The sequence below is a fragment of the Dechloromonas sp. CZR5 genome (genome assembly GCF_008711155.1).
Lineage (GTDB): Bacteria > Pseudomonadota > Gammaproteobacteria > Burkholderiales > Rhodocyclaceae > Azonexus.
Genome location: NZ_VUYQ01000013.1, coordinates 1 through 54,465 on the forward strand (window position 1 = coordinate 1; position 54,465 = coordinate 54,465).

A 54,465-nucleotide genomic window follows, 5' to 3' on the forward strand; every position below is an offset into this window, starting at 1 on the left:
TCGCGCCCAGCAAAAAGGTGTTAACCCCGCTCGCGCGTCTAATCGGTTCTGCGAACGAAAGATTCACAAACTCTGAGGCTGACGTTTGCTAACCGTGCGGTGGGGGAGGGTATGCTCAATTTCGTGCTCACGATTCGACTTGTCACAAATTCGAGTGGCGGTGGTGATGTAGTCGCTGCTCGCCATCCCGCGGTGATCATCAGATTGCGACACTTAAGTAAATTATTATCCATTTGTTAAGTTTTAATGTATTTACTAATTTTGTCGAGTAGATACAGTTAATGCAACTACTTCTCAATCTGCGATGAGGTATTCCATGAACAGGGCTTCCGCAACCAGCCGCTCGGCCACCAACCGGGTTGGCGACCCCAGTTGGCTGTTTCGCATCAGGCCGCGGGAGTGCCGTGGGGGGGCACGCCTGTTGTGCCACCAACAAGGCGAAAACCGGCTGCAGCGCGGGCTGGTTGTCCGCATGATGCAGGCAGATGACAAGAACCCGCTGCGAGGCTATCCATGTTTTTATCGCTCCGTCCATCCTCTTCGCTGACTTTGCCCGACTGGGCGAGGAGGTGCTCATGAGCGTCAATCCCTGCTTCGGCGGGCAAAGTTTCACCGACAGCACGCTGCGCAAGGTCGAGAAGGCCAGGAGGCATATCGACGCCAGCGGCCGCGACATACGGCTTGAGGTGGACGGCGGTATCAAGGTCGATAACATCCGCCGCGTGGCTAACCGGGTGCCGACACCTTCGTGGCCGGCAGCGCGATCTTCGGCTGGCCCGACTATAAGTCAATCATCGATGCATTGCGCGGCGAATTCGCCGCGGCCCGCGTCCAGGCCGCTTAAAGAGAAGGATGTGGCCGCTTTGCTGTACTTTACCCGCGCACGTTGGCCGTTTCTCGCTGACTCCGGACAGCAGGCCTCGATGGGCGCGCGGGCGTGACGGCCGAGGCGATCCTCGTGCTTGGTTTGCTTGCAGGCGCGCAGCACGCACTCGATGCTGATCATCTTGCAGCAGTGGCGGCGTTGGTGGCGCGCGAGTGCAATCTCGGCCGCGCACTTCGACATGGCGTCGCTTGGGGAATCGGTCATGCGGCTACCTTACTGGCTTTTGGCGGTGCGGTGCTGCTGCTCGGTGCCGCCATATCCGAGGCGACCGCACATAGCCTGGAAGCGCTGGTCGGCGTCATTCTGGTGGTACTCGGCGTCGATCTGCTGCGGCGCCTGGTGCGGGAGCGGGTGTATTCCCACGCGCACCTCCACGTTTGCGGCGCACGGCACCACCATGCCCATTCAGACGCAGGGGAAAGCGGTCCGCATGAGTCGGCGCGGCACGAGCATGCTGGCGGGCATTTCCCGCTGCGAGCCGTCGGGGTGGGGATGGTGCATGGCCTGGCCGGCTCTGCGGCGCTGGTAATGATTGCCCTCGAAGGAGTCGGCCCGCCCAAGTGGGGCTTCGCATACATACTCGTGTTTGGCGTGGGATCCATCCTGGGCATGGGATTGCTGTCGGTGGCCATCTCGCTGCCACTGCGGCTTTCCGCCGGAAGGCTCAGTCGCTTGCGCCGCTGCACGCAAGGAATCGTGGCGCTCGCCACCATCGGATATGGGGGGATTATTATAACCGAAAACATGGATCCAATGATAATAGGAACGTTTTTCAAGGAGATTGGAGTTTAGTATCCTTGGCTGGATGGCGATCGCGACTGACGGTTTGTGGTGGCCCGGTTGATCCCGCGGTAGTTGCGCAGGAATTTCAGAGACATATTCGCGGTCTAAGTTATCTGCAACGGCTCGCCAGGCGTTCCCCGTCCTGGTTAAAGGATAAGTGAAGCACCAAGGGGAGAAAATGACTAAGGAGGAGGCAACATGGATAGACGCATAACGACAATACTCGAGCGCTACCGCTCAGACAGAACCCGGCTGATCGACATGCTTTGGGATGTTCAGCATGAGTACGGGTACATTCCCGATGCGGTACTGCCGCAACTGGGGGCCGGGTTGAAGCTGTCCCCACTGGACATTCGCGAAACGGCGTCGTTCTACCACTTCTTCCCCGACAAGCCGTCGGGAAAGTATCGGATCTATTTGTGCAATTCCGTGATTGCCAAGATGAACGGCTATCAGGCGGTGCGTGAGGCGATCGAACACGAGACTGGGGTTCGCTTCGGCGAGACCGATCCGAACGGGATGTTTGGCCTGTTCGACACCCCCTGTATCGGACTCAGCGATCAGGAACCGGCGATGCTGATTGACCGGGTGGTATTCACCCGTCTGCGACCCGGAAAGATCACAGACATCATCGCGCAGTTGAAACAAGGGAGATCTCCGGCCGAGATCGCGAACCCGGCCGGTTTGCCCAGTCAGGACATCGCCTATGTCGATGCCATGGTCGAGTCCAACGTCCGCACCAAGGGGCCGGTATTCTTTCGCGGCAGGACGGACTTCAAGGCCGTGCTCGATCAATGCCTGCTGCTCAAGCCTGAACAGGTGATCGATACGATCGACGAATCCCGCCTGCGTGGACGCGGTGGCGCCGGATTTTCAACCGGGCTGAAGTGGCGGCTTTGCCGAGGTGTCGTGAGTGACACCAAGTATGTAATCTGCAACGCCGACGAAGGTGAGCCCGGCACGTTCAAGGATAGGGTCCTCCTGACACGCGCTCCCAAGAATGTTTTCGTCGGAATGGCTATCGCCGCGTACGCGATCGGCAGCCGGAAGGGTATCGTCTATCTGCGGGCGGAATACTTCTACCTCAAGGATTATCTGGAGCGACAGCTTCAGGAACTCCGGGAGGACGGGGTGCTGGGGCGTGCCATCGGTGGCCGGTCGGGCTTTGATTTCGATATCCGCATTCAAATGGGGGCCGGCGCTTATATCTGCGGCGACGAATCGGCGCTCATCGAGTCCTGCGAGGGGAAACGGGGTACGCCACGGCTGAAACCTCCCTTCCCGGTGCAGCAGGGGTATCTGGGCAAGCCCACCTGCGTCAACAACGTCGAGACCTTTGCCGCCGTGTCGCGGATCATGGAGGAAGGCGCCGATTGGTTCCGGGCGATGGGAACGCCGGACTCCGCCGGCACCCGGCTGCTGAGCGTGGCTGGCGATTGCAGCAAGCCTGGCATCTACGAGGTGGAATGGGGGGTCACCCTCAACGAAGTGCTGGCGATGGTCGGCGCGCAGCATGCGCGGGCCGTCCAGATCAGCGGTCCTTCCGGTGAATGTGTGTCAGTGGAAAAGGACGGCGAGCGCAAGCTCGCGTACGAAGATCTTTCCTGCAATGGCGCCTTCACCATTTTCAACGGCAAGCGCGACCTGCTGGAAATCGTGCGTGACCACATGCAGTTCTTCGTCGATGAGTCCTGCGGCATTTGTGTGCCATGTCGCGCCGGCAACGTTGATCTGCACCGGAAGGTCGAATGGGTTATCGCCGGCAAAGCCTGCCAGAAGGACCTGGACGATATGGTCCGTTGGGGAGCGCTGGTGCGGAGGACTAGTCGCTGTGGCCTTGGGGCCACCTCGCCCAAGCCCATCCTGACGACGCTGGAGAAGTTTCCCGAGATCTATCAGGACCAACTGGTGAAGCATGAAGGCCCGCTGCTACCGTCGTTCGACCTCGATGCCGCCTTGGGCGGGCATGAGAAGGCGCTGAAGGAACTGGAGGAGGTGAGAAGATGAGCATTCAAATCACGATCGACGGCAAGACGGTCACGACCGAGGAAGGACGATCGCTGGTGGACGTCGCCGCAGAGAACGGCGTTTACATCCCGACGCTGTGCTACCTGAAGGGCAAGCCCTGTCTCGGCACGTGCCGGGTGTGTTCGGTCAGGGTGAATGGCAATGTCGCTGCGGCATGTACGGTGCCGGTTTCGAAGGGTCTCAATGTCGAGGTCAATGACCCCGAATTGGTCGACATGCGCAAGGCGCTGGTCGAATTCCTGTTTGCGGAAGGCAACCACAACTGCCCGAGTTGCGAGAAAAGCGGCCGTTGCCAGTTGCAGGCGGTCGGCTACGAGGTGGACATGATGGTCTCGCGATTTCCGTACCGGTTCCCGGTCCGCGTGGTGGACCACGGATCCGAAAAGATCTGGCTCGAGCGCGATCGATGCATCTTCTGTCAGCGCTGTGTCGAGTTCATCCGCGACAAGGCCAGCGGCAGGAAGATCTTCAGCATCAGCCATCGCGGTCCCGAATCGCGCATCGAGATCGATGTCGAATTGGCGAACGCCATGCCGCCGGAGCAAGTCAAAGAGGCGGTTGCGATCTGCCCGGTGGGCACCATTCTCGAGAAACGGGTCGGTTATGACGATCCCATTGGACGACGCAAGTATGAAATCCAGTCGGTGCGCGCACGCGCGCTGGAAGGAGAAGACAAATGAGAGCACCCCACAAAGACGAGATTGCGTCGCACGAATTGCCTGCGACGCCGATGGATCCAGCGCTGGCCGCAAACCGTGAAGGCAAGATCAAGGTGGCCATGATCGGTCTGTGCGGCTGTTGGGGCTGTACCCTGTCCTTTCTCGACCTGGACGAGCGGCTCCTGCCGCTGCTGGAAAAGGTCACCATCCTGCGCTCGTCGCTGACCGATATCAAAAGAATCACCGAGCGCTGTGCGATCGGCTTCGTGGAAGGCGGCGTCGCGAACGAGGAGAACATCGAAACGCTGGAGCACTTCCGCGAAAACTGCGACATCCTGATTTCGGTCGGGGCGTGCGCGGTGTGGGGCGGTGTGCCGGCGATGCGCAACGTGGTCGAGCTGAAAGATTGTCTGGCAGAGGCTTATGTCAACTCGGCGACTGCCGTCCCGGGCGCCAAGGCCGTCGTTCCATTCCATCCCGATATCCCGAGGATCACCACCAAGGTCTACCCCTGTCATGAGGTGGTCAAGATGGATTATTTCATCCCGGGTTGTCCGCCGGATGGAGATGCCATCTTCAAGGTGCTGGACGATCTGGTGAATGGTCGGCCATTCGATTTACCGAGCTCGATCAATCGCTACGATTGATCAACGGAGGATTTGTTATGAGCAGAAAACTGGTTATTGACCCCGTGACCCGCATCGAGGGACACGGCAAGGTGACGGTGCTCCTGGATGACGACAACAAGGTCGTCGACGCCAAACTGCACGTCGTGGAGTTCCGGGGCTTCGAAAAGTTCGTTCAGGGCCATCCGTTTTGGGAGGCGCCGATGTTCCTGCAGCGCATCTGCGGCATCTGTTTCGTCAGTCATCACCTGTGCGGGGCCAAGGTGCTGGATGACATGGTCGGCGTCGGCTTGAAGTCGGGCATCAATGTCACCCCGACGGCGGAGAAAATGCGCCGGCTCGGCCACTTCGCGCAGATGCTCCAATCCCATACGACGGCCTACTTCTACCTGATCGTGCCGGAAATGCTGTTTGGCATGGACGCACCGCCCGAACAGCGCAACGTGCTCGGCCTGGTCGAGGCCAATCCCGAGTTGGTGAAGCGCGTCGTGATGCTGCGCAAGTGGGGACAGGAAGTCATCAAGGCGGTGTTCGGCAAGAAGATGCATGGCATCAATTCGGTACCGGGCGGCGTCAACAACAACTTGAGCATTGCCGAGCGCGACCGTTTCCTGAACGGGGAGGAAGGGCTTCCATCAATGGATCAGGTCATCGACTACGCTCAGGATGGCCTGCACCTGTTCTACGAATTCCATGAGAAACACCGGGCGCAGGTCGATCGTTTCGCGGACGTGCCCGCGCTCAGCATGTGCCTGGTCGGCGACGACGACAACGTGGACTACTACCACGGCAGGCTAAGGATTGTCGACGACAACAAGAACATCGTCCGCGAATTCGACTATCACGACTACCTGGATCATTTCTCCGAAGCGGTGGAGGAATGGAGCTACATGAAGTTCCCCTACCTCAAGGACCTGGGAAGGGAGGCGGGATCGGTGCGCGTCGGGCCGCTTGCCCGCCTGAACGTGACGAAATCGCTGCCGACGCCGCTCGCCCAGGAGGCGCTGGAACGCTTCCACGCCTACACCAAGAGGCGGGCGAACAACATGACGCTGCACACCAACTGGGCGCGGGCCATCGAGATCCTCCACGCCGCGGAGGTGATCAAGGAACTGCTGCATGACCCGGACCTGCAGAAGGATCAGCTGGTGTTGACACCGCCCCCCAACGCGTGGACAGGTGAGGGCATCGGCGTGGTCGAAGCGCCACGCGGCAGCTTGCTCCACCATTATCGTGCCGACGAGCAGGGAAACATCACCTTTGCCAACCTGGTCGTCTCCACCACCCAGAACAACCAGGTCATGAATCGCACGGTGCGCAGCGTCGCCGAGGACTACCTGGGCGGACAGGGCGAAATCACCGAGGGTATGATGAATGCCATTGAGGTGGGTATTCGCGCCTACGATCCATGCCTGAGTTGCGCGACACACGCACTGGGGCAGATGCCGCTGGTGGTCTCGGTCTTTGATGCGGCGGGGCACCTGATCGATGAACGCGCCCGCTGAGTTTCCCTACATGACCCTTGCCGATTTCGATGATCCGTCGACGCTGATCTACGGCATTGGCAACGTGGGCCGGCAGGACGACGGACTGGGCTGGGCTTTCATCGACCGGTTGGAAGCGGAGTCCCTCTGCTCGAAGGCGGAAACCCAGAGGCATTATCAGCTTCATCTCGAGGATGCCGACCTCATCAGCCGCAAGAGAAGGGTGTTGTTCATCGATGCCACGAAGGATGCGTCGGTGGCGTCATTCAGCCTGGAGCGCGCGGAACCGAGAATGGACTTTAGCTTTACGTCGCACGCGATCTCGATTCCGTCGATCATGGCGACCTGCCAGAGGTGCTTTGAGCACTTGCCGGAAGTCTATGTGCTGGCAATCCGGGGGTACGAGTGGGAACTCCGCATGGGGCTGACACCGCAGGCAGGGCATAACCTGGACGATGCGATCGCCCATCTATCGAAGCGGGCCGAGCGTCAATTTGTGTGAAATCAGTTAGAAGGAGAACGTGATGAAAGAGCAGGAAATCGACAGGATCGCCACGATGATTTATGAGGCCCCATTGGGCGAGTATATCGGGCGGGAGGGCGCTGGCATCCTAGCGGAGCATGTCGCTAGTGAACGCCGCCTCATGGGTGATGAGTTTCTCTACCGGAAAGGGGAGGAGGCACGCAGCTTCTATATCGTGACTGAGGGTCGTTTGGCCCTTGTCAGGGAGAGAAACAATGTGGGCAAGGAGATCATCGTGCACGTGCTTGAGAAAGGGGATCTGACCGGTGAGTTAAGTTTCATTGACCAGCTCCCGCATACGTTATCGGCTCGCGCGCTGGGCGAAGCAGCGGTTCTGTGCTTCGACGCGGACGACATCAAGCCGCTGATCACGGAGCATCCGACGCTCATCTTCAATTTCATGCGTGCCGTCATCAAGCGTGTCCACACCGTGGTTGCCACTGTGGGAGAACACGAGATGGAGTTGCGACAGTACATCGCGACGGGGGGGAGGGGACGGGGTTAGTCACTCTCCGGATCCAGCTGAAATGCAAGAAAGCATAGCCCTCAAGCGCCAGCGACGTGTGTCCCGTCGAGTGGGATCTCAGCGCGTGACCGACATGGCAGGAGCCGATCATGCATGAGATGTCGCTGGCCGAGGGTGTGCTGCAGATCGTCGAGGACGTGGCGCAGCGCGACGGTTTTTCCCGCGTAACGGCAGTACGGCTGGAGATCGGCCGGCTGTCCAGCATCGAGCCGGAAGCGCTGCGCTTCTGCTTCGAGGCGGTAGTGCGCGGTAGTGTGGCCGACGGCGCGCGGCTGGAGATCGTGGACACCCCGGGCGCCGGCTGGTGCCTGCACTGCAGCGAGACGGTGGCGATCGGAGCGCTGTACGATCCCTGCCCGCAGTGCGGCGGCTACCAGGTGCAGCCCACCGGCGGCACGGAAATGCGCGTCCTGGATCTGGAAGTGGCGTGACGGAACGCGGAAGTCACGCGGAATAGAATACGAGGAGATAGGATCATGTGCACCACCTGTGGCTGCGCCGCCGGCGAAACCCGCATCGAAGGCCAGGCGCTGGAGCATGCCGACGAGCATGTCCATGCCGACGGCACCGTCCATGCCCACGCCCATCATCATCACGGCGAGCACGATCACCATCACGACCACGGCCCTGCCTATCGCCCCGTGCGCGGCACCGACCACCTGCATTACGGTCACGGACCCGCCGGGGCCCATGTTCCCGGCATGAGCCAGGCGCGCATGGTGAAGATCGAGCAGGACATCCTGAGCAAGAACAATGCCTACGCGGCGCAGAACCGCCGCTGGTTCGACGAGCACGGCGTATTCGCGCTGAACTTCGTCTCCAGCCCCGGCTCCGGGAAGACCACTCTGCTGGTGCGCACCATCGAGGCGCTGAAGTCCACTTCCAGGCTGGCTGTCATCGAAGGCGACCAGCAGACTTCCTTCGATGCCGAGCGCATCCGCGCCACCGGCGTGCGGGCGCTGCAGATCAACACCGGCAAGGGCTGCCATCTGGATGCCCACATGGTGGGCCACGCGCTGGGGCAGTTGGGGCCGGAGGACGAGAGCGTGCTGCTGATCGAGAACGTGGGCAACCTGGTTTGCCCTTCGGCCTTCGACCTGGGCGAAGCCCACAAGGTGGTGATTCTTTCGGTCACCGAGGGGGAAGACAAGCCCCTCAAGTATCCGGACATGTTCCGCGCCGCCAGCCTGATGCTGCTCAACAAGTGCGACTTGCTGCCGCACCTGTCCTTCGACGTGGAGCGGGCCATCGAGTATGCGAAGCGGGTGAATCCGGGCCTGCTCGTGATCCGGACCTCGTCCGCCACCGGTGAAGGCTTCGACGCATGGCTGACGTGGATCGCCGATGGCCTGGCCGGCCAGTCCGCCAGGCGCAGCCAGAGCATGGAGCTGCTGCGTAGCCGCATCGCCGGGCTGGAAGCGCAACTGGCGGCGCTCAAGGCGTAGCGCCCATGCTGATGCCGCGCCGTCCTCTCAATTCGCGCATCGTCCCGCGCACCGTCCGCGTCCGCATCGGCGTGCGCGGCGTCGTGCAGGGCGTGGGCTTCCGGCCCTTCGTCTATCGCTTGGCGCGGGAGCTGGGCCTCGCCGGCTGGGTGCGCAACGACGGCGCTGGCGTGGACATCGAGGCCCAGGGTAGCGCCGCGGTTCTTGCCGAGCTGTGCGAGCGCCTGCGCCGGGACGCGCCGCCCTTGGCGCGGGTGGATGAGATCGGTGAGGAACGCTGCGCGGTGCAGGCCGACGCCGACGGCTTTGCCATCCTCGAGAGCAGCCGTTCCGATGCCGCCGTGCACACCGCCATCGGCCACGACACCGCCGTATGCCCCGACTGCCTGGCGGAGCTGTTCGACCCCGCGGACCGGCGCTACCGCTACGCCTTCATCAACTGCACCCAGTGCGGCCCGCGCTACACCCTGACGCGGGCGCTGCCCTACGATCGCGCCACCACCAGCATGGCGCTGTTCCCCCAGTGCCCGCCCTGTCTCGACGAGTACCGCGCACCCGAGCATCGCCGCTTCCACGCCGAGCCCAACGCCTGTCCGGACTGCGGCCCCAGCTTGGCGCTGCTCGATGCCAAGGGCATGCCGGTGGAGGACGTTGATCCGATCGCCGAGACGGTGGTGCGCCTGCGGCGCGGCGAGATCGTCGCTATCAAGGGCCTTGGGGGCTTCCATCTCGCCTGTGACGCGCGCAATGCCGACGCGGTGGCGCGGGTGCGCAGCCGCAAGCAGCGCGAGGAGAAGCCCTTTGCCGTCATGGTCGCCAATCTGGCGACGGCGGCGCAGTGGGGCGACATCGGCAGCGGCGAAGCGGCCCTGCTCACGGCGCCGGAGCGGCCCATCGTGCTGCTGCGCAAGGGCTGCGGCGTCGATGGGCGGTTCGCGGGCGTGGCGCCGGGACTGGCCTGGCTGGGCGTCATGCTGCCCTACACGCCGCTCCAGTATCTGCTGTTCCACGAGGCCGCCGGCCGCCCCGACGGGGTAGCCTGGCTGGCCCAGCAGCAGCCGCTGGTGCTGGTGATGACCAGCGCCAACCCCGGCGGCGAGCCCTTGGTTACCGGCAACGACAAGGCGCTGCAGCGCCTCGGCGGCATCGCCGACGCCTTCCTGCTCCACGATCGCGAGATCCTGGTGCGCTGTGATGATTCGGTGGTGAGGGGCGATAACGAATCCATTCCTCGCTATCAGTTCATTCGCCGCGCGCGGGGTTACACGCCGCGGGCCATCAAGCTGGCGCGCAGGGGCCCGTCGGTGCTGGCGCTGGGGGGCTACTTCAAGAACACGGTGTGCCTGACACGCGGCGACGAGGCCTTCGTCTCCCAGCATGTGGGCGATCTCGACAACGCCGCCACCTGTGAGGCCCTGATCGAGGCGGTGGCCCATCTGCAGCGGGTGCTGGAGATCCGGCCGCAGCTCGTCGCCCACGACCTGCATCCGGACTTCTTCAGCACGCGCCACGCAGCGGAGTTGGCGGCGCAATGGGGCGTGCCCGCCGTAGCCGTGCAGCACCATCATGCCCACATTGCGGCGGTACTGGCCGAGCACGGCGCGGACGAACCCGCCATCGGCCTGGCGCTGGACGGCGTCGGCCTGGGCGACGACGGGCAAGCGTGGGGCGGCGAACTGCTATACGTGGACGGCGCCCGCTGCCAACGCCTCGGTCATTTGCGCGAGCTGCCGCTGCCCGGCGGCGATCGCGCCGCGCGCGAGCCCTGGCGCATGGCCGCCGCCGCGCTGCATGCGATGGGCCGGGGCGAGGAGATCGAAGCGCGCTTCCCGCAGCAGCCGGGGGCACCGATGGTGAACCGCATGCTGGCCCAGCGGCTCAACGCGCCCCTCACCTCCAGCATGGGCCGCTGGTTCGACGCCGCCGCCGGCCTGCTGGGCGCGCGGGAAATCATGGCCTACGAGGGGCAGGCGGCGATGCTGCTGGAAGGGCTGGCCGAGGGCTTTGGCGACGCGCTGGCGCTGCACGATGCCTGGCGCATCGATGCGGGCAACACCCTGGACCTGCTGCCGCTGCTCGATGCGCTGTCCGCCAAAACGAATGCCGCGCGCGGCGCGGCACAGTTCCACGCCACCCTGGTGGCGGCGCTGGAGGCCTGGACCGTCACGGCCGTCCAGGACGCCGGCGTGCGTACGGTCGTATTCGGCGGCGGCTGTTTCCTTAACCACATCATCGCCCGCAACCTGCGCCGGCGCCTGGCTGCGCGGGGACTGACCGTGCTGACAGCGCGCCAGCTACCGCCCAATGACGGAGGCATTGCCCTCGGTCAGGTCTGGGTGGCGCTGCAGCGGGCGTCAAACTAACGAGAGGGTAGAACTATGTGCCTGGCCATACCTGCACGCATTGCGGAAAAACTCGACAACGACATGGCCCTCATCGACCTGGGCGGCGTGCGCAAGGATATCTCGCTGTCGCTGGTCGATGACGTGGCGGTGGGCGACTACGTCATCGTCCATGTCGGCTATGCGCTGACCAAGCTCGACCCAGATGAGGCGGAGCGCACCCTGAAGCTTTTCGCCGAGATGGGCGCCCTGCAGACGGAGGATCAGCCGTGAAATACGTAGACGAATTCCGCGATGGAGAGGTGGCCCGCACCTTGGCGGCGAAGATCGCCCGCGCAGCCGACACGGGGCGCAGCTACAGCTTCATGGAGTTCTGCGGCGGCCACACCCACGCCATCTCGCGCTATGGCGTCACCGATCTGCTGCCCGCCAACGTGCGCATGATCCACGGCCCCGGCTGTCCGGTGTGCGTGCTGCCCATCGGCCGCATCGACCTGGCCATCAAGCTGGCGCTAGAGCGCGGCGTGATCCTCTGCTCCTACGGCGACACGCTGCGCATCCCGGCATCGGAGGGCCTTTCGTTGCTCAAGGCCAAGGCGCGCGGGGCGGACATCCGCATGGTTTACTCCGCCGCCGATGCGCTGACCATCGCCCAGCAGAATCCGCAACGCGAAGTGGTGTTCTTCGCCATCGGCTTCGAGACCACCACGCCGCCCACGGCGCTGGTGATCAAGCAGGCGGAGGCGCTGCGCGTCACCAACTTCAGCGTGCTGTGCAACCACGTGCTGACACCCTCGGCCATCATCACCATCCTGGAATCGCCAGAGGTGCGCGCGCTGGGCACCGTGCCGCTGGACGGCTTCGTCGGCCCGGCCCATGTCAGCACCGTCATCGGCAGCCGGCCCTACGAATTCTTTGCCGAGGAATACCGCAAGCCGGTGGTGATCGCCGGCTTCGAGCCGCTCGACGTGATGCAGGCCATCCTCATGCTGGTGAACCAGGTCAACGAGGGCCGCACCGAGGTGGAGAACGAATTCACCCGCGCCGTGACCCGCGACGGCAACCAGAAGGCCCAGACGCTGGTGTCGGAAATGTTCGACCTGCGCAGCTCCTTCGAATGGCGCGGCCTGGGCGAGGTGCCCTACAGCGCCCTGCGCATCCGCGCCCGCTACCGCCTGTTCGATGCCGAGCATCGCTTCGAGCTGGCCTACCGCACGGTGCCGGACAACAAGGCCTGCGAATGCGGCGCCATCCTGCGCGGGGTAAAGAAGCCCACCGACTGCAAGCTCTTCGCCACGGTGTGCACGCCGGAGAATCCGATGGGCTCCTGCATGGTGTCGAGCGAAGGGGCGTGTGCCGCGCATTACAGCTACGGGCGGTTCAAGGATATCAAAGTGGTGGCGGCATGAGCGAAGTGAAGAAGGGCTACATCCGGCCGCTGGATTTCAAGCACGGCCGCATCGACATGAGCCACGGCAGCGGCGGACGGGCCATGGCGCAACTGATCGACGAACTGTTCCTGCGCGCCTTCGACAACGAGTGGCTGCGGCAGTTGAACGACCAGGCCTGCTTCGCCGTCACCACCGGGCGCATGGTGATGGCCACCGATGCCCATGTGGTGTCGCCGCTGTTCTTCCCCGGCGGCGACATCGGCTGCCTGTCGGTGCATGGCACGATCAATGATGTGGCGATGGCCGGCGCGCGGCCGCTCTACCTCTCCGCCAGCTTCGTCATCGAGGAGGGATTTCCCCTGGCGGACCTGCGGCGCATCGTGGACTCCATGGCATTGGCTTCGCAGGAGGCGCGGGTGCCCATCATCACCGGCGATACCAAGGTGGTGGAGCAGGGCAAGGGCGACGGTGTTTTCATCACCACCACCAGCGTCGGCGTGGTGCCCGAGGGCGTGAACATCAGCGGCGAGCGGGCGCGGCCGGGCGACCGCATCATCGTCTCCGGCACCATCGGCGACCACGGCATGGCCATCATGTCGCAGCGGGAGAACCTGCGCTTCGACACCGAGATCGTCTCCGACACGGCGGCCCTGCACGGGCTGGTGGCGGCGATGGTGATGGCGGTGCCGGACATCCACGTGCTGCGCGATCCCACCCGCGGCGGCGTCGCCACCACGCTGAACGAGATCGCCAGGCAGGCCGGCGTGGGCATGATGCTGGACGAGGCGGCGATTCCCGTGAATTCGCAGGTGGCGGCCGCCTGCGAATTCCTCGGCCTCGATCCGCTGTACGTGGCCAACGAAGGCAAGCTCATCGCCGTCTGCGCGCCGGGCGATGCGGAGCGGCTGCTGGAAGTGATGCGCGCTCATCCCCTGGGTATCCGCGCCGCCGTCATCGGCGAAGTCCATGAGGATCCCCATCATTTCGTGCAGATGAAGACCGGTTTCGGTGGGCGGCGCATCGTCGATTGGCTCTCGGGGGAACAACTGCCCAGGATTTGCTAGCTTCCTTGTGTACGACTTCCGGCGGGCAACGCGAGTTCGTTCCGGTGTTGGCGCGGGCCGCTGTGGCCGTCGGCATTTCCGGCCTGTTCATGGAAACCCACCCCTGCCCTGAAAAGGCCTGGTCGGATGGTCCGAACAGCTGGCCGCTGGACCGCATGGAAAACCTCCTGGCCAGCTTGGTGGCGCTCGACAAGGCGGTCAAGGCCAGCGGTTTCGAAGAGTTGAAGTAAATCGAAGCCCGATTTAAAAAGCCATAATTAACTTTAAGTTTTCTATTTAACATTCTGACAAGAAGGAATAATCATGAGTTCAATCGTTGATGTTGTAGCCCGTGAAATTCTTGATTCCCGGGGCAATCCCACGGTCGAAGCCGATGTCCTGCTGGAGTCCGGCGTCATGGGGCGGGCGGCTGTTCCTTCGGGCGCCTCCACTGGCTCCCGCGAGGCCATCGAGTTGCGTGATGGTGATGCCAGCCGTTACCTCGGCAAGGGCGTGCTGCAGGCTGTCGAGAACATCAATACCGAGATTTCCGAAGCCATCATCGGTCTCGATGCCCAAGAGCAGGCCTTCATCGACCAGACCATGATCGATCTCGACGGCACCGAGAACAAATCCCGCCTCGGCGCCAATGCCATCCTGGCTGTCTCCATGGCCGTCGCCAAGGCGGCTGCCGAAGAATCCGGCCTGCCGCTCTACCGCTACTTCGGCGGCATGGGCCCGATGCAGATGCCGGTGCCGATGATGAACATCATCAACGGCGGCGAGCACGCCAATAACAGCCTGGACATCCAGGAATTCATGGTGATGCCGGTCGGCGCTGCCAATTTCCGCGAAGCCCTGCGTTGCGGCGCTGAAATCTTCCATGCGCTGAAGAAGCTGCTCAACAAGAAGGGCCACTCGACCGCCGTCGGCGACGAAGGCGGCTTTGCCCCCAACCTCGGCAGCCACGCCGAAGCCCTCCGGGTCATCATGGAAGCCATTGAAATGGCCGGTTACGTGCCGGGTCAGGATGTGCTGCTGGCGCTCGACTGCGCCGCTTCCGAGTTCTACAAGGACGGCAAGTACCGCCTGGCTGGTGAAGGTCTGGAACTGACCTCGGCCCAGTTCGTCGATTACCTGGCCAACCTGGCCGACCAGTTCCCGATCGTCTCGATCGAGGACGGCATGTCCGAAGCCGACTGGGATGGCTGGAAGCTGCTCACCGACCGCCTCGGCGACAAGGTCCAGATCGTCGGCGACGACGTCTTCGTCACCAACACCAAGATCTTCAAGGATGGCATCAAGAAGGGCATAGCCAATTCGATCCTGATCAAGATCAACCAGATCGGTACCCTGTCCGAAACATTCGCCGCCGTCGAAATGGCCAAGCGCGCCGGCTACACCGCCGTGATCTCGCATCGTTCCGGCGAGACCGAAGACAGCACCATCGCCGACATCGCCGTCGGCCTCAATGCCGGCCAGATCAAGACCGGTTCGCTGTCGCGTTCCGACCGTATCGCCAAGTACAACCAGCTCATTCGCATCGAGCAATATCTGGGTGATACCGCGTCCTATCCGGGCCGCGAAACCTTCTACAACCTGCGCTAAGCACAGTCGATGCGCTGGTTGACGGTCGGCCTCATCGCCATCATCGCCCTGGTGCGATACCCGTTGTGGCTGGGTAAAGGCGACTGGCTGAAGTCCATGGCGCAGGCTTCGCAGGAGGCGCGGGTGCGCGATCCTACCCGCGGCAGCGTGGCCACCACGCTGAACGAGATCGCCAGGCAGGCCGGCGTGGGCATGCTGCTGGACGAGGCGGCGATTTCGGTGAATCCGCAGGTGGCGGCCGCCTGCGAGTTCCTCGGCCTGGATCCACTCTACGTCGCCAACGAAGGCAAACTCGTTGCTATCTGCGGGCCGGACGATGCAGATCGATTGCTGGAAGTGATGCGTGCCCATCCCCTGGGTACCCGCGCCGCCGTCATCGATGAAGTCCATGAGGATCCCCATCACTTCGTGCAAATGAAGACCGGCTTCGGCGGACGGCGCATCGTCGATTGGCTCTCCGGCGAGCAACTTCCCAGGATCTGCTAGATGCGAATACTTTTCCTCACCCACAGCTTCAACAGCCTCACCCAGCGCCTCTACGTGGAGCTCACAGGGCGCGGGCATGAGGTCTCCATCGAGTTCGACATCGCCGACAGCGTGGCGGAGGAGGCCGTGGCGCTGTTCCGGCCGGACCTCATCGTGGCCCCCTATCTGCGCCGGGCGATACCCGAATCCATCTGGCGCAAGCACGTCTGTCTGGTGGTGCATCCGGGCATTGTTGGCGATCGCGGGCCTTCGGCGCTGGACTGGGCGATCCAGGAAGGCGAAGGCGAGTGGGGTGTCACGGTGCTGCAGGCCAACGGCGAGATGGATGCCGGCGACATCTGGGCCGCTGAAACTTTTCCCATGCGCCTGGCGAAGAAGGGCAGCCTCTACCGCAACGAGGTGACGACGGCGGCGACCCGCGCCGTGCTGGCGGCGGTCGGGCGCTACGCCGACTACCGTTCCGGCACATTCCGCCCGCGCCCGCTGGACTGCGCGAATCCAGGCGCGCGCGGCCGGCTGCGCCCGCTCATGAGGCAGGAAGACCGCCGCATCGACTGGCAGTGCGACAGCACCGAGCAGGTGCTGCGCAAGCTCCACGCGGCGGACGGCTTTCCCGGCGTGTGCGACGAACTGTTCGGCGTGCCCTGCCATCTCTTCGACGCCCATGTGGAGCACCGCCTGCGCGGCGCGCCGGGTGCGCTGCTGGGGCGGCGTGACGGCGCCGTCCTGCGCGCCACGGTGGACGGCGCGGTGTGGCTCGGCCATGTGAAGCGCGCCGACCGTGACGATGCGCTGAAACTGCCCGCCGCCCTGGCCTTTGCTGACGAAACCAAGGATCTTCCAGAGTCTGCCGTACCCCTGTGGCGCGAGGACGAGGACGACTGGAGCCCGCTGCGCTACCACGAGGCCAACGGTGTCGGCTATCTGCACGTCGATTTCTACAACGGCGCCATGGGTACGGCGCAGTGCCAGCACCTGCTCGAAGCCTACGAATTCGCGCGCAGCCGGCCCACGAAGGTCATCGTGCTCCTGGGCGGCGCGGACTTCTGGTCCAACGGCATCCACCTCAATCTCATCGAGGCGGCGGACAGCGCCGCGGACGAGTCCTGGCGCAACATCAACGCCATCGACGATGTGGCCCGGGCGGTCATCGAGACCGGCAGCCAGCTCACCGTCGCCGCGCTGCGCGGCAATGCCGGCGCCGGCGGCGCCTTCCTGGCGCTGGCGGCAGACGAGGTGTGGGCGCGCGAGGCGGTGATCCTCAATCCGCACTACAAGAACATGGGCAACCTCTACGGTTCCGAGTACTGGACCTATCTGCTGCCCAAACGCGTGGGCATGGAGCGCGCCCGGGCCATCGTGCAGAATCGCCTGCCTTTGGGCGCCGCCGAGGCGGTCCGCGAGGGCGTGGTGGACGCCTGTCTGTCCGGCGACGTGTCAGCCTTCACGGCGCAGGTGGTGACCCGCGCCGAGGCGCTGGCCGCGGCGCCGGACCTGGCGCAGCGTCTTGAGGACAAGCGCGCCCGGCGCGAGCGCGACGAGGCTGCCAAGCCGCTGGCCGCCTACCGCGAGGAGGAGCTGGCCCACATGCGGCGCAACTTCTACGGCTTCGATCCCAGTTACCACGTCGCGCGCTGTCATTTCGTGCGGAGGACACCGCATTCGTGGACGCCTCGGCATCTGGCCGTGCACCGGGAGCTCGACTGGGGAGAGCAACCGCCGGGCCGCCCCAAGACCGTTACTCACCCCCTCGGGGGGTTGCCGCGCAGCGGCGGGGGCACATGCAAGGCTGCTGTGAAGGGCGTGACGCCATGAGGAAAAAAAACAGGTTGCCCACCGTGCTGGTGGTGGATGACGAGGTGCGATCCCAGGAGGCCCTGCGCCGCGCGCTAGAAGAGGAATTCGAGGTCCTCACCGCCTCCAGCGCCGAGGAGGCGCGGAGAATCATGGAGCGCGACTTCGTGCAGCTCCTGCTCTGCGACCAGCGCATGCCCGGCATGTCCGGCGTGGAGTTCCTCAAGCAGGTGCGCAGCCAGTGGCCGGACGTGGTACGGATGATCATCTCCGGCTACACGGATTCGGAAGATGTCATCGCCGGCTTCAATGAAGCCGGCATCTACCAGTACATCCTCAAGCCCTGGCAGCCGGAGCTGCTGCTGCTCACGCTGCGCAACGCCGCCGAGCTGTACCGCCTGCAGAGCGAGAACCAGCGCCTGGTGCTGGAGCTGCGCACCAGCGAGCCGGTGCTGAAGAAGCGCGTCGAGGCGAAGCGCGATACGGCCAGGAAGCGCTTCGCCATCGCCGAGCTGGTGCGGGCGCCGGACTCACCCATGAACAAGGTGTGCGAGCTCATCGCCCGCGTCGCACCCCACGGCATCTCGGTGCTGCTGATCGGCGAATCCGGCACCGGCAATGAACTCCTGGCCCGCGCCATCCATTACGCCAGCAGCCGCTCGGAGAGGCAGTTCGTGGTGGAAAACTGCGGCGCCGTGCCCGACCAGCTGCTGGAAAGCGAGCTGTTCGGCCACAAGCGCGGCTCCTTCACCGGCGCCTATGAGGACCGCATCGGCCTGTTCCAGCAGGCCGACGGCGGCACCATCTTCCTCGACGAGATCGGCGAGACCTCACCGGCGTTTCAGGTCAAGCTGCTGCGCGCCCTGCAGGAAGGCGAGATCCGTCCGGTGGGCAGTTCCAAGTCGCTGTCGGTGGATGTGCGCGTCATCGCCGCCACCAACCGCGACCTGGAGCAGGAGGTCCGCGAAGGCCGCTTCCGCGAGGATCTGTACTATCGCCTGGCCACCGTGACCCTGCAGGTGCCGGCGCTGCGCGAGCGGCCCATGGACATTCCGCGCATCGCCACCAAGTTTCTCCACGGCGCGAGCGGCGCATTCGGTTTCGAAGGTGCTTCGTTCAGCGCGGAAGTGATTGAATGCCTCAAAGCCTACCGCTGGCCCGGCAACGTGCGCGACCTGCAGAACGAGATCCTGCGCATGCTGGCCCTTTCCGACGGTCCGCGCCTTTCGGCGGAGCACCTCAACCCCCGCGTGCTGCGCGCTGCCGCCGAGGAAGAGGAGCAGGAGCTGCACCTGCTGGCGGGCCTCGACGGCAGCCTCAAGGACCGGCTCGAGGCGCTGGAGGCGCGGCTGGTGAAGGAGACCCTGATCCGTCACCGCTGGAACAAGACCCGCGCCGCCCAGGAGCTGGGCCTGTCGCGCGTCGGCCTGCGCTCCAAGCTGTCGCGCTACGGACTGGAGACGGCATGATGCAACTTTTTCACGCCTGCCGGGCGCATGCCGCGCAAGCCTTACTCGCCACGCCTGAGTTCGCCCACCATTGGGCCGATCCATGCGGCGTAGCGGAGCACAGTGTTGAATCAGAGCCCCCGACCGGAGGAGGAAAGTTATGACAATGAAGATTTCTATGCCCAAGGAGGTTCACGCGGGAGAAAAACGTGTGGCAGCCACTCCCGAGAACGTGCGCCAGCTTGCGAAGCTGGGCTTCGCCGTGGCGGTGGAGGCGGGCGCGGGGGCGGATGCCTCGTTTGCCGATGAGGCCTACCGCGAAGCGGGCGCGGAGATCGTCGCGGACAGCCGTGCCCTGTGGGCCGGGGCCGACATCGTGATCAAGGTGCGCGGCCCCGAACACCACCCGGCGCTGGGCGTGGAGGAAGCGGAACTGCTGCGCGAAGGGGCGACCCTCATCAGTTTTTTCTGGCCGGCGCAGAACAAGGCGCTGCTGGAGCGGCTGGCCGCGCGGCGTATCACGGTGCTCGCCATGGACTGCGTGCCGCGCATCTCCCGCGCGCAAAAGCTCGATGCGCTGAGCTCCATGGCCAACATCGCCGGCTACCGCGCGGTGGTGGAGGCGGCCCAGCATTTCGGCCGCTTTTTCAGCGGGCAGATCACCGCCGCGGGCAAGGTCCCGCCGGCGAAGGTTCTTGTGATCGGTGCGGGCGTGGCGGGCCTGGCCGCAATCGGGGCCGTCCGCGCCATGGGCGCCATCGTGCGCGCCTTCGACACCCGTCCCGAGGTGAAACAGCAGGTGGAGAGCATGGGGGCGGAATTCCTCGCGCTGGACTTCGACGAGGATGGAAGCGGCGCCGGCGGCTATGCCAAACAGATGAGCGCGGAATTCATCGCCGCCGAGATGGCCCTGTTTGCCGAGCAGGCGAAAGAGGTGGACATCATCATCACCACTGCGCTCATTCCGGGCAAGCCCGCCCCCAAGCTCATCACCGCGGAGATGGTCGCCTCCATGACGGAAGGGAGCGTGATCGTGGATCTCGCGGCCGAACAGGGCGGCAACTGTGAGCTCACGCAACCCGGGGAAGTGGTGGTGCGCCATGGAGTGACCCTCATCGGCTACACGGATCTGCCGAGCCGGCTCGCCGCCCAGTCGAGCCAGCTTTATGGCACCAACATCCGCCACCTCCTCGCTGATCTCGCACCGGCGAAGGACGGGAAGATCGTCATCAACATGGACGATGACGTGTTCCGCGGGGCGACCATCGCCCACGAAGGCGCCGTCACCTGGCCCCCGCCCCCGCCCAAGAAGCAGGCCATCGCACCGGCGAAGCCCGCCGCCGCGCCCATGGCCTCCGCGCCGGCCGAGGCCATGCCGCAGCGCCCGAGCGCACTCAAATCGCTCGTGATCGCGCTCACCGGGGCCGCGGCGCTGCTCGCCTTGGGGGCGGTGGCGCCCCCCGCCTTCATGGGACACTTCACCGTGTTCGTGCTTTCGATCTTCATCGGCTACCAGGTGGTGTGGAATGTCACCCCGGCGCTGCATACGCCCCTCATGAGCGTCACCAACGCGATCAGCGGCATCATCGTGATCGGTGCCCTCGTGCAGCTCGGCAGCCCCACCGTGTCGGTCGCGCTGCTTGCGGGGTTGGCCGTGCTGGTGGCCACCATCAACATCGTCGGGGGTTTTCTGGTGACCCGGCGCATGCTCAAAATGTTCCAGCGCACCTGAGGAGATCATCATGACATACGGAATGGGAGCGGTGGCCTATCTGGGCGCGAGCGTGCTGTTCATTCTGGGCTTGGGGGGGCTGAGCCATCCCGAGACCGCGCGCCGCGGTAACCTGTATGGCGCCATCGGCATGGCGATCGCCATCCTCGCCACGGTGCTCGCCATCGGCGGGGCGGGGCTGCCCGTCATCATCGGCGCCATGGTGGTGGGGGGCGCGGTCGGGTGGTTCCTTGCCAAGCGCGTGGAAATGACCCAGATGCCCCAGCTTGTGGCGGTGCTCCACAGCTTCGTGGGCCTCGCCGCGGTGCTGGTGGGGATCGGCGGCTATGTGTCGCCCCACACCGCGTTCGAAGGTGTGGAGAAGGTGATCCATGACGTGGAGGTCTATCTGGGCGTGTTCATCGGGGCCATTACCTTTACGGGCTCGCTGATCGCCTTCGGGAAACTGCAGGGCACGATCGGGGGCAAACCGCTGCTGCTGCCCGCGCGGCACTGGCTTAATCTTGCCGCCGTGCTGGTGTGCGTGGGGCTGGGTTACCTCGTCCTCACCGCCGATTCGATGCTGGCCGGGCTCATTCCGCTGCTTGCGATGACGGCGATCGCGCTCGCCATCGGCGTGCATCTGGTGATGGCGATCGGCGGCGCCGACATGCCGGTGGTGGTGTCCATGCTCAACAGCTATTCGGGCTGGGCGGCGGCCGCCACCGGCTTCATGCTGAGCAACGATCTGCTGATCGTCACGGGGGCGCTCGTCGGCTCCAGTGGTGCGATCCTTTCCTACATCATGTGCCGTGCGATGAACCGCAAGTTCCTCGCCGTGATCCTCGGGGGCTTTGGCAACAGCACGTCCACGGCTTCCGCGGACGCCGGGGGCGAGGTGGTCGCCACTTCCGTGGAGGATGTGGCGGGGATGCTGCGCGATGCCTCCGAGGTCATCATCGTGCCGGGCTATGGCATGGCGGTCGCCCAGGCGCAGGGCACCATCAGCGAGATCACGCGGAAGCTTCGCGCCAAGGGGGTCAATGTGCGCTTTGCGATCCACCCGGTCGCGGGGCGGCTTCCCGGGCACATGAACGTGCTCCTCGCGGAGGCGAAGGTGCACTACGACATCGTGCTGGAAATGGAGGAGATCAACCACGACTTTCCCAGCGCCGACGTGGTGCTGGTGATCGGCGCCAACGACATCGTCAATCCGGGGGCGCTTGAAGACCCCAACAGCCCCATCGCCGGCATGCCGGTGCTGGAGGTGTGGAAGGCGCGCACGGTGGTGGTCTCGAAGCGCAGCATGGCCACCGGCTACGCGGGCGTCGAGAATCCCCTGTTCTACAAGGACAACACGCACATGCTCTTCGGCGATGCCAAAAGCACGGTCGATGCGCTCTTGAAACAACTCGACGCGTAGTGGATCATCGGGCCTGCGTTAAAGGAGCGCTTTGCGCATATTTCGCGATGTGATGGACGGAACGAATCATTGCCCTGACGGCGGATCTGCATGGAATCCAGGCATCGGCACGGAAATCCCGGGCGAGTTTCGATCGCTGGAGACAATCTTCCGCCCGGAGTGCGTTTCCAGCAATCCCGATGAAGTCAAGGAACTCGCGGGCCTGACCGGTCTGCCGTACGAGGAACTGACGGTGTTTCGTCCGGCGCGGCTGGCGCTGCACGAAGTCATCATACGGGTTACGGCGGACATCGCCGTGAGCGAAGGCGCGACCGAGGAAGTATTCGGCCGCAACTTCCGCCGGATTGCCGGGCAGATCCGTGATCAGTACATCGCGGCCCACATGGAGGCAATCGAATGCTCCTACGCCGATCTGCGTTTGCGCGCCGATGCCTGTGTACGGCAAATACTCGAAGAAACCCTCTATCCGCCGCCCGTGCAGCCAGAATCGTGGCCATTCCCGTTCAATCTCTTGCGGCGGCCCAAAAGAAAGCCGCCGCGACCTCCCGAATCGCTTGCAGAGCACGAGCACCGGGTCATCCTGGGGTACAAGGCGGCGGGTTTTTCAACGGACGACCCTTTGCGACGGGCTGTATTCAAGAGCCTGTACCGCGTTCTTGGTGCGATCGCCGGTCGACACGGAAGCCTCGGCGCGAACCGGGATCTGCTGGCGATGCTGGTAAGCCGGCACGTCTGCAACAGCTATGGCAGCAAACTCATTGGTCAGGCGATCGGGCCGTTCATCGACGCGGCAATCGAGCGGGAGGCTTATACCCGCGTTCCCAATCGTGCGGCGCCCATCCTGATCAGCGTCAAAGGCGCATCGGCTGCTGGAAAGAGCTCGTTGCGGCCGATGCTCAAACAGATGATGCGCGAGCAAGGAATAGAACCGGACGGTTACGTTACCATCAGCCCCGATGTCTGGCGGCGCATGCTTCTCGACTACGGGTCCCTCGGCCCGGCTTACAAGTACGCGGGCCACCTGACCGGCCGCGAGTTGATGGTCATCGACGGTAAACTCGACCGCTACATCCGCGACAAGGCCAACCGGGCCCAGGCAATCCCGCACTTCTTTGTCGATCGGTTCCGCTTTGACAGCTTCTCCACCGAGTCGGTCGCCCGGGTGTTGCACGATACCTACGCCAAGTACGTGGACACCTTGTACATGTATTTTGTCGTCACGCCTCCCGAGGAAACGGTCGAGCGCGGCTGGCAGCGGGCGGTCGAGCGCGGACGCTACAAGGCGGTGGAGGACTTCCTCGGCCACAGCGTCGAGGCCTACACGGGCATGCCGAAGATCCTCTTCAAGTGGCTTGCCAGCCCACGCCCCGCGTACCGCTACTTCTTTCTGGACAACCGGGTGCCGAAGGGGACGTTTCCAAAGACCATCGCCTTCGGAAATCGGGCCGAGATCACGATTTATGATCCGGTGGCGTTCATCAACATCGAGCGTTACCAAAAAATCGATGTGAATGCGCGCACACGCGAGGAGGTCTACCCGGCGGCGCATATCATGGACGTCGTCTGGAACGCCGGCTTTCTGAAAGAATGCGTCAGGCGGATCGCGGTCGTAAATTTCGCGGACGCAGCGAGCGACACCGTCTACGCCCGAGCACGGAATGGAAGCTTCGAAGTGCTCGACAAGGCGACGCTCGCCCGGGCCCTGAATGACGAGGAAACGGCCGCCGTCATTTGCCAACTTGCGCCCGGCCTCCTCCTCGAATGCAGGCAAGCAACCCAGTGAGGGCGGTCTTGAAGTTACCCAACAAGGCGTCCCCTTGGTCTATGCATTGATCCAGCGATTCAAGCAGATGGCGCTACGCGGCTCTCACGCGAGTTTGGTCCGACTGCACAGACCCTCATTACAGTAACAGGCTCGCCCAGGTTGCCCGGGATGCGGGCAAACCCCTGCCCACCCATGTGCAAACGGATCTTGTACTTCCAGAGTGTCCTGGACTAGGCTAGCAAAGGGGCGTTGTCGGGGGATGATACTTACCCGCTGCAAAGCTCACGAGCGCAGTCGCTACTCTGGGGGAGTGACCCCCCATAGCCACACGATCGCAGAGAAGGGAGCACCATGGCACATGCATCATCTTCCATCCCCTATGGGCGCAAGACCCAGACCGCACCGGCCCTGGCAGAAGTCCACATCCTGTGGATCACGGCAGGGCTCGGCTGTGATGGCGATACCATCTCCATCACCGCCGCCACCCAGCCCAGCATCGAGGACATTGTCCTGGGGGCGATCCCCGGCCTCCCAAAGGTCCACTTGCACAACCCGGTCCTCGCCTATGAAAACGGCGACGAGTGGATGGCCTGGTGGCACAGGGCCGACCGGGGCGAGATCGAGAACTTCATCCTGGTGGTCGAAGGCTCCATCCCCAATGAGCGGATCAAGGCTGAGGGTTACTGGGCTGCCATGGGTGTGGATGAGAAGACCGGGCAGCCCATCACCACCGCGGAGTGGCTGGATCGTCTAGCCCCCAAGGCCTTGGCCGTAGTGGGCGCCGGCACCTGTGCCGCCTACGGCGGGATTCATGCCATGGCCGGCAATCCCACCGGCTGCATGGGTTTAGCCGATTACCTGGGGTGGGACTGGAAGTCGAAGATCGGTATCCCCATCGTCAATGTCCCCGGCTGCCCGGTCCAGCCGGACAATTTCATGGAAACGCTCCTGTATCTGCTCTATCAGCTCGCCGGACGCGCCCCCATGATCCCGCTGGACCAAGCCCTGAGGCCCAAGTGGTTATTCGACAGGAGCGTGCACGATAACTGTCCTCGAGCTGGCTACTACGAGCAGGCGAACTTCGCCAGGGAATACGGCTCGCCCAAGTGTCTCGTCAAGCTGGGGTGCTGGGGGCCTGTGGTGCAGTGCAACGTACCGAAGCGCGGCTGGATGGACGGCATCGGCGGCTGCCCCAACGTGGGCGGCATCTGCATTGGTTGCACCATGCCGGGGTTTCCGGACAAGTTCATGCCCTTCATGGACCCGCCCCCCGGGGCCGCCCTGTCCTCGAAGCTGATCCAACCGTACGGCCGGCTGATTCGGGCACTGCGCCGGCTCACCAACTCCACCCTCAACAAGGAACCCAAGTGGCGCCACAAGCGTGCGGAGCTTACCACTGGCTACAAGGCGAAATGATGTACAGCAGCAGCTTTGGCCAAGCCTGGGAGAGAGACCATGTCCACTGTGCCGGAAAGCGGACCGACCAAGACCATTACTTCGAACCAACTGGTGGAGATGAGCTGGGATCCGATCACACGGATCGTGGGGAGCCTGGGGATCTACACCAAGATCGACTTCGGGAATCGCCGCGTTGCCGAGTGCCACAGCACCTCATCCATCTTTCGCGGCTACAGCATCTTCATGCGGAACAAGGACCCCCGGGATGCCCACTTCATCACCAGCCGCATCTGCGGCATCTGCGGCGACAACCATGCCACCTGCGCCGTCTACACCCAGAACATGGCCTTCGGGGTGAAGCCGCCGCCCTTGGCCGAGTGGATCATCAACCTCGGTGAGGCTGCCGAGTACATGTTCGACCACTGCCTCTATCAGGACAACTTGGTGGGAGTCGACTTCTGCGAGCAGATGGTCAAGGAAACCAACCCAGGCCTGCTGGCCCGAGCCGAGCAGACCGAGTCACCCCATGCCCACCTGCACGGCTATCACACCATCGCCGAAATCATGCGGGCCCTCAATCCCTTCAGCGGCGATTTCTACCGCGAATCCCTGCAGATGAGCCGCCTGACCCGGGAGATGTTCTGCCTGATGGAAGGGCGCCATGTCCACCCCTCGACGCTCTATCCAGGCGGCGTGGGGACGATGGCCACGGTCCAAGTGTTCACCGATTATCTGACACGGCTGATGAGGTACGTCGAGTTCATGAAGAAGGTGGTGCCCCTGCACGATGACTTGTTCGACTTCTTCTACCAGGCCTTGCCGGGCTACGAGGAGGTGGGCAAGCGGCGGGTATTGCTTGGCTGCTGGGGGGCGTTCCAGGACCCTGCGGCCTGCGACTACGACTACAAGACCATGAGCCAATGGGGGCGCGCCATGTTCGTTACCCCGGGCGTGGTGATTGACAACGACCTGGTCACCACCGACCTGGTGGAGATCAACCTGCAGATGCGCATCCTGCTGGGCAGCTCCTTCTATGACGGCTGGGAGAGCAGGGAAGGATTCGTCAAGACCGACCCTCTGGGCAACCCGGTTGATCAACTCCATCCCTGGAACCAGACCACCATTCCACGGCCGCAGAAGCGCGACTTTGACGACAAGTACACCTGGGTCATGTCGCCGCGCTGGCTTGATAAGCGCAGCGGCGATCACTTGGCGCTGGATACCGGCGGGGGGGCCCTCGCCAGGCTGTGGGTGACAGCCTTGGCCGGGCTGGTGGATATCGGTTACATCAAGGCAACCGGCCAGAGTGTGAAGATCTATCTGCCGAAGACCGCGTTGCTGCCGGAGGTCGAATTCGAGTGGCGGATCCCGCAGTGGAGCAATACCCTCGAGCGCGATCGCGCGCGCACCTATTTTCAGGCGTATGCGGCGGCCGCGGCCCTTTACTTCGTCGAGCGGGCCTTGGAGGAGGTCCGCGCAGGCCGGACCGAGACCTGGACCGCGTTCAAGGTCCCCCAAGAGGCTATCGGCTGCGGCTTTCACGAGGCGGTGCGCGGCGTGTTGTCCCACCACATGGTGATCCGTGATGGCAAGATCGCCAACTACCATCCCTACCCGCCGACCCCTTGGAACGCCAGCCCGCGGGATATCTATGGCACACCGGGTCCCTTTGAGGATGCTGTGCAGAACACACCGATTTTCGAGGAAAACGGAATGGGCAAATTCAAGGGCGTCGACATCATGCGCACCGTGCGCAGCTTCGATCCCTGTTTGCCCTGTGGGGTCCATATGTACCTGGGCAAGGGGAGGACGCTCGAGACCATCCACTCGCCCACCTTCGGCCGGGCGTCCAAGTCGTGAGTCCTCGGCCTGTCCAAGAGGTCCGGGTCCCGATCCCGAGCCTACCCAAACGGGCCGCCGGGCAACGGCAGGAACCCGGGACTGGTACCCCAGTCTCCGGCACCTTCCAGAGCTTACCGCCAATATGAGCGCGGCCTATTCCTCTTCACCCCAAGGCTGGGTGGCCATCGACCGCTGCTACGAGTTGGTCGGGCTGATCCGCGCCGACTGGCAGGACCTGTCCGGAGGACCGGGGTTCGAGGCGGCCATCCAGGGCTTCTTCACCCGACTCAAGGCGAGTGCGCATTCGCCGGGGTTGCGATCCCATGCCTGAGCTCGACTTCCAGGTACTGGGCGCAGAAGTGGCCCGCTACGCTGCCTCACCGCAGCTTGTCTTCAAGCTGCTGCTAACCGCGGCCGATACCGAGACGCCCATCCACAACGTCATGCTCCAGTGTCAGGTCCGGATAGAGGCCATGCAGCGGCCTTATGAGCCCCAGGAGCAGGAGAGGCTGCTCGAGCTGTTTGGTGCCCCCGAGCGCTGGAGCCAGACTCTGCACAGCCTGCTCTGGACCTCGACCAGCGCGCTGGTCCCGCGGTTTCAGGGCAACTGTACGGTCGATTTGCCGGTCCCCTGCAGCTACGACTTCAACGTGGCGGCGACCAAGTACTTCTATGCCTTGGAAACGGGTGAGGTCCCGCTGACCCTCCTGTTCAGTGGTTCGATCTTCTATGAGGACCCGTGGGGTGGCCTGCAGATCGACCGGATCCATTGGGACAAGGAGGTCTCCTGTCGTCTTCCCGTGGGGATGTGGCGGGAGATGATGGCCCATTACTACCCCAACAGCGTCTGGCTGGTGGTGCGCCAGGATGTGTTCGACCGACTCTACCAGTACAAGCGACACCAAGGGCTCGCCACCTGGGAGCAGACCTTGGAACGCCTGTTGGGCCCTGCGGAGAAGCTGACCAAGCATGAATCTCTCCCAAGTGAGTAAGATCGTGGAGGCCGTCCTCTACGAGGGCTACATCCTCTACCCTTATCGGCCGTCGGCGGTGAAGAACCAACAGCGTTGGAGCTTCGGCGGGGTCTATCCCCGAGCCTACAGCCAGGCCCAGGGTGGTGCCGAGCCCTACAGCCTGCAGACCCAGTGCCTGCTGCAGGGGACACCGCAGACGGTGCTGCAGATGCTGGTGCGCTTCCTACACCTCATCGATCGCGAGGTCGGTGCCCTACCGCAGCCGCTGCCGGAACTGGCAGCGGGGGTCGAGCCCCCAATGCATGGGGTCGACCTGCTCGAGATCGGTGACCGACGCTACTTTCCCTGGCAAGAAGCCCGGGAGCAGACCCTGGCTGTGGCCAGGCTTGGCCTAGATGAACTACTCGACGCCCCTCAGCGGATTCCCTTTGCCGTTGCCGGTGGTCGCGAGGTGGAGCCCGTACGCGATGCCACGGGCGCGGTCGTGGCCTTGCTGGTGCGAACCTGGCAGGCGCTGGCCGGTCATGTCGAGATGATGGCGGAGCCAGTCGTAGCGGATGTGTTCCGGATCACGGTGCGGGTCGAAAACCTCACCCAGGTGACCGGGGATCTTGCCCGGGAGCAGGCCTTGCGGCATGCCCTAGTGTCGACCCATACCATTCTTGGTCTAGAGCAGGGCGCGTTCATATCGTTGCTGGACCCTCCGGGCCCGCTACGCGAGGCGGCGGCCTGTTGCGATAACATCGGCGCCTGGCCGGTATTGGTCGGCGAGCCAGGGCAGACCGATACTCTGTTCTCCTCCTCCATCATCCTCTACGACTATCCCCGGATCGCCCCCGAGAGCCCGGGCAGCCTCTTCGACAGCACGGAGATCGACGAACTGCTTACACTGCGCATCTTGACCCTGACCGAACAGGAGCAACGGGAAATGGCAGCGGTGGACGAGCATGCCCGTGCGCTGCTGGAGCGGACCCGGTCCCTGTCCCAGGCGCAGTTGCAGCGGCTGCACGGCACGATGCGCGGTATCCGCCCGGGAGCGGACGATGCGGCAGATGCCTGGATCGGCTGGGATGACACGGTACGGCTGGCCCGCTGGCAGGTGGGTGGTGTCGAGCTCAAGGCCGGGGATCGCGTCCGCCTGCATCCCGGAGTCGGTGCCGATATCCTGGACTTGGCGCTAGCGGGCAAGGAGGCCATCGTCGAAGGCATCGAACGCGACCTGGAGGGCCAAGTCCACATCGCGGTGGTGGTGGATGAGGATCCCGGCAAGGATCTGGGGATGCAGCGGCTGCCCGGTCACCGGTTCTTCTTTTCTCCGGAGGAGATCGAGCCGCTCGCCAGCAACGGAGCGCGGCGGTGAGCGAGAAACCCATCCTCATCGCCGGCATCGGCAACATCTTCCTCGGCGACGATGCCTTCGGGGTCGAGGTCGTCCAGCGTCTGGCCCGACGTCCGCTCCCCCCCGAGGTGGAGGTGGTGGATTTCGGGATACGTGGGCTCGACCTGAGCTATGCGCTCCTGGATGATTACCGGGCGGCGATCCTGGTGGACACCACCTGCCAGGGCGGCAGACCGGGAACGCTCTACGTGATTGAGCCGGAGCCTGAAACGTCGGACGATCCGTCGTTCCAGCATAGGCCGATCTCACCTCACCAGATGGACCCCACCAGCACCCTGCGTTTTGTGCAGACCATGGGCGGAAGCTGCTGCCGGATCGTGCTGGTGGCCTGTGAACCGGCCTCGTTTCGCCCGTGGGAGGAAGGGTGGATGGGGCTAAGCGAACCCGTGCTGGCGGCAGTGGATGAGGCGGTGGGGCTAATCGAATCCATGGTGAAGCAGATGCAGAAGAAATGCAATATGAGGTAGGACTTGCCGTCACAATCGATTGTGATGCGAAGGAGGTTTCCTATGAGCGGGTGGACCCTGTTCTGGATCGTCTTAGTGCTGTTGATCGTGTTCGTGGTTCTGGCCAACTTGCGGGACATCAAGCGCTACATCAAGATTCGCTTGATGTGAGAGCGCCGCGAGACCCTGATGATTGGGTGTAGGTCTACGACTGATTGCAAAAACAGCAGGTTGCGACGACACGCATGGTTGATCGAGACGAATTTTGTCTGACCCGGCTGGAGGTGGGCCGATCTCTATGCTAAACGGTAGTTGTCTTGTCGAGAGATCACCACCGGAGATCGGCCCATGGGAAGTGTAGCGAAAGTCAGTGCGGTAACGGGAGAAACTCGTGTTGTCGGCGAAGCGCTGGAGAATCTGCTGAAGTTTATGGAGGAGCGTCGGCGCAGCGGAGGTGTTGCTGAAGGCGGTTTCGAAGCCTTCGAGCGCGAGGTCCGCAAGCGCTTCAGTGAAGCGGAGCGGGAATTTATCGGCGAGGAGTTGGAGCGACTGGACGTCACGCTGCCGGAGGTGGTGATCGACGGCATACGCCACCGGCGGGTCGTCAGTGGCCGCGGCGACTACATGACGGCGGCCGGGCCGGTGAGCGTGCTGCGGCACCGCTATCGAGCGGTGGGAACGAATGGGGAAAGCGAATGCCCGCTGGAATGGCGCGCCGGGATCGTCGAAGGATATTTCACGCCGTTGGCGGCGCGCCTGGGCGTGTGGGCGGTCACGCACCTGACGCCAGCGGAAAGCGAAAGCTTGTTTCGTGAGCTGGGCGGCATGAGCCCCTCGCGCAGCAGCTTGGACCGCTTGCCGAAGGGCCTCAGCGAGAAGTGGGAAGCGCGGCGCAAGGACTGGGAAAACGCGTTGCGGGCGCAGGAAGAAGCGGTGGCCGGGGCCGCCGTGCTGGCGGTGTCGCTGGACGGCGTGATGGCGCCGATGAAAGACGGGCAGCGTGAGTCCCGCCGGGAGCAGAGCCGGCTGGAAGGGAAGCAAACCCGCGGTCCGGCGGGCCACCGCGAAGTCGGTTGCGGCAGCGTCAGCCACTACGACAAGACAGGCGAGCGCTTGCGCACGGTGCGTCATGCCCGCATGCCCGAGTCGAAGAAGCAGACCTTGAAGCGCCAATTGGTGGCGGAGGTGGAAAACGCATTTCGGCAGCAGCCGCAGTTGCGGCTGGTCAAAGTCGCCGATGGGGCGCGCGACAACTGGGAATTCCTGGCCAAGGATTTGCCGCCGGGGGAGGAAGTGGTGGATTTCTATCACGCTGCCGAACATCTGAAGCGTGCCTTCGAGCATGCCTACGGCGAGGCGTCCGTCAAGGCCCGCGCCAGTTTCGCCGAGTACCGACACGTGTTGCTGGAAGTCGACGATGGTGTTGAGAAGGTGATCCGCACCTTGGCCTATCACCACAAACGCAAGCCGCGCTGCGGTCCGCTCAAGCAGGAACTGACGTACTTCCGACGCAATCGCTCGCGCATGGACTATGCGCGGCTGCGCGCCCAGAATCTGCCGATCGGTTCCGGCGTCGTCGAAGCCACCTGCAAGACCCTTGTCACCCAGCGCATGAAGCGCTCCGGACAGCGTTGGACTACCGATGGCGGCCAAGCCATCCTCACCTTCCGCGCTCTCGCCCAAAGCGATCGCTTTGACGCCGCCTGGCAGATGGTCTCCGCAGTGTATCGACGCGACGTTTCTTTTCCCAGAAACGTCGTCCCGATCAATGCATATAGGGTAGCGTCAGTGTGAGAGTTACACCCTGATGATTGGTCAGCACGACCCAAGCCGCGGGGCCAAGAAATCCCGTGACTTGGACGAGTTGGACTATGATCAATCGCCTGCGTGGACTGGGACAAGCGTGCGCTCGCGAGGCACTGCCGACACTTGAGAAGCGAATTCCTCGTCGAGAAAGTCGAACCGTTCATCCCCATTCCGACAACGCTAGCATGAGAACGTCGGCAACCGAAATTTCCGCCTGCTGATTGCACGGCCTGGGATTGCTTGTTACCCACGTCGGTGAAAGCACCCCAGCGCCCGTCCGGCCAGCACCCCGACCACAAGTGGCACGCACGGCAGCAGCAGCGGAGGCAGCGTCACCGGCAGCACGAAGCCAACGACCGTCGCGCAGAGCGTGACGATCCCCAGGCTGGCATACAACGCGAACATCTCCGGATCGTGTTGGAGGAACTCCTTGGCCTTGATGAGCCGCGCGAATCCGCCGTCGACGACTGCAGCCAAGACGAATACCGCCAGCCAGGGCATCCATTCCCGCAGGGTGGAGAGTCGAAAGCTGGCGAGCAGCAGTAGCGCATCGACCGAGCGGAAGTAGGCGTTGTTGAAGAGGCGCTGGTTGACCGAGGACATCTCTCGGGACACCGCGCCGTTCACGCTCGCTGGAGAAGGCGCATCCTTCGCGGTAGGAATCGGCGTGACTTCGGCCGTCGAATCTTGCATGCGCATCGCCCGATCCAGCATACGGGTGGCGGGCGCGGCGCCCCAGTAGGCGGTGGCCGCTTCATGCTCGGCGCGTAGCTGTGCGAGGAAGCGTTCCGGGGGATGGGCCGACGGCACGTACAGCACCAGGACCAGCAGGACGAGCAACGACAACACGGCGACGGCGCGGATCATGCGACCGCCTTTTCCGGGGCGCGGCGCGAATCCGTATCGGGATCGAGGATCGGAAAACGCCCTTTGATGATCCGTCCGCCCGATACCGAGGCGAAGTACTGGAGGTTGGGTAGCTTGCCCAGCACATCCGCCGGCACCATCTCCTCGAAGCTCTCGGTGAGTTGGGTGGAATAGCTCGATGAGAAGTCGCCCAGGTGGGCATCCGATCCGTGGCTCAGTCCCACCCGCACCGTATGGATCGCCGTCTTGCCGAAGGTCTCGACCACGAAGTCCTGGGTCGGCCGGTCCTTGGTGCGCAGCGCGATCAGGTTGTTGAGGTTGCCCAGCGCCATGCGCGCCGCGTCTTCGCTGCCCAGCCGCTTGGCCAGGTCCGCTAGGGTCTGCATCGCGCAGGTGGTGAAGATGCCGCCCTCGGCGCCCTTGTTGAGGATCTCGATCAGCGGCTGGTTGATGACGTTCGAAACCTCGTCGACAAAGAGCGCGATCCGTCGGTAGCCGCCCAGGTTGTAGCGCATGCCGGCCCGGGCCGCCTGGTCGGCGAGCGCCAGGGCGCCGATGGCCGAAGCGACGGAAGGATCGGGCAGGGAGTCCAGGCACATGTAGAGCACGTGGCCGGCGCGCTCGATCTTCTCGAAGTTCATGATGGGCCGCCTATCGTCGGCGTCGAAGGGATCGGGCGAGAGGCTGCGTCCCAGGTCGCCCGAAGTCAGCATCGACAGGATGGGCAGCAGGTTGGCGGTGATCTTCTGGTAGTGCTCGCGATTGTGGCGGAATGTGCGCACCTGGGCGTCGATCACCTTGTTGCGCTGGTTCTGGGCGATGTGGTGCTCGTAGTAAGCGACGAAGGCCATCAGATCGGCGCTCGCGGCCTCCGACGGCCGCTTCAGGTTACCGCGGTGGGCATCGTGCAGCAGCTTCTTCATCTCGGGTAACTCGCGCCAGCCGGCACCCAGGGTCTGGTCGTAGTAGCGGCGCAGCGAGTTCTCCAGCACCGGCTCGATGCCGCCCTCAATGTACTTGGTCAGTTTCATCAGGTTCGGCCGTTCTTCGATCTCGACCAGGCCCTGCACCACGACATTGACGGCATCCCAGCCGAAGGCCGAGAAGGCGCCGGCCGTGTCCGGCGGCATGATGGACTGGATACGCGAGGCGATCTCGGTGGGCTTCTGCCAGTTGAAGGTGAAATCAAGCCGTACCCCCCGCTCCGGAAAGGCCGGGTGGAACTCCAGGAAGGTGTCCGGCTCGCGGTAGTCCGCGCAGGCGCGCTCCACAACCCGCTTCAGGCGCCGGCTGTTCTTCGGATCGATGACGATCACCACGTCGCCGCGCCGGATCGCTTGGGTGATCAGATTGGCCAGTGCCACTCCCTTGCCGGACTGGGTAGTGCCCACCAGCAGTGTGCCGCCCTCGAAGTTCTGCAGCGGCCGGTGCAATGGGCCTTCCTTGGGTTCGACGCCATGGATATAGGGCAGGCCGATCTCGGCGTCTGGCTGGGGTTTGTTGTCGTAGCCCAAGAGCCGCAGCAGGCGCGGCGACACCGCGTACTCGCGGTAGTCGATCTTTGCAAGCTCGTAGAGCCGCTGCGAATGCACGGGCCGCCATTCGAAGCCGAACCCCAGGAACACCGACGCCGGGTCCTTGCACCATCGAGCCAGGTCATCGGTGCCGATGACCTCGATGCCGCGCCCGCCCAGCGACGCCCGCAAGACCAGCATGCGCAGGGCCTGGGTTACCCGAAAAGCGCCCATCGCCAAGCAGACAAGCCCCAGCGGCAGGGACAATTGCCGGGGGAGGGCGCCAGTCACGCCGACTCCAACGAAATAGACCAGCGCCAGCCACCAGGTGATGCCGGCATAGACCTCGTAGGCCCGGCGCCAGGGCATCTCGTAGCGGCGAACCAGCATCTCAGCTTCCCTCCGCCGGTGGCGCGGCAAAGCCCGCCAGATCGAGTCCGCTCACGCAGCGTGGGTCCAGCACGATGCCGACGGTGGGGTTGCCGTTGAATTCGCGCGAGAGCGTCGGCGGGCCGTTGCGGTTTGGTTTCACCAGCAGGTTCGCCTCGGTGAGGGCACGCATGGCGAGGGATGGCTGGACGCCGCGCCGCCCGAATTCCTCCAGCGGTACGAATACTCCCTGGGCGACGGTGCACACGGTGGGCGGACCCATGCCATCGTTCAGCGTGCGAACGGCATCGGCCAGGGCGTCGCGAACGACCGGGTTCAGACGCATCGGGGCTTGCAATGTGAATGTCGCCGGTTCCAGCGAGAGTGATTCGGGTGTTTCCTCGACCGACGTCACGTGGACGTCACACTCGGCGGGCTTCTCGGGCGGCGGAGTGAGCGACAACTGGGTGTCGCTCTTCAGGGGTGCCAGCGGTGGCCCGGGAGCAGGGGTCTGCGGCGCAACTGGCGCAGACGCCGGCGCCGGCTTGAATTCCAGTGCCTGGGGCAAGGCGACGGGGGGCGGTTCGATTCCCGCGAGGAGAATGGCCGGGGCCGAGAGCTTGACGGCTTCCAGCGGGGCCTTGGCGCCGGGCGGCTGGATGGACCAAGTCGCGCGGCCCGCTGCTGCCGCTTCGAACACGCCAGCGGCCAGTAGCAGTTCCAGCATGGTCTCGGGCGCCTTGGGGATGCCGGTCAGTTGGTCCGCTTCGAGTAGTTGGTGGATATCCTCGGCGGCGCCAGGCCAGACCAGGAACAGACCGTCCTGTCCGAACCACAGGCGCGATTTCTCGCGGTTGGCTATCCAGGCCGAGTTGCCGCTGGTGAGCCGCCGCAGGGCGTCGACCAGGTAGCGCTCCAGGTGCGAGCCGTATTGCGGCGAACCGTAGCGGTCGGCGCTGGCGGCCAGGTTGCGGTCGATGACTAGCGCCAGCGAGCGGCGGACCAGTTCGTCGAGGATGTTGTGGTCGCGATAGACCGGAATGCCGCCGATACTGGCCAGCAGATGCGGCACGATGACTGCGTTGCCCTCGGAGAGGTCGGCCATCACCGCGGGCGGCACCACATGGGGCAGGGCGAACAGGCCCAGGCCGCGCGCCTCGACGGCTTGGGGCCGCCAGCGCAGGAAATAGCGCTCGCTGCCCCGGGTTGCCAGCCAGTCGGCCAGCGGCCGCAGGAAGGCCGGCCACGCCTCGCCGGCGGCATCGGTGACGCTGATATGGCTCATCAGCCGGTGCAATTCGCAACACAGCCCGGCGATGAAGGTCGCATGGCGCCAGCGGGGCTCGAGCTGGCGACGTGCCGAGATGCTCATTCGCCCCGAGAAGATATGCGCGTCGGTGCCTTGCAGGCTGAAGAAGGCGGTCTCCAGGCCGAGCCGCAGGAGCCCGCCGGGCTTGCTGAAGTAGTTGTCGGCAGTCGCCGGCAGCAGATGTACGCAGGCGGCATAGCGGCGCACCAGCGCCAACACGTCGCGCTCAAAGCTGTCTCGGTCGATGCCGTAACAGAGTTTGATGCGTGCGATCAGGTCTGCTTCGCCGGCCAGCAGATCATCGACCGGCACGGCGGCGAACCCTGGGTCGGAGGCGGGGTAGGAAGTGACATGCGTTGGCGTGACGGGCATGGCGGTACTGCAATTCCGGCGAGAATGCGCAGTGGCCATTCTCGGTGTCGGCTACCTTGCCCGTCCCGCAGAAATGGAGCCTATTCAGAAGGGGTATCGCCTTCGGCCGCGGGGCTCAGCATGTGAAAGAGCGCGAGCATGCCCATCTGGCGCTCGGTCATGTCGAGGGTGGGGCGAGCCGGGTAGGACGCTTGGATGCGATGGTCCAGGTGAAAGCGTTCCAGCAGCTTGCAGAAGGGGCAAGCCTCGCCGGGGTGTGCCACGGTGCCGACCGCGGCAAGGAACTCGCAGCCGCACTGGGAGCAGGTCAGCACGGACAGCGCTGGTGCATTGGTCAGCCAGATGCCATCGATATAGGAGACGAGGTTGAAGGCCCGGTCCAGGCTGATGCGGTAAGGCGGGAGCGTGGCAGCCTGGTAGGCGCGGTAGGCGAAGACCAGGGCTTCGCCAGCCGCGAGCCCCTGGTTGCGCAACTGGCGGTATCTGGCACCAATGAGGCAGGCGTCGCTACGCAGAATGAGGTTGGCGCCGTGGTACCACTCGGCCGAATCGGGGGCGCGTCCACGGGGGATGGATCGGGGATCGGGGAAGAAGAGAGACTGCACCTGCCGCGGCGGGATGCCGGTGATGAGGTGGATCGTCTTCAGCCGTGCGCCGAGCGCCGCCAATTGCTTCGCTAGCTGCATGGCGCGCAGGTGCCGGTCGCCGCGCGTCGGCATGGATAACGGTTCCTACCGCCGGCCTTCCAAGGGCTTGGGTGGATGAACGAGTGCCATGGGGCCTGCCAGGGGCCGCGGCGCGCTCAAGAGCGTCACCAGGTCGGCGCGCGGCGGGAACAGGGTCGTGTCGCCGACGTGGATCACCAGGGACCACAGATCGTCGAGGCTCAAGCTCCGGAGATAGTTGGCTTGCTCCGTATTGAGCCCGTACCTACAGCAGGTCGAAGCCATGTCATACTGAAGACCTGCGCGTATGACGACGAGCACGTTCAGGTTGATCCATTCGGCATCGGTAAGCGTCACGCAACTCATGGTCATGTTCTCCAGTTGGTCATGGTGAAACGGGTGTCTGAGCATCGAAGGCGGAAAGTTTTACCTGATTAGCTACAAAGTTCAGCAGGCTCATCTGGTGAGCCTGGCAGGGTAAAGAATGGGCGCATCTTGAGCGAAGGAGATGCGCGATGGGAATCAATAAGGGCCACTTGGGCGTGCGCTACAAGACCGCCTGGTTGCTCAAGCACAAGTTGATGCAAGTCATGAGCGAGCGGGAAGCGTCGCGTCAGTTGGATGGGCGGGTCGAGATCGACGACGCCTACTTGGGTGGCGAACTGCCTGGCGGCAAGAGCGGGCGGGGTTCGGAGAACAAGGTGTCGTTCATCGCCGCGGTGCAGACAACGGAAACGGGAGGGCCGCTGACGGTCTGCCTGAAGAAACTGGAATTCACCAAGGAAGCGATTGCCGAATGGGCGAAGGCGACACTGGCCGCTTCGGCGCACGTGGTCTCGGACGGCCTGTGGTGCTTTCAGGCGGTCACCGCTGCGGGGGCGACGCACGAGCGCACCGTCACCGGCGGCGGCCCGGCCTGCGTCAAGCTGGAGCAGTTCCGCGCCGTCAATACCTTCCTGGGCAATCTGAAGACCGCCTACTCGGGCACCTACCACGCCTTCGACTTTGCCAAGTACGCCCATCGCTATCTTGCCGAGGTCCAATATCGTTTCAATCGTCGCTTCGATTTGTCGTCCATCCTGAAGCGTCTGCTCGTCGCGGCTGTGGTCACGCCGCCGCGTCCAGAGCGATTCTTGAGGGCGGCTGAACATTGTGGCTAATCAAAAAGTTTTATGAGCGACCCGTCATGATGATTGGGTTACGACAGTAAGAAGCAGCATAGTTATTGGTATTGTGTTATGGCAGGTACATTTGTTCAAAAATCTGGAGGGCGATCCTTTTGCCACACGTAAGGTCCGACAGAATCTGTTGCTTGGGGAATAGCCGCCGCAGGGAGGATTGTTCGGCATATCGATAAGGCATAGTTTGGGGCGACGATTCCAACGAATCAGACCAAGACCGGCGGTGCAGCCGACGCGGCGACTCAGCGCGATCGCCGGCCTGCTGCGCCGGTGGAGGGGCCGCTGCCACTCGATGTCATGCTGGGCAGCACGTCCTCGGCATCCTGGTATTGGGATAGCCTAAAGCCGGCCGGGGCAATCGCCCCGGCCGGCTTTCAGCGATCTATGGGATCAGGCCGCTTCCGCCAACCCCTTCCACTCATGAGCCGGCAAGTCGATCAGCCGGCCGCCCAGCGCTTCGAACTCCGTCGCGCGGTCGTAGTCCTCGACCTCCTGGCTGTAATGCGTCACCGCATTGACCAGGCCGTAGCCCGAGAGCTGACCTTCTGCGATCAGGTGCCGCAGCACACCGGCGCGCTCGCTGTCGTTCAGCGTGTAGCGCTGGGCCAGCACCTCGACCGTCTTCACCGGGTCGCCCACCAGCGGGATGGCAAGCGTCTTCTGCAGCTTCTGCGCCGTCTGGCGAAAGGTTGCCTCCGACACTGCCGCCTGCAAGACGTCGCGCACCTTGAGGAAGAAGGCTTTGTCGTCGGCGCGCAAGGTGTCGTCCTGGTACACCTGGATGCGTTCATCCTCGCCCCCGAGCGCGCGTCCCACGTGGGTCTTGCGCAGCGAGCGGTCGGCAGCGATCAAGCCGTTGCTGCACACCAGCCGGAACAGCAGCGGCTGCACCGACAGCGTCCCCTGGCCGACCTCCGAGTTCGAGATCACGACCCCGGCCTGAACCACATCGCCGGGCGCCATCTCGTACTTCAGGCGTGGCGTGATGCACTTCAGGTACATCTTCGTCTCGGTCAGTTCGACCGACTCGAAGCGTACCTCGGGCAGCTGCTGCAGGATGGGCAGCACGCTCTCGGCCAGGTCGAAGTTGTCCAGGCGGCGATAGCGATCCGACAATACGGCACGCACCTGACCGTCCAGGGTGCGCAGCATGCGCCGCTCTTCCTCGCTTTGCAGCCAGGTGTTCACGTTGCGATCGAGCAGGGCCGGCTGGTCTTCGCGCATGCGCTCGAAATAGGCATACGGGATCTTCAGCTTGTCAGCCAACTGGCGGCGCGCCAGCGGGGTGACACCGTAGTGCACCGGGCTGCCGCCTTCCTCGATGACGAGTCGGGTGCCCCCCAGATCGTCGGTGGCATGGCGCACCAGCGTCGACGGCACGATCAAGTCCTTCTTCGATTGCAGCTGGCGCTCCAGTTCCTGGGCCAGGCTGACGAGAGAACGTCCGTTTTTCATAGCAATCTCCTTGTCGGAAAAGAAAAGCGGAGACGGCATCACCCCTCAGGGGATGCGCATCCCCGCCAGGGTCGATGACGGACCGGCGGTTGCCGGTCCAGAAAGAGCGCGAGAAATCGCGCCGGAACTCCAGGGCTGTCTTTGCGGTGCCGTGGGGGCGCCGCCTGGTGTGACAACTACCAGTGGGGCAAACCAAAACGAAAATGAGGAGGCCTTTTCACCGCCACCGCCTGATGCAGTGCCGCTGAAAAGGCGGGTGCAGCCGACCGGCCGCACCCCTCATCAAACATTCATGCCGCACGCGGCGCCTGGGCTTCCAGGCGTTGGCGCCAGACATCGGCCCAATCGGTGCCGGCATGCTTGGGCAGGAACACCCGCACCTGCCGCCGACCGGTCGTTTTCTCTTCCCGCTTCAACCGGCGCGCCAGCGCGAACGCGAAGGCCTGGCCGGCGAAGTCGCCATCGGCGTCGTTGTCGGCATAGATGCAAACGTTGCGCACCATGTCGGGCAGCCACAGCTTCTCCAGGTTGCCGGCGTTGAGGCCGGCCCAGACCGGCTTGCCGGTCGCCAGATGCAGAGCGAGGCCGGTCTCGATACCTTCGCTGATCGCCAGTTCCTCGGTCGCATCGAACAAGCGGACCGCGGCGCCATTGATCCCGGCCGAGAGCACCTTTTTCGCATCGAGCGCCGCGAGCTTGCCGCCGTCCCGCAGATAGGTCCGGTGCAGCGTCACGGCGTGGCCGTCGGCACCCTGAATGCAGGCCAACATCGCCGGGTATTCCGCCACCTTGCGTGATTTGCCGCCGGCATCCTTCTGGTAATAGCCGAGGGCAGGGTGGAAGCGCAGCACCTTCGGGTACACCGGCAGGGCGAGACCCCGTCCGCTCAGGTAGCGATCGACTTCGTCGCCCACCGTCACCGGCCGGGCTTCGTTCCAGATGCGCTGGGCCAGCTTCTTCATGCGCTCGGCCGAAGGCTCGCAGCTTCGGGACGGTGCCGTCACCGGCATCATCCCCAGGCAGCGCTCGACGTCACGCAGCGCAGTGTTGAAGTCCACCCCCAGGACCGCCTGGAGCAACTTGAAGCCGCCACCCGGGCCGCATTGGCGGCAGTGGTAGTTCCCCTCGCCGAACTTGTCGGTGTACTGGAACCGATCCGTGCCACCGCACAACGGGCAAGGCAGGTTGCGCCGCTTGAGGATGCGTTCATCCACGCCCAAGCTCGCCAGGATTTCCGTCCACAGGCCATGGGCACGCTGCTTGACCGCTTCGATGCGGGCCGCGTACTCACGATCCTGCATGGCAAGCTCCCGTGTTGGCAGAACCCGCTTCGGCGACCAAGGCCACCGAATGGCCGGGCGCAGCACCCACCCCCACGGTGACCTGGAATGCCTTGCCATGCAGCAGGGGATACCGGCCCAGCCGCAATTCCTGCAGCAGCGAGTCCAGCGTCTGCACCGGATCGACCGAACGCAGGCGACGGATGAGGTCCGCCAGCGCGTCGCGGTCGGCATTGAGATCCGACTCCAGGAATTGGTCGTTCTCGTCCATGAAGGACGAGGCCTGACGTACTGGCTCGCCGGAAGTCTCGCCGGCTGGGATGTACAAGACATCCTCGTGGCAGACACCCATGTCGGTGATGTCGGCCTCCTCGTTGCCGGCGCGCAGGCGCACGGCCTCGCACAGGATCACGGTCGGCCATACCCAGCGCCCTTCCAACTGGACGCGAAGCTGTTCGGACACCGCTTCGACCTCTACTGCTTCTTCCTCCAGGAAGCGCACACGGCGCAACGCCCAGTGGTCAAGATGCAGGCCGAGCCAGTCGAAGACCAGATAACCCTTGGCCCGGGCCAGCATCCAGCGGGCCGCGTTGTCGTCGCCCACCCAGTCGAGGGACACCAAAGTCACCGCGCCACTTTCAATGGCTAGTCGGGAGGGCGCCACAGTGACTTGCCGGACATAGTCGCGGTCGCCGCTGTCCTGCTGGATCGGGTAGTCGACGATCTCCTCGAACATCTCAGCCGGTAGGACATCGAGGTCGTTCAGCAGGTCCAACTGTCCCCAGGCCCGCATCGCCGCGTAATACGTTTCGACGAAGCGTTCGGGGGGAAGCTGAGTCTTGGCGAGCTCCAGGGTTTGGCGCCAGCAGGCCTTCAACTCGGCGTCGATGCGCTTGCCCTGCACATCCTCATCGATCAGCTTGTCGCGATCCGGCAGGTGCGCCATGAACTGGCGCGAATCCAGGTGCACGACATTGACGCGGTCGTCCGGGCAGTAGCTCGGCTTCATGACGCAGAAGCCTTGCAGGAAGACCATCGTGTCGTGGCTGTGCCGGCCGTCCCGCGTACCGGCGAGATGGACCGCGCCCATCGGGCTGGCCATCGTCGCCAGGTTCGCGGCGGCAAAGCGCCGCGTCAGCGGCTTGCCGTTGAACAGCACCGCCACCGGAAAACCCAGGCACAAGGTCTCGATGCGATTGCCCAGGTCGGGCAGGTCGACACCGTGCAGTTCGATCCGTGTGCCGGCAACAGCCTCGGCGATGGATTCCACCTCGATGGACGCCTTGGCCAGTGCCGCCGCGGTGTCGATATCGATCCGCTGATGCTTTGAGGCGACGATACAACGCGTGGCGGCATACAGGCACTTCGAGAAGCCCACTCCGAAAGGGCGCTCCTCGGCACTGGTCGCCGCATCCCAGCCCGACTCGTGGAAGCTCAGGAGCTTCTGAAAGTCGTCGAGGCCTCGGCCATCGTCTTCCACCTTCAGCACCTGCGCACTGGCGTCGTAATGGATTTCGATGCGCATCGCGCCGGCGCGGCGGGCGTTCTGCAACAGCTCGGAGACGAGCGTGAAGCGGTCGGTGAAGGCATAGCGCTGGTTGCGCAGCGCGCCTTCCTCGTTGATTCGAACCTGTATCTGCATGATGTGCTCCATGAGTGCAGGCGGCACCCGGCCCTGGCGGGTCGGACCCGCCAAGGGGGAAAAGAACGATCGGTCAGCCGACGTAGCGGACCGGTGGGGTGAATAACTGCCCGGCGGCCAAGGCCTCGATCAGGCTGTGGCCGAGGAACTCCCGGGGCAGCAGGTGCTGGGTGCTCAGGACTCGGCCCTTTGCATCGAGCCGCTCGACCTTCAGGCCGATCGGATGCCAATGCACCCGGTAGGCCAGCCAGTCGGCGCCGGCGATGACGAAGGTGCGGCCGGCCCGGCCGGTGAGGACTTCGCTTTCCTTGACCAGGAACTCGATGTCCTCCGGCGCCTGGACGGTCAGCAGGGATGGGGCGTCGTGCGCGATGCGCGTTTGGGTGTGCATGGCGACCTCCTCAGAGCACGCGCGGCGTGCAGGGCTGCCCGTCTTCGGGCGCGCCCCCGTCCGTACGTCGGGTGAATGGCTCGAAGGGCAGATCGTTGATCCGCGCCAAGGCCTCGCGGTCCGCCGGCGTCGCCGTCAGGCAATCGGCGTGCAGCCGTTCCCGCCGGATCTGTTCCAGCCGTACCGCGTCTTCATAATCCAGGCGTCCCACGATGCCGTAGGCGACGAAGATCGCCATCAGGCACAGGACATCCTTGAAAGTGGACATGACGACTCCTTGAAAGGGGTGGGGCTTTCGCGTTGGCGACAAGCCCAAAAAATGGAAGATGGCGTCAGGCGAACAGGTCGCCCTGCACGGCCATGCGTTTGATTTGCTCGTTGATCCACTGGGGGTTCTTGGCGAGCCGGGCCTCGACCCATTCGGGGTGGTGGACGACGGCATCGCGCACCCACTCGGGGTAGCGCTCGAGCGAGACATCGAGCCAAGCCCTCAGGCCGTGGCGGATGCGGTCGCGCACATCCTCCGCGTCGACCAGACCGCAGTAAGCGATCGGCGACAGCGGACTGCAGCCGACGACACGCAGGCAACTCACGAAGGAGAACGGCATGCCGTCCTTCTCCCGCTCGCTGAACACCCAGCGCAGGGTGTCGAACTTTTCTTCCAGCGGCGTCGTGGGGTCGGCCAGATAGCTGACCTCCTGCAGCAAGCGCCAATGCAGGAAGACGATGTCTTCCTCGCTCCATTCGACAGGGGCATCCTCGCCGTCGAGCAAAGCGTCCAGCGTTGCACGATCGGGGATCGCCGCCGGACGGTGACGCGAGGTGGCTGCCATGGGCGGCAAAACCGGGCCCACGGGCGTGGGACGGGAAACTCCGGGGGATACGCTCTGATTCAGCATCGTTGACTCCAGGAAAAATTGGAGGCAACGCGCACCACGACAGGGGCATATGCCCCCGTGGGGTGAGAAACTGCCGGCCCGCTACGGGCGGAACGGCGCTATGGGAAGATGCTCAAGGGCTGGCTTGAACGGGCGGTGAGAACCGCGGTGACCGGTATGCCAGCTACCGATCGAGGAAGGCTTTCGGGGGAGGGGCGTTTACTGAGTCAATGGGAAGCGCCTCGCCCCTGCCTCGAAAACTTGCCTCGATGGGATGGGTGCGAAAGGCACCCTAATCGGTGCCGGCAAGATCGGCGCACGCGGCAGCGGTAAAGCCGATGGCATACGCGACAGACAGAGAACTCCAGGGCTTGCCTTGTTTGAATGCAGGGCCAGCTGCTGCATGACGTCAAGGTAGTGGTGCCGGATTACCGATTCAATCCCGAAAACCTGCCCGAATTGGGCCCGATGCCGAAAGCCCCCTCAGGCCACGGCCATTTCCGGTGGCGAATGTATATGCCGGCACGGAAGATCGCTCCGAACGCGGTATTTCGAGGAGCACGGCATGTCGGAGATCCAGATCGTCAAGGTAGACCAGGGGGCCGTCAACGCCCGCATTCTCGCCAAGGAGGCCAAGGCCGACTTCCGACGCGTCGAGGCGGCCAGCCTGAAGATGCCGACGCGCTTTACCAGCGCCGAGGGCAAGCGCTTCTTCGCGCGGCTGTTCAACACGCTGCAGCTCAACACTCACTTCATCTCGGTGATCGCTCGCACGAGGCTCGACCACGAGGACGTCGCCAAGGTCGAGGAGGCCATTCGAGCCCAGATGGACACAGTGACCGAGAACCTCAATAAAGCCATCGACGCTGCCGAAGCGCTATTCAAGGTCCATGGCATTACCAGCACGGCGACCTACGACACCGTGCCCCTGGATGTGGACGTCCATGTGCTGTCGTCGATCGGGCGACGCTTCCTGGAGGTGTTGGGCAAACTCGACCAACTGATGCCCTTGCTGCAGACCCTCGAGATTCACGAAGTGATCACCACCCAGGCGGTGGACGTCCAGCGTGCAACTCTCAAGCGGCAGGTGCGCGACGTCGCCAATGGCGCACGGAACTTTGCGATGGGCCTGCGGCGGCGGATGAACGCCATGGACGCACGCAGTGGCGACAGCCGTAGCGAAGGAAGCCGGCAAGAGGCCGTCGCCGTGAGCGTAGTGAATGGCGCGGACACGCCCGGGTCGGAAGGCGATCTGGCCGTTGTCTCGACGGAGGTGGACGCCGATGTACGGCTAGTGGAAGCCCTGCAAAGCACGGTGCCTTCAGTTGGTGATTAGCGTCGATTGCCGCAATCCGATCGCGACCCGTTTGTCATGCGTGCCCTGATCTCAACAAGGATGATGATAATCAAAACCACATAAGAACCCCTGTTTCGATAGTCCAGTGACCGTCATTCTTGTTGAGTGAAAGGACAACACGATGGCGGTCAAGAAGAAAGAATCCGCCCGTCTGGCGAAGCGACTGGGGGGCAACCTGTCCGGGCGGCGCAAACAGCTGGGATGGACACAGGAGATGGTCGCGGAGCGGGTCGGCGTCGATGCCGAAACCATCTCGCGCATCGAGCGCGGAGCTCATCTGCCGTCCCTGCCGACACTGGACAGGCTTGCGGTGGCGCTCCAATGTGCTGCGGGCGACCTGTTATCGAAGGAAGGGCCCGAAGAGGCCAGCGAAGCGGCGACCTTTGGCGCATGGATCTCCGAACTGGGGCCTGATGATCGGGCATTCGTTATGACGGTCGTGCGGAATTGTTGTGAGTACTTGGGCAACCGCTCGAAATAGTCAATATTTCCACCCACAGGGGGAGCACGGGCCGCACGGCCCCGAAATGTCGTGCGTGAAACCCTCCAGTCACTCTCACCGGGGGGTGACTGGCAGGCGGACACCAAGGCGCCTGATGAGACGCGGGCACAAATCATGGCCCTATCCGCCAACGCGGGCTTGAGCCGGATCGGCTTTGTTCGCGATCCGGCGCCTGAGCGGCAACCTTGATGATGGCGTGCCGGAATGGGTTCGGTACCTGTGCCATATCCAATCGCTGGCGTGTGCGGCCCCTTTCGGCTGGCGCGTCCCGGGGCGTCTTGCGTCGGCCCACGGACCTCAATATCGTATCGACAGGTTCCACGTCAGGCTGACCTGACACCGTGGGCACCCTCACCGCTCTCGTGGCGGCGTCGCAGTCGATACCTGCCTGTTGCCCGACGATCCGCTGTCGCGCGTGCTGTGCGGTGCCGGTGCGGATCGGCTGATCTTTCCCGACCCGGACGCCCTTGGCCGTCATGCGGTGGGAGTCACTTTCTTGCGCATCCTTCCATGCCGCGCGACCGGGGCGCCGGCGGCATGTCGTCGAGTTCTGCGTTCCCTATCGGCCCGCGCCATCCTGACCTAGCGCGGCCGCAACAGAGCAGGTCATGTCCTTTATCGGCACCCGCCGTGACGAGGCCCGATCATGCCCAACATCCGTACCAGGTCCGCCGCGAAGGTGGCGGCTTCCAGCGCTCTTCCGACTCCGCCTGCCGCTCCGGTTTCGACCCTGACGCTGCCCGAGACCGGCTTCCTGCGTCAGCCCCAGGTGCTGGCCTTCGTTCCCATCTCCAAATCGACGCTCTGGCGGCGCATCCAGGCGCGCACCTTTCCCGAGCCGGTCAAGCTCTCGGAGCGGGTGACCGTCTGGCGCGCGGAAGACATCCGCCGCTGGATCGCGCAGCAAGGCCAGCCCGGGTGACGGGCATGGTGATGAGCGGGAAACGGTTCGGCTCGCTGCGGCGGCGTCGTTCGGGTATCGACCGGGTCGGCGCCGACCCGCCACGTGCGTCATGCCTGCGGTCATCGGTCCGGCTGGCCCGTTCTTCACTGAGTGCGGCGCGCTCGGCCTGATGACGAAATCCCGCGCCTTTCCCGGCGTTTTCGCCTGGCTAAGGGTGCGTCGGTGCTCGAACATTCGGGCTCATGACGATCGAGAGATGATGGGAGAAGCAAGTCATGCAAGACAACCAGGAGGTCGACAGGTACCACGACAACGCATTGCAATCGGTCGAGATGCTCCGTGCCGTCATTGGCGGTGAGACCTACGAGGCGGTGGCCGCGCGCTTCGGCGTTTCGCGCACGGCGGTCGAGCGGCGCATCAAGTCCGTCGCCGTCCAACTCACCCAGGTGGTGGGCGTGGATGGACTCAAGGAAGAAGGCGCGGCTTTCGTGCGGCGGCTGCGCCTGCATCGGGACGCCATCCTGGTCGCGCTGGAAGGCTTCGAGCCCCTGCCACCGGCTGGCGCCCGTCCGGCGCGGGTATTGTCGGCGGCGGAGGTGGCCCAGGGAGCGGTGCGCATCAAGGGCCGCACCAGCCGCACCTGGCACGACCTGGCCCTGTACTACATGCTGTTCGCCACGGGCCTGCGCCCACTCGAGATCGCCCGGATCGAGGTGCGCGACTACCTGCATGCCGACGGCAGCGTGTGCAGGGAATCGGAGCTGCGTGCCGACGCGGCGATCAACGGCAAACTCCGGCCGCTGTACTTCAGCAGCAGCCGGCTCGACGATGCGCTGGCTGCCTATTTCCGCGAGCGTCTCTCCGGCGAACATGGCCTGGGTGGGCCGGACGTCTACCGTGGCTTGGACCCGGGTAGCCGACTATTCCTTTCCCCGAGCGGCGAGCCCTACAAGATCACGCCCAACAATGGCGAGCCGGGGCAGAACCGCTACGTCTGCCGGGCGCTGCTGGAGATCTACCGCAAGTTGTTCCGTTACGCCGAACTCAAGGGGTTGAGCACCCAGTCGGCGCGCCTCACCGTGATATCGCGGATGTATGAGCGCGGGGCCGACGAGGATCAGGTGGGCGCGATCCTGGGCATCGGCGAGCGCAGCGCGGTGCGGGAGTTGCTGCCCCGGCCCAAGCCGACGCTGGCGGAACTGCTCGATGAGTTGATTTGAGCTCGCCATGGACTCCCAACGCTTCGCCATCAAGGGCCGCGTGATCGCTGCCGACGATCCGAAACTGCAGGATGCGCTCGCCCATGTCTACGAGACGCCCGAGCGGCCGAGATGTCTATGCGTGCCCGGTGGCGTGGAGATGTACGTGGCGCGGCATCGCCAGTTCGTGGTCAAGCGCATGCCGGACAGCGGCAACGCCCACCATCCGGGCTGCCCCTCCTACGAGCCGGAGGTCCAGCAGTCCGGACTGGGGGAACTGGTCGGTGAAGCGGTGCTTGAGTCGGAACCAGGCCGGGTCGAATTGCGGGTGGATTTTCCCTGGACACGGGTGCTCGGGCGCAGCGTGCCGCGCGGCGAACCCCAAGAGGTGGCGGAGATCGGCGTGCCACGGCGGCGGATGACGTTGCGGGCCTTGATGCACTTCCTGTTCGAGCGTGCGGGCTTCAATCGCTGGAGCCCGGCCATGGAGGGCAAACGCAACCAGGGCGTGCTGCGCAAGTACCTGCTGGAGGCGGCCGAGGAGATCATGGTCAAGGGCGTGCCGCTGGCCGAGCGCTTGTACGTGCCAGAACCGTTCAGCGAGAACGCCAAGGCCGAGGCGGCACAGCGCCGGCGCGAGAAACTGGCCGTACTGCGCCCCAAGGACGGGCAGACGCCCCTGGCCATCGTGATCGGCGAGTTCAAGGCCAGCGAGGTGACGAGCCAAGGCTGCAGGATCTGGATTCGGCACATGCCGGATGCGCCGCTGCTGATCGCCAGCCGGAGTTGGGAGCGGATCGAGCGGGGGTTCGCTCCGCTGTTCGAGGCGCGCGATGCCGATACCGGCCACTCGGTCCGCCTGGTCATGGCCGCGCTGATCCGCGCCCGCCGCGAATACACCTACGAGATCGATGCGGTGAGTCTGATGCTGACGAGCGAGCAGTGGATTCCCATCGAGGGCGTGCATGAACTGCCCCTGATCGACGAACTGGTCGCCCAGCACCGCCGCTTCGTCAAGCCGCTCCGCTATGACGCTCGGAGTGCAGCGGCGTTCCCGAATGCCCTGCTGCTGGACGCCGGGCCGGCGCCGGTTCCCTTGCACGTCGTCAGCGCTTTCATGGACCCGAAGGAACGGGCGGCGAAAGAGAAAGCGACTGCGGCGGCCAAACAGGATGCCTGGGTATGGCGGACGGATCAGCCGATGCCGTCCTTGAAAAGCGTGGAAGGTTCTCGCTGAAGGGGCGTTGGCGAAAGCGAAACGGATGGCGTGTCTCGATCAGGCCTGGACGATCGCTGGGGAGAGGACGTCGCCATCACCATCACCCGCTCACGCAGTTCCTTCCCGGCTTTGAACGAGGGAACCCATTTCGCCGATACCGCTACCGGCTCACCGGTTTTTGGATTGCGGGCCCGGCGGGAAGGACGGTAATTCAGGTTGAAACTGCCGAATCCGCGAATTTCCACTCGGTCACCGTGAACCAGTGCGGCGTGGATGGCCCCGAGAATCTCCGCCACCGCCATCTCGGCATCCTTCTGGACGAGTTGGGGAAAGCGTTCAGCAAGCAGAACGACGAGTTCGGAGCGGGTCATGCCGATATTTTACCTGAGGCTGCTTTCCGCCAAGCAGCATGCATAAGCAGTAGGTGTTTCCGCAGGGGGTTGAAGCGAGGGGAAGTCGCGAGAGCATGAAATTGTCGGAATGTCCCGACGTTCATGAAGGAGCGCCGTCATGACTCATCTCAACGCACATCCGGTGATCGCCGTGCAAGGCGGTGGCACGGCACCAACCCTGCTGGGGCAAGGCCCGGCCCGCATTCCCACCGGCGGTAAGATCCGCGCCGGCATCAAAGTACTCACCAAGAAAGCCGCCGGAGAGCCCAAGGCCAAGGCGATCTACGGGCAGGGCGTGGCCGCCGGCCAGTCCTTCGAGCAGATAGAGCGCGCCATCACGGAGGCGCTGCCCGATCTCAAGACGCCGCTGGTGCCGCGCAACGTCCCGTGGTTCACCGTGCGGGCGCAGGACTTTCCCAATCCCGAGATCGCCCGGGACATTCTGGAAGCCTATGGCGAGGACCGGGGCGAAGGCCGACGCCTGTACCGTTTTCCGGTGGTGTTCCCCTCCGACTACTGGCAAACCGTAATGCCCCACGAGTTGGCGGCCTGGGGTGCGCACGAGAAGCACTATTGGTCGCAATACTCGGCCGATGGCCGGGTACGCCATTGCATATGCCATGCGCCGGTGCCGGTCGACGACACGGGCCGGCGCACCATCCGCCTCTTCGGTGGGCGCAAGACCATGGTCCGCGAGGATAACGGCGGTCTCTGCGAACCGGAGGCCTGCCGCGAGTACCAGCAGCGACAGTGCAACCTGACCGGGCGCTTCCTGTTCTTCATCCCCGGCATACGGTCGATCAGCGCCTTCGAACTGCACACCAACAGCTTCTATGCGATGAACGCCGCGATCCAGAAGTTCGAGACCGTGGGCTTCCTGCGCGGCGGGCGCATCTCGGGTTTCCTCGACCGGCAACGCACGCCGTTCTACCTGACCAAGAAGCTCATGGAGGTGGCCCACATCGACGAGCAGGGAAGGGCAGTGCGCGTGCCACAGTGGATCATCGACCTGGAGGCGCCGGTGGATGTGACGGCCTTGCTGCGCGAGAACGAAGACACCGAGACGGCCTTGGTCCAGGCGCAACTGGCGACGCAGGTACTGCAGGGCAGTCCGGCGGCGGCGAGTGCCGAGCAACTGCAGCCGGAGGCGGCCGAGAGCCAGACTGTGGCGGCGACCGACGCGGCGCCGCCGCTGCGCGAGGGTCGTCCCAGCTTCGAGCAACTGTTGGCGCGTGTGCAAGCCTACGGGATCGCACCGGACCGGTACCAAGCGTATGCCGATCGGCGCTGGGGCCGGGGCTGGAAGATCAACCCGAACGGCCGCGCCCAGGCCTGGAATGAATTGGAACGCTACGGCAACGATCCGCAGGGCTACCTCGACAAGATCGAGAGCGAGATGCAACTGGCCTCGCGGGGGAGGACGGCATGATCCGCATCGCGCACTTCTCCGACCTGCACTACGGCACCAAGAACCTGGCCGAAGCCGACCGTTGCTTCGGCGCCGCCATCGACCGGGCCATCGCGTTGGGGGTCGAGGCGGCAGTTATCTCAGGCGACGCCACCGATCATGGCCTCGACTTGCATGCCCCGGCCGCCGAACGGCTGGTCGCGCAGGTGCGGCGACTGGCTGACCACTGCCCGGTGCTGATGCTGCAAGGGACATTCTCGCATGAGCCACCGGGCACCCTGGCGATCTTCCGGCTGCTGGGCGGACGGCATCCGGTGCATGTGGCAAGCCGTATCGCGCAGGTCGCGCTCGCGGCCCACGGCGAGTGGCTTTCTTCAACGAGTTGGTGTTTCGATGGGGTGCCGGCCGGTGCTCGTGCCCTGTTTTCCTGCATCCCCACGGTGAACAAGGCGGTGGTGGCCGCAACGGTCGGTGCGGCCGAAGCGGCCCAGGCCGTGGGCGAGCATCTGGCCCTGCTGCTGCGCGGCTACGCCCCGACCCATCGCGCGGCCCGTCGGCAGGGCGTGCCGACCATCGGCGTCTCTCATGGCACAGTGTTCGGCTGCGTGAGCGAACATGGCGTGCCGATGGCCAGCTTCGATCACGAGTTCACCACCGGTGCCCTGTTCGGCGCCGAGACGCAGGCCTTCATGCTCGGGCACATCCACCGGCATCAGGCATGGGAACAGGAAAGCAGGGCAGGGCGGCAATGCATCGCCTATCCCGGCTCGATCGGCCGTTTTCACTACGGTGAGGAAGGGGAAAAGGGGTTCCTGTTGTGGGAGGTCGACGCCGACCAGGCGCGCTTCACCCTGGAGCCCACGCCCGCGTGCCGGACCGTCGATATTGTGTTCGAGGGCAAACCCGATCTCGACGCCCTGCGCACAGCCGTCACGCAGCAGGACATCGCCGGCGCGTTCGTGCGCGTGCGCTGGACCGTCGCCGATGAAGACCGCCATCAGATCGACCGCGCGGCGATCGAGCGGCTACTGGACGGGGCGGCGGAAACCAAGCTGGAGGGGCGCATCGTGCCGGTGATGCGCACGCGGGCGGCGGGGATTTCACAACTGGCGAATCTGGCGGACAAGGTAAGGGCCTGGGCACAGGTGACCGAGGCGCGGGCAGAACCCTTGCTCGAGTGCCTCCAGGTGCTGGCAAGCCAGGAACCGGAGGCCATCGCCGAGCGTGTGCTGCGTGGGCAGGAAGTCCCTGATGGCGGGGAAGGCATCGACACTGCTGTCACCCTATCGCCCCCCAGGGCCGATCTTGAGCCCGCGCTGTCGTTTTGACCTGGCCGGGGCCTGTCCTTGGGGACGGACTTGCACACCCTTTTTCGTGCGGGAGACTGACCTGGTCATCCCGCAGGAGTATCGCCATGCAACCGCTTTCACTCACTCTCAAGGGCTTTCGCGGCATTCGCGATGGCCTGGGACGCGATGTCCTGACCCTCGACTTCGAGCGACTGGCCGATGGCGCCGAACTGGTCGCGATCGTCGGCGCCAACGGGCGCGGCAAGACCACTGTGATGGACAACATGCACCCGTACCTCACGATGCCCTCACGTGCCGGCGCGGCGGGGCCGGGTGGGTTCTCCTACTACGACCACGTCTGTCTACCCGAAAACGAGAAGGACCTGATTTGGGCCCACGACGGTCGCAGTTATCGCTCGCAGGTGGTCATCCGCGTGAACGGTCGGCGCAAGACCGAAGCCTTCCTGCTCTGGCTCGCGGACGACGGCGCCTGGCAGCCGATGGTGCTGGACGATGGCACCGTATCGGACGGTAAGGTGGACACGTATACCCGCTGCGTCGAAGCCATCTGTGGCAGCGCCGACACCTTCTTCACCTCGGTGTTTTCGGCCCAGGGCAAGCGGCAACTGAGCGCCTACCGTAATGCCGAGATCAAGACCTTGCTGGCTGACTTGCTCGGACAGGACGAAATCCGGGTGCTGGGCCAGAAGGCGAGCGAAACGGCCCGCCTGCTCAAGGCCGGCCTTGCGGCGATCCGGCAGGAGCAGGCGGGACTGGATGTGGAAGCGCAGCGTATCGAGGCCGAGCGGCGCCGGCTCGACGGCGCGAAAGCCTGCGTCGCGCAGCGCCTTGCGGGGCGCCAAGCGGCCCAGGCCGCCCAGGAGTCGGCCCGAACCCGGCACGCGCAATTGATGGCCGAACGCGAGCAGTCGCGAGGTGTGGAGGCGCGCCGGGGGCAACTTCAGGGCGAATGCCATGCCGTGATCCAGGCCGGCACCCAGGTCATCGAAGCTTTGAAGGCCCAGGACCATGGCGAAGTTCAGCGGCTGGAACGGCTGGAACAGCGTATCGCACAGCGCCTCGCCCAGGAGTGCAACCGCCGGCAAGTGTTGCAGAGCCAGCGTCGACAATGCCTCGCCGTGTTGGCGGGTGTGCAAGCCGTGCGGCATGCCGAGTGCCGTCTATCCATGGCCGAGCGGGTATCGTCGCTACGTTCGGCGCAGGTCGGGGCATGGCGCCAACAGGTTCAACGCTTGACGCAGTGCCAAGCGGCGAAGCGTATGGTCCAGCAGAAGTTGTCCTGGATCGAACGCGAGGCCGGCCAAGCGGCGCTCAAGGCTGAGGAACTGGCGCGGCGCTTCGGTCTCACTGGCGAGGTGCCGTGTGCCGGCACCGACCTGCAGGGGCAATGCCAGCTCCTGGGCGATGCGCGGGACGCCAAGGCTCTGATTCCCAGCGCGCAGGGAACGATCCAGCGGCTGTGGGGCGAGAAGGCGGCGGCACAGCAGGAACTGGACGCCCTGTGCCGGCAGCATGAGGAACTCGAGGCTGCGCCCCAGGCGTTGGCCAGGGCCGAGCACCGGGCCGACCTTGCCCGGGCGCGGGCCTCGCGGTTTGCGCTGCTGGCGGCCCAGGCCGGTGAAATGGCGCGGGCGCGGAACACACTGGCCGGGATCGAGCATGAGTTGACGGAACTGCGGACGGAACTGCCGGCCGCCCAGGGACTGGATGCCGCTGCCGGTCAGCCGCCTGCGGAGACAACCGAGGAGGCCGCCGAGCGCCAACAGATTCATGCGGCACGGCAGGCCATCGCGGCCCAGCACGAACAGCAAGCCAAGCACTACCGTGCCACTTTGGATCGGCTCAAGCAGGCGCTGGCGGCCTTGCCGGCACCGTACGACGGGCAGCGGCTAATCGATGCCCAGACCACGATGGAACAGGCGGCGCAGTCGGTCATTGCCGCGGAGCAGGCCCATCTGGCCGCAGTGCGGGATGCCGAAACCCTGGGCGCCCTCGTGCAGCAGGCAACGGCCCTGGCCGGTCGTCAGGCCCAAGTGACCAACCGCATCGCCAAGGTCGAAACCGAGCTGGGTACCTGGAACCTGTTCGCCAAGTGCATGAGCAACGACGGCCTGATTGCGCTGGCCATCGACGATGCCGGTCCGGCCTTGTCCGGGCTGGCGAATGAGCTCCTGCTGGCCTGCTACGGCCCTCGTTTCACAGTCTCCCTTCAGACGCTGGTGGAGACCGGCAAGGGCGAGCAGAAGGAAGGCTTCGACCTCCTCGTGCACGACGGCGAGTCGGGCGAGAGCAAGAGCGTCGGTCTGATGAGTGGCGGCGAACGGGTCTGGATCTCATGCCGAGCTCGGCATGAGATCCACTATGCCGCGAACCGGGTTATGCCGAGTCTCGTACTGAATCTCAAGAATGACACAG

General features: G+C 64.3%; 46 protein-coding genes and 4 pseudogenes. 38 read left to right on the plus strand and 12 right to left on the minus strand.

Annotated elements, in window-relative coordinates; all coding sequences use genetic code 11:
- Positions 1 to 575 precede the first annotated feature (575 nt).
- The 29 genes and pseudogenes from F1002_RS19745 to F1002_RS19885 all read left to right on the plus strand — a co-directional run bounded on the left by F1002_RS19745 (position 576) and on the right by F1002_RS19885 (position 31,824).
- The gene (locus F1002_RS19745; protein WP_370452207.1) at positions 576 to 941 is read left to right on the plus strand and encodes a hypothetical protein; all 366 of its coding nucleotides are present in this window, start codon (positions 576 to 578) and stop codon (positions 939 to 941) included.
- Positions 938 to 1,678: an urease accessory protein gene (locus F1002_RS19750; protein ID WP_150430766.1), complete on the plus strand. Its 741-nt coding sequence runs from the start codon at positions 938 to 940 to the stop codon at positions 1,676 to 1,678. Before F1002_RS19745 ends, F1002_RS19750 begins: the two co-directional genes overlap by 4 nt.
- Positions 1,679 to 1,867: 189 nt before the next feature.
- Positions 1,868 to 3,676: an NAD(P)H-dependent oxidoreductase subunit E gene (locus F1002_RS19755; RefSeq protein WP_150430767.1), complete on the plus strand. Its 1,809-nt coding sequence runs from the start codon at positions 1,868 to 1,870 to the stop codon at positions 3,674 to 3,676.
- Positions 3,673 to 4,377, plus strand: a complete 705-nt coding sequence (gene hoxU, locus F1002_RS19760) for a bidirectional NAD-reducing hydrogenase diaphorase subunit HoxU (protein WP_150430768.1) — start codon at positions 3,673 to 3,675, stop codon at positions 4,375 to 4,377. The genes F1002_RS19755 and hoxU overlap by 4 nt, the downstream gene beginning before the upstream one ends.
- Positions 4,374 to 5,003, plus strand: a complete 630-nt coding sequence (locus tag F1002_RS19765; RefSeq protein WP_191090484.1) for an NADP oxidoreductase — start codon at positions 4,374 to 4,376, stop codon at positions 5,001 to 5,003. The genes hoxU and F1002_RS19765 overlap by 4 nt, the downstream gene beginning before the upstream one ends.
- A gap of 17 nt (positions 5,004 to 5,020) precedes the next feature.
- Entirely contained in the window at positions 5,021 to 6,487 is a 1,467-nt protein-coding gene (locus F1002_RS19770; protein WP_150430769.1) for a Ni/Fe hydrogenase subunit alpha, read from the plus strand.
- 10 nt (positions 6,488 to 6,497) lie between these two features.
- Entirely contained in the window at positions 6,498 to 6,968 is a 471-nt protein-coding gene (locus F1002_RS19775) for a hydrogenase maturation protease (RefSeq protein WP_191090485.1), read from the plus strand.
- Between the two features lie 22 nt (positions 6,969 to 6,990).
- Entirely contained in the window at positions 6,991 to 7,494 is a 504-nt protein-coding gene (locus F1002_RS19780) for a Crp/Fnr family transcriptional regulator (protein ID WP_150430771.1), read from the plus strand.
- Positions 7,495 to 7,604: 110 nt separating this feature from the next.
- Positions 7,605 to 7,946, plus strand: coding sequence for a hydrogenase maturation nickel metallochaperone HypA (gene hypA, locus F1002_RS19785; protein ID WP_150430772.1), 342 nt, complete (start codon positions 7,605 to 7,607; stop codon positions 7,944 to 7,946).
- A gap of 45 nt (positions 7,947 to 7,991) precedes the next feature.
- The gene (gene hypB, locus F1002_RS19790) at positions 7,992 to 8,960 is read left to right on the plus strand and encodes a hydrogenase nickel incorporation protein HypB (RefSeq protein ID WP_150430773.1); all 969 of its coding nucleotides are present in this window, start codon (positions 7,992 to 7,994) and stop codon (positions 8,958 to 8,960) included.
- A gap of 5 nt (positions 8,961 to 8,965) precedes the next feature.
- On the plus strand, positions 8,966 to 11,323 hold the full coding sequence (gene hypF / locus F1002_RS19795; RefSeq protein ID WP_150430774.1) for a carbamoyltransferase HypF: 2,358 nt from the start codon (positions 8,966 to 8,968) through the stop codon (positions 11,321 to 11,323).
- A gap of 15 nt (positions 11,324 to 11,338) precedes the next feature.
- Complete coding sequence (locus F1002_RS19800) at positions 11,339 to 11,575, plus strand: HypC/HybG/HupF family hydrogenase formation chaperone (RefSeq protein WP_150430775.1); 237 nt, start codon at positions 11,339 to 11,341, stop codon at positions 11,573 to 11,575.
- Positions 11,572 to 12,711: a hydrogenase formation protein HypD gene (hypD, locus tag F1002_RS19805; protein WP_150430776.1), complete on the plus strand. Its 1,140-nt coding sequence runs from the start codon at positions 11,572 to 11,574 to the stop codon at positions 12,709 to 12,711. The genes F1002_RS19800 and hypD overlap by 4 nt, the downstream gene beginning before the upstream one ends.
- On the plus strand, positions 12,708 to 13,757 hold the full coding sequence (gene hypE / locus F1002_RS19810; RefSeq protein ID WP_150430777.1) for a hydrogenase expression/formation protein HypE: 1,050 nt from the start codon (positions 12,708 to 12,710) through the stop codon (positions 13,755 to 13,757). Before hypD ends, hypE begins: the two co-directional genes overlap by 4 nt.
- A gap of 11 nt (positions 13,758 to 13,768) precedes the next feature.
- A pseudogene (locus F1002_RS19815) lies at positions 13,769 to 13,987 on the plus strand (3-deoxy-8-phosphooctulonate synthase); the annotation flags it as partial.
- A gap of 73 nt (positions 13,988 to 14,060) precedes the next feature.
- Positions 14,061 to 15,344, plus strand: a complete 1,284-nt coding sequence (gene eno / locus F1002_RS19820; protein WP_150430778.1) for a phosphopyruvate hydratase — start codon at positions 14,061 to 14,063, stop codon at positions 15,342 to 15,344.
- 123 nt (positions 15,345 to 15,467) lie between these two features.
- Positions 15,468 to 15,830: pseudogene (locus F1002_RS19825) on the plus strand (AIR synthase-related protein); the annotation flags it as partial.
- The gene (locus F1002_RS19830) at positions 15,831 to 17,645 is read left to right on the plus strand and encodes a hydrogenase maturation protein (RefSeq protein ID WP_223879700.1); all 1,815 of its coding nucleotides are present in this window, start codon (positions 15,831 to 15,833) and stop codon (positions 17,643 to 17,645) included.
- Between the two features lie 23 nt (positions 17,646 to 17,668).
- Positions 17,669 to 19,093, plus strand: coding sequence for a sigma-54 dependent transcriptional regulator (locus F1002_RS19835; protein ID WP_223879705.1), 1,425 nt, complete (start codon positions 17,669 to 17,671; stop codon positions 19,091 to 19,093).
- A 157-nt stretch (positions 19,094 to 19,250) separates the two neighbouring features.
- Positions 19,251 to 20,804: a Re/Si-specific NAD(P)(+) transhydrogenase subunit alpha gene (locus F1002_RS19840; RefSeq protein ID WP_370452211.1), complete on the plus strand. Its 1,554-nt coding sequence runs from the start codon at positions 19,251 to 19,253 to the stop codon at positions 20,802 to 20,804.
- Positions 20,805 to 20,814: 10 nt separating this feature from the next.
- The gene (gene pntB, locus F1002_RS19845) at positions 20,815 to 22,206 is read left to right on the plus strand and encodes a Re/Si-specific NAD(P)(+) transhydrogenase subunit beta (protein WP_150430781.1); all 1,392 of its coding nucleotides are present in this window, start codon (positions 20,815 to 20,817) and stop codon (positions 22,204 to 22,206) included.
- A gap of 52 nt (positions 22,207 to 22,258) precedes the next feature.
- A complete protein-coding gene (locus F1002_RS19850; protein WP_150430782.1) occupies positions 22,259 to 23,989 on the plus strand; it encodes a hypothetical protein in 1,731 nt (576 codons plus the stop codon).
- Positions 23,990 to 24,322: 333 nt separating this feature from the next.
- Positions 24,323 to 25,387 (plus strand): hydrogenase expression protein HypE, encoded by a 1,065-nt coding sequence (locus F1002_RS19855; RefSeq protein ID WP_150430783.1) that lies wholly within the window; start codon positions 24,323 to 24,325, stop codon positions 25,385 to 25,387.
- A gap of 39 nt (positions 25,388 to 25,426) precedes the next feature.
- Entirely contained in the window at positions 25,427 to 27,229 is a 1,803-nt protein-coding gene (locus tag F1002_RS19860) for a nickel-dependent hydrogenase large subunit (protein ID WP_150430784.1), read from the plus strand.
- A 124-nt stretch (positions 27,230 to 27,353) separates the two neighbouring features.
- Positions 27,354 to 27,542, plus strand: coding sequence for a DUF5947 family protein (locus F1002_RS19865; RefSeq protein WP_150430785.1), 189 nt, complete (start codon positions 27,354 to 27,356; stop codon positions 27,540 to 27,542).
- Positions 27,535 to 28,203, plus strand: a complete 669-nt coding sequence (locus F1002_RS19870) for a DUF6084 family protein (RefSeq protein WP_150430786.1) — start codon at positions 27,535 to 27,537, stop codon at positions 28,201 to 28,203. Before F1002_RS19865 ends, F1002_RS19870 begins: the two co-directional genes overlap by 8 nt.
- The gene (locus F1002_RS19875; protein WP_150430787.1) at positions 28,181 to 29,545 is read left to right on the plus strand and encodes a hypothetical protein; all 1,365 of its coding nucleotides are present in this window, start codon (positions 28,181 to 28,183) and stop codon (positions 29,543 to 29,545) included. The genes F1002_RS19870 and F1002_RS19875 overlap by 23 nt, the downstream gene beginning before the upstream one ends.
- Complete coding sequence (locus F1002_RS19880) at positions 29,542 to 30,051, plus strand: hydrogenase maturation protease (protein WP_150430788.1); 510 nt, start codon at positions 29,542 to 29,544, stop codon at positions 30,049 to 30,051. Before F1002_RS19875 ends, F1002_RS19880 begins: the two co-directional genes overlap by 4 nt.
- A 327-nt stretch (positions 30,052 to 30,378) precedes the next feature.
- A complete protein-coding gene (locus F1002_RS19885; protein WP_150430789.1) occupies positions 30,379 to 31,824 on the plus strand; it encodes a hypothetical protein in 1,446 nt (481 codons plus the stop codon).
- Between the two features lie 255 nt (positions 31,825 to 32,079).
- Here the strand turns inward: F1002_RS19885 and F1002_RS19890 are convergent, their stop codons facing one another.
- The 5 genes from F1002_RS19890 to F1002_RS19910 all read right to left on the minus strand — a co-directional run bounded on the left by F1002_RS19890 (position 32,080) and on the right by F1002_RS19910 (position 37,298).
- Positions 32,080 to 32,703, minus strand: a complete 624-nt coding sequence (locus F1002_RS19890) for a DUF4400 domain-containing protein (protein ID WP_150430790.1) — start codon at positions 32,701 to 32,703, stop codon at positions 32,080 to 32,082.
- Positions 32,700 to 34,607 carry a conjugative transfer system coupling protein TraD gene (traD, locus tag F1002_RS19895; RefSeq protein WP_150430791.1) on the minus strand — a complete coding sequence of 636 codons (1,908 nt, stop codon included), beginning with the start codon at positions 34,605 to 34,607 and terminating at the stop codon, positions 32,700 to 32,702. The genes F1002_RS19890 and traD overlap by 4 nt, the downstream gene beginning before the upstream one ends.
- 1 nt (position 34,608) lies before the next feature.
- Complete coding sequence (gene mobH / locus F1002_RS19900; RefSeq protein ID WP_223879702.1) at positions 34,609 to 36,267, minus strand: MobH family relaxase; 1,659 nt, start codon at positions 36,265 to 36,267, stop codon at positions 34,609 to 34,611.
- Between the two features lie 80 nt (positions 36,268 to 36,347).
- Positions 36,348 to 36,986 carry a FlhC family transcriptional regulator gene (locus F1002_RS19905; protein ID WP_150430793.1) on the minus strand — a complete coding sequence of 213 codons (639 nt, stop codon included), beginning with the start codon at positions 36,984 to 36,986 and terminating at the stop codon, positions 36,348 to 36,350.
- Between the two features lie 12 nt (positions 36,987 to 36,998).
- A complete protein-coding gene (locus F1002_RS19910; RefSeq protein WP_223879703.1) occupies positions 36,999 to 37,298 on the minus strand; it encodes a hypothetical protein in 300 nt (99 codons plus the stop codon).
- A 161-nt stretch (positions 37,299 to 37,459) separates the two neighbouring features.
- Here F1002_RS19910 and F1002_RS19915 point away from each other — a divergent pair.
- Positions 37,460 to 38,092, plus strand: a pseudogene (locus tag F1002_RS19915) (IS1595 family transposase); the annotation flags it as partial.
- 411 nt (positions 38,093 to 38,503) lie between these two features.
- Here the strand turns inward: F1002_RS19915 and F1002_RS19920 are convergent.
- The 6 genes from F1002_RS19920 to F1002_RS19945 all read right to left on the minus strand — a co-directional run bounded on the left by F1002_RS19920 (position 38,504) and on the right by F1002_RS19945 (position 43,714).
- Complete coding sequence (locus tag F1002_RS19920; protein WP_150430796.1) at positions 38,504 to 39,568, minus strand: DUF932 domain-containing protein; 1,065 nt, start codon at positions 39,566 to 39,568, stop codon at positions 38,504 to 38,506.
- 290 nt (positions 39,569 to 39,858) lie between these two features.
- Positions 39,859 to 40,869 carry a toprim domain-containing protein gene (locus F1002_RS19925; RefSeq protein ID WP_150430797.1) on the minus strand — a complete coding sequence of 337 codons (1,011 nt, stop codon included), beginning with the start codon at positions 40,867 to 40,869 and terminating at the stop codon, positions 39,859 to 39,861.
- Positions 40,856 to 42,490 (minus strand): ATP-binding protein, encoded by a 1,635-nt coding sequence (locus F1002_RS19930; protein ID WP_191090486.1) that lies wholly within the window; start codon positions 42,488 to 42,490, stop codon positions 40,856 to 40,858. Before F1002_RS19930 ends, F1002_RS19925 begins: the two co-directional genes overlap by 14 nt.
- A 73-nt stretch (positions 42,491 to 42,563) precedes the next feature.
- Entirely contained in the window at positions 42,564 to 42,881 is a 318-nt protein-coding gene (locus tag F1002_RS19935) for a hypothetical protein (RefSeq protein ID WP_150430799.1), read from the minus strand.
- Between the two features lie 10 nt (positions 42,882 to 42,891).
- Positions 42,892 to 43,149, minus strand: a complete 258-nt coding sequence (locus F1002_RS19940) for a hypothetical protein (protein WP_150430800.1) — start codon at positions 43,147 to 43,149, stop codon at positions 42,892 to 42,894.
- Positions 43,150 to 43,213: 64 nt separating this feature from the next.
- Complete coding sequence (locus F1002_RS19945; protein WP_223879704.1) at positions 43,214 to 43,714, minus strand: hypothetical protein; 501 nt, start codon at positions 43,712 to 43,714, stop codon at positions 43,214 to 43,216.
- A gap of 610 nt (positions 43,715 to 44,324) precedes the next feature.
- Between F1002_RS19945 and F1002_RS19950 the strand changes: the two genes are divergently transcribed.
- The 5 genes from F1002_RS19950 to F1002_RS19970 all read left to right on the plus strand — a co-directional run bounded on the left by F1002_RS19950 (position 44,325) and on the right by F1002_RS19970 (position 48,958).
- Positions 44,325 to 45,095, plus strand: a complete 771-nt coding sequence (locus tag F1002_RS19950) for an AcaB family transcriptional regulator (protein WP_150430802.1) — start codon at positions 44,325 to 44,327, stop codon at positions 45,093 to 45,095.
- Positions 45,096 to 45,237: 142 nt separating this feature from the next.
- A complete protein-coding gene (locus F1002_RS19955; protein ID WP_150430803.1) occupies positions 45,238 to 45,597 on the plus strand; it encodes a helix-turn-helix domain-containing protein in 360 nt (119 codons plus the stop codon).
- A 667-nt stretch (positions 45,598 to 46,264) separates the two neighbouring features.
- The gene (locus tag F1002_RS19960) at positions 46,265 to 46,540 is read left to right on the plus strand and encodes an AlpA family transcriptional regulator (RefSeq protein WP_150430804.1); all 276 of its coding nucleotides are present in this window, start codon (positions 46,265 to 46,267) and stop codon (positions 46,538 to 46,540) included.
- Positions 46,541 to 46,797: 257 nt separating this feature from the next.
- On the plus strand, positions 46,798 to 47,742 hold the full coding sequence (locus F1002_RS19965; protein WP_150430805.1) for a site-specific integrase: 945 nt from the start codon (positions 46,798 to 46,800) through the stop codon (positions 47,740 to 47,742).
- Between the two features lie 7 nt (positions 47,743 to 47,749).
- Positions 47,750 to 48,958, plus strand: coding sequence for a DUF1173 domain-containing protein (locus F1002_RS19970; RefSeq protein ID WP_150430806.1), 1,209 nt, complete (start codon positions 47,750 to 47,752; stop codon positions 48,956 to 48,958).
- Between the two features lie 83 nt (positions 48,959 to 49,041).
- On the opposite strand, the pseudogene F1002_RS19975 reads toward F1002_RS19970, so the two are convergent.
- Positions 49,042 to 49,311: pseudogene (locus tag F1002_RS19975) on the minus strand (integration host factor subunit beta); the annotation flags it as partial.
- 139 nt (positions 49,312 to 49,450) lie between these two features.
- On the opposite strand from F1002_RS19975, the gene F1002_RS19980 reads away from it, so the two are divergent.
- From F1002_RS19980 to F1002_RS19990, 3 genes are all read left to right on the plus strand, one after another.
- A complete protein-coding gene (locus F1002_RS19980) occupies positions 49,451 to 50,761 on the plus strand; it encodes a hypothetical protein (RefSeq protein WP_150430808.1) in 1,311 nt (436 codons plus the stop codon).
- On the plus strand, positions 50,758 to 52,068 hold the full coding sequence (locus F1002_RS19985) for a metallophosphoesterase family protein (protein WP_150430809.1): 1,311 nt from the start codon (positions 50,758 to 50,760) through the stop codon (positions 52,066 to 52,068). Before F1002_RS19980 ends, F1002_RS19985 begins: the two co-directional genes overlap by 4 nt.
- Positions 52,069 to 52,154: 86 nt before the next feature.
- Positions 52,155 to 54,465 (plus strand): AAA family ATPase (locus tag F1002_RS19990; RefSeq protein WP_150430810.1); only part of this gene is annotated, 2,311 nt, incomplete at its 3' end.

What these genes read in the sequence shown, in the direction of transcription:
- F1002_RS19745 (WP_370452207.1), top strand. Translation starts at nt 576, where the DNA reads ATGAGCGTCAATCCCTGCTTCGGCGGGCAAAGTTTCACCGACAGCACG.
- F1002_RS19755 (WP_150430767.1), top strand. Translation starts at nt 1,868, where the DNA reads ATGGATAGACGCATAACGACAATACTCGAGCGCTACCGCTCAGACAGA.
- hoxU (WP_150430768.1), top strand. Translation starts at nt 3,673, where the DNA reads ATGAGCATTCAAATCACGATCGACGGCAAGACGGTCACGACCGAGGAA.
- F1002_RS19765 (WP_191090484.1), top strand. Translation starts at nt 4,374, where the DNA reads ATGAGAGCACCCCACAAAGACGAGATTGCGTCGCACGAATTGCCTGCG.
- F1002_RS19770 (WP_150430769.1), top strand. Translation starts at nt 5,021, where the DNA reads ATGAGCAGAAAACTGGTTATTGACCCCGTGACCCGCATCGAGGGACAC.
- F1002_RS19775 (WP_191090485.1), top strand. Translation starts at nt 6,498, where the DNA reads ATGACCCTTGCCGATTTCGATGATCCGTCGACGCTGATCTACGGCATT.
- F1002_RS19780 (WP_150430771.1), top strand. Translation starts at nt 6,991, where the DNA reads ATGAAAGAGCAGGAAATCGACAGGATCGCCACGATGATTTATGAGGCC.
- hypA (WP_150430772.1), top strand. Translation starts at nt 7,605, where the DNA reads ATGCATGAGATGTCGCTGGCCGAGGGTGTGCTGCAGATCGTCGAGGAC.
- hypB (WP_150430773.1), top strand. Translation starts at nt 7,992, where the DNA reads ATGTGCACCACCTGTGGCTGCGCCGCCGGCGAAACCCGCATCGAAGGC.
- hypF (WP_150430774.1), top strand. Translation starts at nt 8,966, where the DNA reads ATGCTGATGCCGCGCCGTCCTCTCAATTCGCGCATCGTCCCGCGCACC.
- F1002_RS19800 (WP_150430775.1), top strand. Translation starts at nt 11,339, where the DNA reads ATGTGCCTGGCCATACCTGCACGCATTGCGGAAAAACTCGACAACGAC.
- hypE (WP_150430777.1), top strand. Translation starts at nt 12,708, where the DNA reads ATGAGCGAAGTGAAGAAGGGCTACATCCGGCCGCTGGATTTCAAGCAC.
- eno (WP_150430778.1), top strand. Translation starts at nt 14,061, where the DNA reads ATGAGTTCAATCGTTGATGTTGTAGCCCGTGAAATTCTTGATTCCCGG.
- F1002_RS19830 (WP_223879700.1), top strand. Translation starts at nt 15,831, where the DNA reads ATGCGAATACTTTTCCTCACCCACAGCTTCAACAGCCTCACCCAGCGC.
- F1002_RS19840 (WP_370452211.1), top strand. Translation starts at nt 19,251, where the DNA reads ATGCCCAAGGAGGTTCACGCGGGAGAAAAACGTGTGGCAGCCACTCCC.
- pntB (WP_150430781.1), top strand. Translation starts at nt 20,815, where the DNA reads ATGACATACGGAATGGGAGCGGTGGCCTATCTGGGCGCGAGCGTGCTG.
- F1002_RS19850 (WP_150430782.1), top strand. Translation starts at nt 22,259, where the DNA reads ATGGACGGAACGAATCATTGCCCTGACGGCGGATCTGCATGGAATCCA.
- F1002_RS19855 (WP_150430783.1), top strand. Translation starts at nt 24,323, where the DNA reads ATGGCACATGCATCATCTTCCATCCCCTATGGGCGCAAGACCCAGACC.
- F1002_RS19860 (WP_150430784.1), top strand. Translation starts at nt 25,427, where the DNA reads ATGTCCACTGTGCCGGAAAGCGGACCGACCAAGACCATTACTTCGAAC.
- F1002_RS19865 (WP_150430785.1), top strand. Translation starts at nt 27,354, where the DNA reads ATGAGCGCGGCCTATTCCTCTTCACCCCAAGGCTGGGTGGCCATCGAC.
- F1002_RS19870 (WP_150430786.1), top strand. Translation starts at nt 27,535, where the DNA reads ATGCCTGAGCTCGACTTCCAGGTACTGGGCGCAGAAGTGGCCCGCTAC.
- F1002_RS19875 (WP_150430787.1), top strand. Translation starts at nt 28,181, where the DNA reads ATGAATCTCTCCCAAGTGAGTAAGATCGTGGAGGCCGTCCTCTACGAG.
- F1002_RS19885 (WP_150430789.1), top strand. Translation starts at nt 30,379, where the DNA reads ATGGGAAGTGTAGCGAAAGTCAGTGCGGTAACGGGAGAAACTCGTGTT.
- F1002_RS19890 (WP_150430790.1), bottom strand. Translation starts at nt 32,703, where the DNA reads ATGATCCGCGCCGTCGCCGTGTTGTCGTTGCTCGTCCTGCTGGTCCTG.
- traD (WP_150430791.1), bottom strand. Translation starts at nt 34,607, where the DNA reads ATGCTGGTTCGCCGCTACGAGATGCCCTGGCGCCGGGCCTACGAGGTC.
- mobH (WP_223879702.1), bottom strand. Translation starts at nt 36,267, where the DNA reads ATGCCCGTCACGCCAACGCATGTCACTTCCTACCCCGCCTCCGACCCA.
- F1002_RS19905 (WP_150430793.1), bottom strand. Translation starts at nt 36,986, where the DNA reads ATGCCGACGCGCGGCGACCGGCACCTGCGCGCCATGCAGCTAGCGAAG.
- F1002_RS19910 (WP_223879703.1), bottom strand. Translation starts at nt 37,298, where the DNA reads ATGAGTTGCGTGACGCTTACCGATGCCGAATGGATCAACCTGAACGTG.
- F1002_RS19920 (WP_150430796.1), bottom strand. Translation starts at nt 39,568, where the DNA reads ATGAAAAACGGACGTTCTCTCGTCAGCCTGGCCCAGGAACTGGAGCGC.
- F1002_RS19925 (WP_150430797.1), bottom strand. Translation starts at nt 40,869, where the DNA reads ATGCAGGATCGTGAGTACGCGGCCCGCATCGAAGCGGTCAAGCAGCGT.
- F1002_RS19930 (WP_191090486.1), bottom strand. Translation starts at nt 42,490, where the DNA reads ATGCAGATACAGGTTCGAATCAACGAGGAAGGCGCGCTGCGCAACCAG.
- F1002_RS19935 (WP_150430799.1), bottom strand. Translation starts at nt 42,881, where the DNA reads ATGCACACCCAAACGCGCATCGCGCACGACGCCCCATCCCTGCTGACC.
- F1002_RS19940 (WP_150430800.1), bottom strand. Translation starts at nt 43,149, where the DNA reads ATGTCCACTTTCAAGGATGTCCTGTGCCTGATGGCGATCTTCGTCGCC.
- F1002_RS19945 (WP_223879704.1), bottom strand. Translation starts at nt 43,714, where the DNA reads ATGGCAGCCACCTCGCGTCACCGTCCGGCGGCGATCCCCGATCGTGCA.
- F1002_RS19950 (WP_150430802.1), top strand. Translation starts at nt 44,325, where the DNA reads ATGTCGGAGATCCAGATCGTCAAGGTAGACCAGGGGGCCGTCAACGCC.
- F1002_RS19955 (WP_150430803.1), top strand. Translation starts at nt 45,238, where the DNA reads ATGGCGGTCAAGAAGAAAGAATCCGCCCGTCTGGCGAAGCGACTGGGG.
- F1002_RS19960 (WP_150430804.1), top strand. Translation starts at nt 46,265, where the DNA reads ATGCCCAACATCCGTACCAGGTCCGCCGCGAAGGTGGCGGCTTCCAGC.
- F1002_RS19965 (WP_150430805.1), top strand. Translation starts at nt 46,798, where the DNA reads ATGCAAGACAACCAGGAGGTCGACAGGTACCACGACAACGCATTGCAA.
- F1002_RS19970 (WP_150430806.1), top strand. Translation starts at nt 47,750, where the DNA reads ATGGACTCCCAACGCTTCGCCATCAAGGGCCGCGTGATCGCTGCCGAC.
- F1002_RS19980 (WP_150430808.1), top strand. Translation starts at nt 49,451, where the DNA reads ATGACTCATCTCAACGCACATCCGGTGATCGCCGTGCAAGGCGGTGGC.
- F1002_RS19985 (WP_150430809.1), top strand. Translation starts at nt 50,758, where the DNA reads ATGATCCGCATCGCGCACTTCTCCGACCTGCACTACGGCACCAAGAAC.